Below are 57,671 nucleotides of genomic sequence, written 5' to 3'. Positions count from 1 at the left end.
GCTATTGCGAGGAGACGGGGGAGCCCATCGGTGTCCGCCGCCTGGAGGCCCGCCCCATCGCCACCCTGTCGGTGGAAGCCCAGGAACGGCATGAGCGGATGGAGCGCACGCAGCGCGACGATTGAACCCGCAGCTGGGCGTGGCGGCCTTGGGGCCGTCACGTCGCAGTTCAGTATATGTTCCGGTGCCGGCGCAGAACGGTGGATGGCGTTTCGCCGAACGCCGCCAGGAAATCCTTACTGAAACGACTTAGATCGCTGTAACCACAGGAAAGGGCGATCTCTGTGACGGTAAGCGCGGGCAGTCCGCTCTCCGCCATCAGGCGCGCGCGTTTCAGTCGCGTCCGTTTCAGGAACTCCATGGGTGAATAACCGCGGTGTTCGGCGAACGCGCGAAAGACGCTGCGCGCGCTGGCTCCGGTGGCCCTGACGATATCCTCGATCGTCAGGGGGTCGTCGGCGTGGGCTTCGATGAAGTCTTCTGCCCGTCGGACTTGCCACGGCGCGATCCCACGAACAGGGCCGTCGAGGATGGGCCGGTAGTCATGCGTGCCGGTGACCAGCAAAGAGGTCGTCAGCGCCTGCTCCAACTCCGCCAGAACCAGACGGGCGGCGGGCCCGGGCAAGTTGTTCGCGGCGTTGGCCAAGTTGGAGAGAATCTCCCTCAAGGCGCGCCCGTTGGGGGTCTGGAGGTCCAGCGCGGCTTTGAAGTTCAACGGGCCATCTATGGCCTCGCCGGTCAGGGCGGCGAGTTTTCTAGTCAACATGGCAACCGGCACGCGCCAGGCGAATTGCTGGAATCCCTGATGAAAATCGATCTTCGCATCAGCGGAGGAGACGCAGGCCATGGTTGGGGCCAAGGCGACAGCCTGACCAGCGGTGCTTGTCTGGCCGCTACCCGTCCAAGGGATTTGCAGCCTCATGTATGTCCCTTCACTAAAGTTCAGTGTGACGGGAAAGCCATAAGAACAAAACCAGAGGTCACTTCCCGGGAGGCGGCAATGGTTCGCCCGGGTGTCGCAGGTCGGCATTGAGACAGGCCCTCGCACTACCGTGGCGGCAAGGCGGCTCTCGGCGAACGCCACCGCTTCGTCCGTCTTCGACGTGTTGAAGGACAAGTGATTGGACAGCGGTAAGGCGGCTGTTCCCGCGTCCGTGCGTGTTGCGGCCAATGTCCTATCGTCCTCGCGCTCAGGTCATACGATGATCGTGCTGGCGTCGATTCGTACCATCTCCAAGGTGGCGAAGCCACTGAGCGAGATCAAACCTAACCCGATGATCTCCGGATTCGGCGCTTGACGCCAAGCTCTGGCGCCGTACGACAAGTAAAAATCCATAAGATTGTTAGGATAAAATGTCGCATTGCCAACAAATATAGGAAAATTTAGATCAGATAGAACAACATAACATCATTACGAGTCGACTGGTATATATCTTTTATATTATAAAGGAGTTGGCTTTATTAACGGTCAATTAACAAATAATACTCTAAATCAGTATTGTGTGGATCGGCAATGATGATTCCTGGCAGCGATACGCTGTCGACGTCCGCCAGATCAGCCGCAAATACATGGAGGTGCCCAATGTTCGAAACGCGTCACAGCCGTGAAATGGCCGGGAAGCTGGCGGCCTTGGACAAGTCTCAAGCCATCATCGAGTTTGCCCTCGATGGCACGATCCTGGCGGCCAACGCCAATTTCCTGAAGGTCATGGGCTATACCTGGGATGAAATCAAAGGTCGTCATCACAGCCTGTTCATGGAGCCGAGGCTCAAGGAAAGCGCCGAGTACGCGCGGTTTTGGGACGTCCTGCGAAGGGGGGAGTTCCAGGCGGCGCAGTTCAAACGGATCGGCAAGGGCGGGAGGGAGGTCTGGATCGAGGCGTCCTACAATCCGATCTGTGACCGCAGCGGGCGGCCTTTCAAGGTCGTCAAATTCGCCACCGATGTGACGGCGCAAAAGATGGAATATGTCGACCTGCGCGGCCAGGTTGAGGCGATCAATAAATCCCAGGCGGTGATCGAGTTCGCGATGGATGGGACGATCCTTACGGCCAACGGGAATTTCCTCCGGACCATGGGATACTCGCTTGATGAGATAAGGGGCCGCCACCACAGCTTATTTGTCGATGCGGAGACGCGGGACAGCGGCGCTTATCACGCTTTTTGGCGAGACCTACGACGGGGTGAATTCCGTGCGGCGCAATTCAAGCGCCTCGGCAAAGGCGGGAAGGAGGTCTGGATCGAGGCCTCCTACAACCCCATTCTCGACCTCAACGGCAAGCCGTTCAAAGTGGTGAAGTATGCGACCGACATCACCGCCCATGTCCAGACGATGGCGGATCTGAAGACCCTCATTGATCGGAATTTCGGTGAGATTGATCAAGCCGTGACGCAGTCGGCCCAGCAGTCCGAGGATGCCGCTCAGGCCGCGGGCGAGACGTCCGGCGCGGTCCAGATGATGGCGTCAAGCGCGGAGGAACTAGCCGCTTCCATCCGCGAAATCGCGCAGAGCATGACCCAGTCCCGGTCGGCGGCCGAAAATACCGCCGAACTGGCGGTGCGCGCCGACGCGGCCACCCAGCGCCTGGCTGAGGTCGCGAAATCGATGGAAGGCGTGGTTGACGTCATCCGCACCATCGCCGGACAGATCAATTTGCTGGCGTTGAACGCGACCATAGAGGCAGCGCGGGCAGGGGACGCCGGCAAGGGCTTCGCCGTGGTGGCGACGGAGGTCAAGAACCTGGCCAACCAGTCCGCGAAGGCTACCCAGAAGATCTCGGAGGAGATCGAGGGCATGCAGGCCGTGTCCGGTGACGTGGTCGGCTCGCTGGACGCTATCCGCCAATCCATCAGCACGGTGCGGGAGTTCGTGGCATCGACCGCCAGCGCCGTGGAGGAGCAGAGCGCCGTCACCCGCGACATGTCGTCGAACATGCAGAAGACGGCCGGTGCCGTGGAAACGGTGACCCGCAGCCTGTCCAGCATCTCGGCCGCCAATCAGCAGGTGGGCGAAGCGGTGGGGCGGACCAAGGAAGCCGCCCGCGTCCTGGCTCGTTAGTTTTCAAGGGCTGTCAGTACCTGGATAAAAGAAGGGCCGGTGCACGCGACACCGGCCCTTTTCAGTTTGTTCGAGGTCAACAAAGGTCCACAGAGGCCCCGTGGACGCGGGGGACTAACAGGCGAAAATGGAACTCGGGTGATCCGCTGCGGCCGCGTCGGCCGAAAGGTTGTGGGGAAACCCGGCGGCGGGGGCTCCGCCGGGCCGCTGTCAGAGGATGGTGGTCAGGTGGTCATCAGAAGGGCAGGAGGACATCCAGCAGCTGCTGGCCGTAGCGTTCCTGCTGCACATCGGTGATCTGGCCGCGGCCACCGTACGAGATGCGGGCTTCGGCGATCTTCTCGTAGGAAATGGCGTTGGTGTTGTCGATGTCCTCGGGCCGGATGATGCCCTGGATGGTCAGCTCGCGCAGTTCGTAGTTCACGCGCACTTCCTGCTTGCCCTGGATGACCAGGTTGCCATTGGGCAGGACCTGGGTGATCAGGGCGGCGATCTTCAGGTCGATCTTTTCGGAGCGGGCGACCGTGCCCTTGCCGTCCGAAGCCTTGGCACTGGTGGTCGACACCAGGCTGGAAGCCGAGGTGGCGGAGTTCAACACCTTCGGGATCTGGGCCTCCAGGCCGAAGAAGTTGGGGATGCCCATGCTGTCGGAATTGGCACGCGACCGCTTGGTCTCGTTGGAGACGTCGGCGCTGTCGTTGATGGAGATGGCGATGGTCAGGATGTCGCCGGTCTGGCTGGCGCGCTGGTCCTTGAAGAAGGCGCGGGCACCCGGCCGCCACAGCGAGTTGGCCTGGCGCTCCAGCACCGGCGGGGTGGGCATGGGCATGCGCACCGGCTGGTAGCCCTTCTGCGTCGTGGGGTCGGACAGGGTGCTCATGTCCGGCGCCTTGCCGATGTTGTTGATGCGGTCGACGGCGCCGCAGCCGCTGAGCGCCACGGCGGCGACGGTGGCGATGAGGAGAGCGCGGATGGTGGAAGGCACAGGCATGATGTCTCTCCTCAATTCAGGGCGGTACGGGTGGTGCGGGTCGCGGCGGCGTTGAACTGCCCCTGGGGGGCCTGGCCAATGGGGGCTTGGGCCGTCGGCTGCACCATGACAAGGTCGGGGCCGGCGACACGGGCATCGATGGTCCGGTTGCTGGCGGTGTTGGTGACGCGGATGATCTCGTTGACGCCGCCTTCGGTCTGGGCGCGACCCTGGACCGTCAGGGTCATGTTGCCGGACTGCAGCATCATGGTGACCAGGGCGCCGCGGGTGACCACCACCGGCGCCCGCACCTCATCGGTGCGCACCGGCTGGTAGGGGCTGGCGCCGTGGCGCACGGTCAGGCCGATCAGGTCGCGCGCCTCGGTCACCACGTCACCGCTGATGCGGGTGCGCGGCACCTTGGTCCATTCCACGTCGCTGGCGGCGATGGTCTCGCCAGGGGCCACGCGGCGGTTCAGCACCGGCAGGGTGACCATGACGGCCACGCGGGCGCCGAAGCTCTGGCGAATGACGGGTTCGCCCTTGGCCGGGATCACCAGGTCGCCGGTGGCGCGGCCGCGGGCGGCGTCGTAGTTCACGTTGGTGAAGCCGATGCTGCTGTCGCTGTTGGCCGGCAGGCGCAGGACGGTGCCTGGGTTGTCCAGCTGCACTTCCATGCCGGCCGGCGCGCCGGCGTCGGCCAGGGCCTTGGTGAAGGCGGCCTGGATCTGGTCGGCGGTCACGTCCACCGAGGGGCGGCTGACGATCACGCGCTCGTTACCGGTGGACTTCCAAGCCACGCCGTTGGCGGCGGCGATGCGGTCCAGCACCGAGGCGTCGTAGGTGATGCGGTGGCCGGGCGCCGGGGCCTGGCCGATGACGATGGTGGCCTGGTTGGGGCCCAGCGCGTCGAACAGGTCGCCCAGGTGGATGGTGTCGGCGTTGACGTCCACATCGCCGTGCAGGTCGGCGGCCGTGGCGGCGCCGGCGCTGAAAAGGATGCTGGTGCCCAGCAGGATGGTGGCCAAGGCTTTCATGACTGTTCTCCGCTATCCGCCGTCATCACTTCATGTTCGTGATGGACTGCAGCATCTGGTCCGTCGTGGTCACGACGCGCGAGTTCATCTCGTAGGCGCGCTGCGCCTGGATCAGGTTGGTGATCTCGGTCACGACGTTGACGTTGGAGGTTTCCAGCGCGTTCTGGGTGATGCGGCCGAAGCCGGTGGAGCCGGGGACGGCCGTGGCCGGCTGGCCCGAGGCCGGGGTTTCCAGCAGCAGGTTGTCACCGATGGCTTCCAGGCCGGCCGCGTTGGGGAAGTTCGCCAAGGTCAGCTGGCCGACGATGGCCGGGTTCACCTGGCCGTCGATCTTGGCCTGCACCTGGCCCGAGGCGTCCACCGAGATGTCCACCGCGTTCTGCGGAATGGTGAAGCCGGGGTTCAGCAGGTAGCCGTCGGAGGTGACGACCTGGCTGTTGGCATTCAGCGAGAAGGAGCCGGCGCGGGTGTAGGCGATCTGGCCGCTGGGCAGCGTCACCTGGAAGAAGCCGTTGCCGTTGATCGCCAGGTCCAGGCTGTTGCCGGTGGTGGTGATGTTGCCCTGCTCGTTGATGCGGTACACGGCCGCCGTCTTCACGCCGGCGCCGATCTGGATGCCGGTCGGGACGATGGTGCCGGCATCGGAGGAGTTGGAACCGACGCGGCGCATGTTCTGGTAGAGCAAGTCCTGGAATTCGGCGCGCTGGCGCTTGAACCCGGTCGTCGTCATGTTCGCGATGTTGTTCGAGATGACTTCGACGTTGGTCTGCTGGGCCTGCATACCCGTGGCGGCGATGGAGAGGCTGCGCATGATCTGTTTCTCCTACTTCTTCGGCGTCACGAGGGCGTTATTGGGCTTTGGCGAGGTGGCTGATCGCGTTGCGGATGCGATCGTGTTCCTCGTCCACCAGCTTCTGGGTCATCTGGTATTGGCGCAGCACGTCGATCATCGCGGTGGATTCGACGATGGCCTGCACGTTGGAGGCCTCGACCGCACCCTGCGTCACCTGCGGGTTGGCCGAGGGGCGCGGCGTCTGGGTCGTGGTCATCAGGCCGCCGCCCAAGGTCTGCATCTGCTGCTGGTCGTCGAAGCTGACGATCTTCAGCTTGCCCAACTGGGCGCGGTCGGCCATCACGGTGCCGTCGCCCTGGATCTTCAGGTCGGTGGTGCCGTCGGGGACGGTGATGCGGTTGTCGTTGGTGTCCAGCACGGGCAGGCCGTTCTGGTCCACGATCTCACGACGGTCGTTCAGCTGGAAATTGCCGGCGCGGGTGTAGCGCGGGCCGGACAGCGTCTCCACCGTGAAGTAGCCGTCGCCCTTCAGCGCCAGGTCCAGGGTGTTGTTCGTCACCTGCAGGGCGCCGGCGCGGGTGTCGCGCATCAGGCCGTAGTCCTGGACGAAGGAGACCCGTTCGCCGCGGGCCGGCTTCTCCAGGTATTCCTGGAACAGCATGCGCTGCTGCTTGTAGCCCGTCGTGTTCATGTTGGCGATGTTGTTCGCCACCACATCCAGCTGCCGGGACAGCGCCTCCTGACGGGACAGCGCCACGTAAATCGGGTTTTCCATTTTCGCCTCGAACGTCGCTGCCGGTCGATGCCGGCCGCTTGTTAGTCGCCTCCCTATATGCAGGGGGTGTGCCAACATTCGGGATCAATGGAAATCAATGACTTAGCTTGGGGCGGGGTGGGCAAGGACGGCAGGGGCTTCCCCTTGCGGCAGTTTCTGCCGGACCAGGGGGGCCAAGCTGGTTCCGGGCGGCGGTTTTTACCCCCCGATCCGGTACCGTCTCCAAAAGCCGACCGCCCGCCCCTTTAGGGGGCGGGCGGTCGAACCTTGAATCGGATGAGAGATGCCAGGATCAGGCGGCGTCGGCCGCGACCTGCATCTTCACGATCTTGTCGGGGTCGGTGACGCTGCCGTTGTCACGGCGGCTGCCCTTCTTCAGGGCGTCGACGAATTCCATGCCCTCGGTGACCTTGCCCCAGACGGTGTACTGGCGGTCCAGGAAGGTGGCGTCGTCGAAGCAGATGAAGAACTGGCTGTCGGCGCTGTCCGGGTTCATGGCGCGGGCCATGGAGCAGACACCGCGCACATGCGGCTCGGCCGAGAATTCCGCCTTCAGCTTCTTGCCCGAACCGCCGGTACCGTCGCCGATGGGGCAGCCGCCCTGGGCCATGAAGCCCTCGATGACACGGTGGAAGCTCAGGCCGTTGTAGAAGCCGTCGCGGGCCAGTTCCTTGATGCGGGCGACATGGTTGGGGGCCAGGTCGGGGCGGAGCGCGATGACGACGCGGCCGGCCGGCAGGTCGAGATACAGGGTGTTCTCAAGATCCATTTTGGGAAGCTCGTTCTTGTGGTGGGCGCGTCCGTGTCCGGCTTTGCCGGTCGGCGGACCATAGCGCCCCCGCCGCCCGATTTGAACCGCCCTTCTGGCGCAGCCGCTTCCCGCCCGCGGCAAAATTCGCGGGTTGGGGGGCCAAAATCGGCAAGCGACTTGCATGAGGGAGCGATCAAGGTCGGTGACTGGACCTTGCTGCGCACAGGGGGCTGTGCTGCTGCTTGTGGTCCGTCGCCGGTCTTGCCACTCTCCACCACGGTTTCGGGTACCACCGGGGCCGGGAAGGGACTTGTACACCCCATGTCCATGCCGCCGTTACGGCCGCCGCCCGGAATGCGGCCCCCACACCTGCGCGCCCCCAAGGCCAAGCGTCGCGTGACGCCCGGCGCGTGGCGCCTGCCGTCGTGGCGGGCCGCGCTGCCGGGGTGGCGGTGGCCGATCTCGTTCAAGGCCGGGCTGCCGCCGTGGGGGGCCCGTTGGCTGTGGGGCCTGGTTCCTGTCACCCTGGCCATCGCGGGGGGCATTTTGGCCGGCCGGCTGATTCTGCCGGCCACGGCGGAACAGAGGCTGAAGGCGGCCCTGGTCGAGGCTGGCTTCGCCGATGCCCAGGTGACGGTGCGGCACGCCGGCTGGGGTTGGCTGGAGGCGGGGGTGCGCCTGCAACCGGGGCTGGAGGCGGACACCGCGCTGGTGACCTTCGCCGGCCTGGTACCCTGGGGCCATCCGGCGCGCCTGGCGCTGACCGGGGTCAGCCTGGATGCCGGCCATCTGGATGGGCAGGCGCTGGCGCGCTTGACCGATCTGCCCATCGACCATGTGGACATTGGATCGGCCCAGCTGATCCACGGGGATTGGTCGATGCCCTTGGCCTTGCACGCCACGCTCGATCACAGGGCGGGGGACGGGGTAGAAGCGGGCGCGTGGCAAGGGCAGGCGGTGATGGAGCCGGCGGCCGGCTGGCCCGCGCTCGCCGTGACCGTCAGCCTGACCAGGACGGCGGATGGCCCCGCGCTGCGGCTGGTCGCGGCGCCAGGCGCCACCCCGATGGTGTCGGGCACCGTGGCTGCCGGCCCCAAGGGAACGGCCAAGGCTGAACTGACGGTGACGGACCTGCGCGTGCGCGATTGGGGAGGCCCCATTTCCGCCCATCTGGTGGCACAGGGCGGCGGTGACCGCTGGACCGTGAGCGCCACCGCCGAGACGCCCAACGCCCACCTGGCCCTGGAGGGAGCCAAGCCCTGGACTGGCATTCAGGGCACCGGCATACAGGCCACCATGCCCGCTGCGCCGTGGGGCATTACCCTGCGCGCCCGGGGGGTGGGGACCTGGAGCGGCGAGGGGCTGCTGACCGTGGCCGGCACCGCGGAGGGGGGCGCCCTGGCCGTGACCGTCGCGGCAGAGGGGATGACGGCGCCGGAATTGCCGCTGATGGCGGCCTTCCTCAACGGCGGCGGAAACCTGACGCCGGAAGGCGATGGCGCCTGGCGCCTGGACCTGACCCGCGCAGCGCAGGCAGGGGGGCGGTTGCGGGACGGCCAGGGGACGCCGGTCAGCCTGGGCTGGGACCCCGGTGCCGACGGCCACCTGGTGATGACCTGGCGCGGCGGTTTGGGCAAGGACCGCCGGGGGCATGCCGAGGCGCAGGGCGCCTTGGTGGGGCGCCTGGGGCCGTCTGCCGCGCCCCTCATCGCCGGTGGCACCACCGGCCTGCATATCGCCGCCGATTGGGATGCCGGCGGCTTGAGCGCCCTGGAGGCGTCCGCCGCGTCGGTGGAGGCGCCGGTGCTGCTGGGCGGTAGGTTGGAAGGGGCCCATCTGTCCGCCGGCTTCGATCGCGCCAACCGCGCCAATCCCTGGCAGCTGACCCTGGATGGCGGCCGTGTGGCAGGCACGATGCTGCCGCCCCTGGCCCTGGCCGTCACCCTGTCCGGCGATCCGGCCGCCACGCTGACCCTGGCGGGCCAGGCCCGGGGACTGGGCACGCCCCTGACCCTGAGGCTGAGCGGGCATTGGACAGGGGTGGAAAAGCGGGGGGAGGCGGCAGCGGTGCTGGAGCCGCTGACGCTGTCCAACGTGCCGGATCTCAGCCGCCTGCTGCCTGGCGCCGGCCTGGCGGGACCGATCCAGGGCCTGGGCACGGTGGTGGGCCGCGCCCATCTGTCGTGGGAGCAGGGGCATCTGACCGGGTCGGGGGAGGTGCGGGCCGATGCCGTCAGCCTCGCCGGCCCATCGCTGGCCATCGACGGCCTCAAGGGGGCGGTGGCGCTGGACGGGCTGTTCCCGCTGCACAGCCCGCCTGCCCAGCATATCGAGGCCAAGGCCGTGCGTGCCGCCCTGGCGCTGGAGGACGTCGGGTTGGATTTCCAGCTGGCGGATGGCCGGGTGCTGCTGCAAGGCGGCGATTTGGCCTGGGCCGGCGGCCACGTGCATCTGTCGCCGGAGGAGGGCGGCGGCTTCAGCGCCACGGTGGCGGAGGTGGATTTGGCCCAGGCGTTGCCGGCATGGACGGCGGCCGGCTACACCCTGCAAGGGAAGCTTGCTGGGCGCTTGCTGGGACGCTTCGACGGCATGGCGCCGGTACTGGCCTATGGCGGCCTGCAGGCGGAGGCGCCCGGCCACATCGGCTATGCGGATACGACCGGTGCCGGTGTGCCGGTGGTGCTGAACCCCGACCACAACGGCAAGGTGGCGCTGGTGACCCGGGCGCTGGCCGATTACGACTACCAGGCCCTGACGTTGGAGCCCAAGGGCCCGATCCTGACCGACCCCCGCGCCCGCCTGCTGCTGCGCGGCGTCAACCCGGGGTTCTATGGCGGCTATCCGGTCGACCTGGACCTGGAACTGGACGCCGGTGACCTGTCGGCCACCGGTGCCTCAGAACGACGGCAGTAAGGGATGTTGGGCATCACCCGGCGCTTGGGAGCCCCTGATCGTGATCGACCAAGGGCTGTGCATCACGGGAACGGGCAGTGATCGCCCACCACGTCCACGAAGGAGCGTGAACCGGGGCTGATCTTGAAGCGGTATTCGGTGTCGTCGATGATCACCGAATGCTGCAGCGGCAGCATGCCCGTGGTCTGGGTTTCCTTGCCGTTCTTGTCGGTGAACTTCAGGGTGACCGGCTTGGCCGGGTCGAACCAGGATTGCGGCGCGCCATCGGGGCTGCGCGACGTGGCGCCCTCGCCAGAGACGGTGATGGCGCCGTCGGCGAAGCCGGCCGAGGTGTTGGGACCCTTGTACAGCGAGGTCGACAGGACGAAGCGCTTGGTCTCCGCCTTGCCGCAGGAGCGGGGGGTGCCCGTCTGCTCGATGATCAGGGCCAGGCGGCCGGCATCGACGCCCTCCACCATCTTCTTGGCCAGCAGGTCCTTCAACCGGCCCAGGTCGCCCGTGGGCACGTCGCGGTCATAGCGCACCTGCAGCTCGCTGACGCGCACCTCGGCGGTCTGCAGCGCCGCTTGCAGCTGGGCGACCTTGCGCTCGGTCTCTTCCTTGGCGGACTGGGCCTGGGTCAGTTGCGTCTGCAGGCTTTGTTCCCGGCGGATCAATTGTTCTTGCCCCACCTCATAGCTGAAGGCGCAGGCGACGCCGACGACACCGGCCAGCAGCAGGAACTTGCCCAGACGCCCCCAGAAACGGCGGCGGGCTCGGCGGCTGTGATCATAGAGGCCATAACTCATGGTGGCGCCAACACCCAGCAGATAGGTCAGGGAGAACAAGGAATTAGTAAGCCCGGGAAACAAAGCCTCCCGGGCCTGACCCTAGCGGGGCCGCCTGCCAAACTCAAGCGGCTGTCGGCCTATACGCACTACGGGCCAATGGCACAGGCGGTGGCACGCCCCGCCGCGGCCACGTCGGCTCTCAACCGTTGTGCGACAGCGCCGCGTCGATGGCGGCTTTCAGTTCCGGCGATTCCGGTTCCACCTTGCTGGGGAAGGCGGCGATCAGCGCGCCCTCGGGGCTGATCAGGTACTTATGGAAATTCCACTTTGGCGCGCCCTTGGCGCTGCTGACCCACTTGTAGAAAGGATGGGCCTTGTCGCCGGTCACCGTCTCCTTCTCCGTCATGGGGAAGTCGACGGCGAAGTTGGCGTCGCAGAAGTGCTTGATCTCCTTGTTGCTGCCCGGTTCCTGGTCGGCGAAATCGTTGGCGGGTACGCCCAGCACCACCAGGCCCTTGTCCTTGTAGGCGGTGTAGAGCGCCTCAAGGCCTTTGTACTGCGGGGTGAAGCCGCAGAGGGACGCGGTGTTCACCACCAGGATGGCCTTGCCCTTGAACTGGCTGAGGGGCAGCGGATCGCCGTCGATGGAGGTGAACTTGTAATCATATGCCGAGCCCGCGGCGGAGCTGGGCAACGGGGTGGCGGCATCGACATGGCGGGCGGCGGCCAAGCCGGCGACGGCCAAGGCGGCCATGGCCAGGCCCCGGAACAGGACGCGGCGGGTCAGCAGGGAAGCGGGCATGGGGTTCTTCCTCGGATATCGGTGGCGGGGCCCCGCTGCCTGGGGGCCCGCCTGGTCGCGATACCGGACTATAAACCCCGTAACCGGGTTACCTGCAAAACTAATGCGAGGTGCCGGTGAAGGCCGGGCTGACGAAGGTGCCCAGCTTGTTGAAGATCATCCGGAAGTAAATGCGGTTGCCGGACGCCAGGCCGACACGCTGGGCGTAATCACGCTCCATGATCAGCGAGAAGGTGTAGCAGTCGTCCTGGTAGGTGGTGGTCAGGCTGGTGGATACGGGCCCGCCGCCTTCGGCCAGGTTGTACCGGGTGGAAAGGCCCACCGTGTAGTACTTCAGGAAGGACGAGGTCACGCCGCCGCTGACTTCCTGCAGGTTGGCGGTGGTGTCGGCCGTCGTGCCGTTCTGCAGTTCCAGCTTGTTGATGTACAGGTAGCTGCCTGACACGCGGAAAATGGATGGGCCGAACGATCCGGTGAAATCGTGCATGCGCTGGGCGCCACTGGTCGGATCCAGCCGGAAACCGTAGCTGACGTCCATCCACGGGCTGGGGGTCAGTTCCAGGCGGCCGACATAGTCGGACTGGCGGCTGTACAGGCCGGAATTGACCGCGAAGTCGGTGTTGTGCTGCAGGCGGTAGCTCTGACCGAAGAACAGGGTACTGCTGCCGCCGCCATTGCCGTAGACGCCGGCGCGCACACCGTAGGTCACGCGCTGGCCACCATCGAGAAGGTCGACGCCGGGATAGCGGCTGAGGCGGAACAGGTTGGTGGAATCGAACTCGATATCCTCGCTGTCCTCGTTCGGCAGATCGCGGCTGTTGTGGTAGTTGGGCGCGGCGGTGAAGGCCACGATGGGCTCGATCATCTCCGACACGGTGCCGTCCTCGCGCACGAAGGGCAGGCGGGTCATGATCTGGCCCTGGGGGAAGACGCGGAAGCGGGTGAAGTCGTCCCGGGGGCCGCCGTTGGCAGCGTCCTTCAGGTTGCCGATGGCGTAGGCGTCGGTCCGCAGCAGGGCGTTGACGGTGGTGACCATGCCCAGGCTGTTGGTGTAATCGCCCTGCCAGCCCGCGACCTGCGAGGCCCGGCGGGAGCGCACACCCTGCTCGCGCCACAGGTCCAGGTACTGCGCGTCGAAGGACCAGCGGCCACCCAGCGTATCGCCCGGCTCGCCCAGGGCGCTGTAGGTGATCAGCGGCAGGGCTACCGGCTCTTCCAACGTGTTGGACGGGCGCAGATCCTGGAAGCCGTAGATGCCGGCGTTGAAGTAGTCGCGGCCAGCGAAGTGCTCGGTATAGAGGCGGCTGGTCAGCAGCTGCTCAGCGCTGTAGTTGTAGCGCAACAGGAAGTTGTTGTCGGTGACCCGGTTCAGGTCGAAACCCCAGCGCCAGGAATCATCGATGTCGAAGCGGCCAATGCCCTGCACCCAGCCGCGCAGTTCCGTCGGGCTGATGGTGCCGGTGGACGACGCCTGCGGGTTCTGCGTGTAGGTGGCGGCCCCCTGAAGTTCCAGGTAGCCGTTGGTGAAGCGCTGGCGATATTTCGTGCCCAGAAGCAGGCCGTCGTTGGCGCTGGGCAGCAGATCGAACAGCAGGTCCTTGTCCGGCGAGATGTCGTAGTAATACTTCACCCGCGCGAACATGCCCAAATTGGTGTTGTAGCCGATGGTGGGCGTCAGGAAGCCGCTGCGCCGGTCCACCGTGGGATCGGGCATGGAGAAGGCGGGCAGGTAGGTGATGGGCACGCCCGCCACCTCGATGGTGGCGTCGCGGAAGTAGATGTCGTGCGACGTATTGTCGTGCGTCACCTGCTTGGCGCGAATCTGCCAAGTGGGCGGCCGCGTGGGATCATCTTCGCACAGCTTGCAGGGGCTGTAGGTGCCGCGGGTGACGCGGGTGTAGCGGCCATCGATGCGTTCGGCCTGGTAGCCGGCCAGGCGGCTGTTGTCCTGCAGCAGCATGCGGGACTGGTCGACGAAGGCCTGCTTCTGGTCCTCCGTTAATTCCGCATAGTCGCCGAACATCACCTCGCCATCCGGCTGGATCATGACCACGTGGCCGCTGGCGGTGATGACGTTGGACCGCTCGCTGTAGCTGATGGTGTCGGCCAGTACGACGTGGCCGCCCTGAGACAGCTGCACGTTGCCGGTCGCGGTGGTGATGCCCAGCTCATTGTCCGTGTCGACCTGGTCGGCCTCCAGCAGGACGGGTGGCTGATCCTTCTTCGGTGCGGCCTGCGGGGGGGCAGCCTGGGTGGGTGCAGGGGCGGCGGGCGCTCCGCTGGAGGGCGGCGCGGGCTGCTGTTGCGCCAGCGCCGTGCTGGACATCAGGCCGACCATCAGGGCGGCGGCGATGGCGGCACGCCGCCGCGTGGCGGCCATGGGCGGCTCCGCAGTCAGGGGACGGGGATTCAACGCGTCGCACTCCCCGTCAGTTCGCCCGGGCGTACGCAGGGGCTGGGGGTGGGGATGCCGCCGTTCCGGGCCATGTGGCCGATGTCCTTGCTCCGCTTCATGGATCACCTTCTTGCCCATGCCGTGGGCCAAGTCAACACGGCTGGCCCGTTCCACGGGTTCATCTCCCGATATCGTCGGCGCGTGACCCGGAAACACCATCCTGGGAAACGCCACGGCGGCACCAGCCCCGCAAGGGGACGGCGGGAATGTCAGGTGAAGGCCTTGAAGGTGATGATGGTGAAAGTGTCCTTGACGCCCGGCAGGGTCTGCAGGCGCTGGGTGACAAAATGGCCGATGTCGGCCTCGTCACCCAGATAGCACTTCATCATCAGGTCGTACTGACCGGAGATGGAATGGACCTCTGAGACCTCTTCCAGGGTCTCCACGGCCGAATCGGCCACGTCGTAGGCCTTGCCCAGTTCGCACTTGATCTGCACGAAGATGGTCTGCATGGGATGCTTCCAAGCCTCCGCCGTTCGCCGTCACGCCTCGGGCGTGTCGGAACCGTCAAAAGTTTCCGGTGGAACAGCGCGGGCCAGGGGACGGGCAACACGCAGCATGAAAGCCGGCACATCGTCGCCGAAGCCGACGACCGTCGGGCCGTCGTCCTCGTCCCGCCAGCGGCGGCGCGGTTCGCCCCGGTCATCCTGGCGCGGGGGACGGGTGTCGTTGCGGCCCCCCTCGCTCCGGCCGCCCTCCCGGGCTTCGCCCCGGTTGTCGCGGTTCCGGTTGCGGTCACGGTCACGGTCACGGCCGCCCCGCTCCGGACGGTCTTGGCGCTCCGGCCGTTCAGGCCGTTCCGGGCGCTCCGGCCTGCGGGCCTCCACCGTTTCCTCCGCCACGGTCGCGGCTTCGGCCTGGACCTCGCGCGGGGGTTCGGAGGCGGCATCGCCCCGGCTGCCACCGCGGCGGCGGGGGCCCTTGGTTTCGCCGCGCGGGCTGGCGCTCCGGGCTGAACGGCGGCGGCGGCCGCCCTCGCTCTCGCCCTCAGACATGTCCGGGGTTTCCAGACCGTCGATCATGATGCGCGGGATTTCCCGGCCGATCAGCTTTTCGATGGCGCCCAGGGTGCGGCTGTCGTCCGGCGTCGCCAGCATGAAGGCGCGGCCGGTCTTCCCGGCGCGGCCGGTGCGGCCGATGCGGTGGACGTAGTCGTCGGCGTGGTGGGGCACGTCGAAGTTGAACACGTGGCTGACACCGGCGATGTCGATGCCGCGGGCGGCCACGTCGCTGCAGCACAGCAGCGAGATTTCACCCTGGCGGAACTGCTCCAGCGTTTCGGTGCGCTTGGACTGGACCATGTCGCCGTGCAGCGCGCCGGCGTTGAAGCCGTGCTTGGTCAGCGACTGGTGCAGCACGGCGACGTCGCGCTTGCGGTTGCAGAAGATGAAGGCGTTCTTCACCTCTTCCGTCCGCAGCAGGTGGCGCAGGGCCTCGCGCTTGTCCTCATTGCGCACCATGGCCACCGCCTGCGTGACCGTGGCGGCGGGGGAGGCCGGCGGGGCCACCGTGATCTCGCGCGGGTTCATCAGGAAGGCGTCGGCCAGGCGACGGATCTCCGGCGGCATGGTGGCCGAGAAGAACAGCGTCTGGCGCATCTTGGGCAGCAGTCCGACGATGCGCTCGATATCCGGGATGAAGCCCATGTCCAGCATGCGGTCGGCTTCGTCGATCACCAGGATCTTAATGTCCGACAGCAGGATGTTGCCGCGGTCGAACAGGTCCATCATGCGGCCGGGGGTGGCGATCAGGACGTCGACGCCACGCTCCAGCTTCTTGATCTGGTCGCCGAAGGACTCGCCGCCGATCAGCAGCGCCATGTTCAGCTTGTGGTACTTGCCGTAGATCTCGAAGTTCTCGGCCACCTGCGCTGCCAGCTCGCGCGTCGGCTCCAGGATCAGCGAGCGCGGCATGCGGGCGCGGGCACGGCCGGACGCCAGGATGTCGATCATGGGCAGGGTGAACGACGCCGTCTTGCCGGTGCCGGTCTGGGCGCAGCCCAGCACGTCGCGGCCCTGCAGCACCCAGGGGATCGCCTTTTCCTGAATCGGGGTCGGCTGGCTATAGCCCGCGTCTTCAACCGCGCGAAGGACTTCCGGGCCTAGCCCAATTTCCGAGAAAAGCATGCGACCTTGTATCTGTATGATGTGCGTCGTTAAAGGACGGGACCCGGCGGAACCGCCGCGCCCCCCTTTGGATCAAGTGCCGGGCCGGCGGGGCCGCCATCCCACGCCAAGCCCGTCTTCAAACGGGATCGGGGCCGCATCCAGGCCTGCACGTGGCGGCCCGGCGCCGCCTATACCGGAACCACGCGCGACTTGGCGGAAGTCGCGGCATGATCTAGGGTCGCGCGTTCGATATCAATTCCAGCCCGCAAGGGCAAGGATTTCCTTTAATGTCAACTGTTGTGTCATCTTCCGCGCCCGAGTCCGGGGTAAAAGGGAAGCCGGTTTTTATCCTGCCGCCGGGTTGATTGTGCGACGTGCCCTCGTCGCGTCCTCCGGATGCAGCAGCTGACGACCGGACCGAGGGCGGGTGCCCAGCCTGGCCGCCGCCGAGTCGATGGCGGAGGCCATCCCCGCGCCCGCCTGACGGTCACCAGCCGGTGCGGCCATCTGTCGCCCCATCTGCTGCCCCATCTGCCACCCCGGGGAACGGCGAGCGGCAACGACAAGTCTCATATGGGAATGGCTAGGCGTGACCTGAGGCGGCGCCAGGCGGATGTTGAGCACCGGACGGCCCTTGTTTTGGCCCGCGGAAGCCCCATCATCATCAATAGATGACACGACTTTGTCACCTGGCCGGTTGCGCAGCCCGCGAGAACTGGTCTAGGCTTCCCTTGTTGGCTCAACCGCCCCTTGCTTCATAAGGACGATATCCATGGTCACCATCGGCATCGCTGCTTTCCTCGGCCTCAGCCTGCTCGCCGCGCTGTCCATCGCCGCCGTGAAGCCGGCCGAAGCGAATGCCCATAATGGGCATGGCGGACACGGCCATGACGATCATAATCACGGCGGCCACGGTCACGGCGGCCACGGCCACTGAGCTTCTCCACTACCGATTTCCGGTGATGGGCGGCGCTAGGCGGGCAGCCTGGCCGAACATCCGGTTTGTTTGAAAAAGGCCGCAGCAATGCGGCCTTTTTCTTGGCCGCGACCAAGCTGAGCCCCGATATAATCTTATGCGCGGTGTACAACCGGCCGGGTGATCGCCATATGGCCACCTTGCGTGTTTGTTGGGGAACGCACGATGGCCACTATTGTCACCGCAAATAATCGTTCGACGCTGGCGAACAGCGGCACGCTGGTCGTGCAAGGGAACCGCGACACCATCGTCGGGTCCGGCAACACCATCACCCTGTTGCAGTCGACCATCAACGGCGTGACCAGCATCGTCGGCGGCGGCAACACCATCGTCGACAGTTTCGCGGGCAACACCATCGCCGTGGGGGGCGGGGTGATTTCCGTCACCGCCATCGCCGATGTGATCACCCTCATCGGCGGCGGCAACATCGTCAACATCAATAACAACAACACCGTCGTCGACAGCTATTCCGGCGACCATGTGTCCTTCAACGGCTTCGCCTCCAGTTTCACCGGCAGCCTGAATTTCCTGACCATCGCCAAAAGCGGCGGCCTGGCGGTCAACGGCACCGGCAACCAGGTCACCATGAACGGCTCGGGCACGCTGAACCTCAACACCTCGGGCAACTCCGTCACCGACCTGGGCAGCAACTCCACCATCGCCCTGGCCGCGACCAACCTGGTGGAAACGGTGACGGGCACGGGCGACACCGTGTTCCTGAACTACGCCAGCAACGCCTTGTCGGTGGGCGGCAGCAACATGGTGGTCCAGGCGGCGGGCAACACCATCCATGTCCTGGCCGGCGCCAGCAACGTGACCGTGACCGGTTCGAAGAAGGGGGCCAACCGCCTTTACGCCGGTACCGGCACCATCACTACCCAGTCCGACCTGGCGCTGAACGGCGACGGCTCCTCGCTGAACTTCCTGTCCGGCGGGAGCGCCACCTTGACCGGCCCGGCCAGCGCCAGCCCGACCACCATCCTGGGCCGCGGCGCAACGCTCACCGCCGCCGGGCCGGGGTTCAACGTCAGCTTGGCGGCCAATGGCCAAACCGTGCTGGGCAATAGCGGGACCATCGGTGTGGCCGGGACCGGCGACCTCATCTCCGGCGCCGCCAACACCGTCACCGTGGCGCAAGGGGCCGCCGCCACCATCAGCGGCACCAACAACATCGTCACCGTCAGCGATGGCGGCAGGGCCGTCGTGCAGGGCGCCGGCAATATCGTCACCGCCCTGGGTGGCGCCACCGTGGCCGCGACGGCCGCCGCCACGACGGTGGTGGGCAACGCCACGGGCGCGACGCTCTCGGGCTCGGCCGCCGCCACCATCCGCTACGACGCCAGCGGCATGACCATCAACCTGGTCAGCGGGCGCGCCTCGGTCACCGGCGGCAGCAAGGTCGATGCGCTGACCAACGTGGGCATCCTGCTGGCTACCGGCAACAATGACACGCTAATCGCGGGCAGCGGCGCCACACTGTCGCTGACCGGCACGGGCGACCAGGTCACCCTGACCGGCGGACGCGACGTCGTGGTGGGCAGCGCCGCCAGCCGCGCGACCATCACCATCTCCGCCAGCAACAGTGCCGAGAGCATCAGCGCCACGAGCAATAGCATCCTGGTGCAGGGGACGGGGGATACGCTAACCCTGGCAGGCACGGGCAATCAGGTGACCACCGCAGCGGGCGGCAGCGTGATCCTGGCCGCCAAGGCCAGCGCCACCCTCAATGGTGATGGCAACACCGCGACCATCGCCAGCGGCGCCAGCCTGACGGTGACCGGCAGCAGTGATACCATCACGGCTTCCGACGCAACGCTGACGGTGGCGGCACCCATTGGCGCGGCGGAGACGGTCAACGCCACCAGCACCGCCATCGCCCTGACGGTCGCCGGCGAAACCGTGACCCTCAACGGCACGGGCAATAGCGTGACGGCGGGCAGTGACGCCATCACCCTGGCCGCCAAGTCCAGCAACACGGTCAACGGTTCCGGCAACGTGATCACGGTCGGCGCCCAGGGCGGCCTGAAGATGACGGGGGCCGGCAACACCGTCACCCTGACCGGCAGCGGGGACACGCTGAACCTGACCGGCACCGGCAACAAGATCGTCATGGCCGGCAGCGGTGCCGCCGTCTCCCTGTCCAGCAACGGGGTGGGCGCCAGCGGTGAGCTGGACCTGTTCGTCACCCATGACAAGGTCTGGCTGCAGCGCGCGGGCAACGATTTGGTGGTGGAGCAGCTGGGGGCGGGGCAGGCGGCGCGCCTGGCGAATTGGTTCGCCAGCACCAGCGCCGAGGTCGCCACCATCAAGGCCAGCGATGGCGTGCTGCTGACGCCTGCGGACGTGACCACCCTGTTGGGCAAGATGACCACCTTCACCAACGGCCACGCGGGTTTCAACCCGCTGACCACCAGCCAGAGCAGTACCGGCAACAGCTATTACGCCGGTGCCCTGAACGGCGTCTGGCACAGCTGAGGGCCGTAGCCTTGGTTACTGGGGCGTACCCGCACGGCGTACTGTTTACATTCCCGCCATCGATTCGCGGAAAAATCATTTGCTGATGTGCGATCAGGTATCTTAGATGGAGGCGCCATCGGGGCGTGGCATGTGAATCGATAGTCTTAATCGTGATCATGTTTCGGACCTGCGCCGACCCGTGGGGAAGCAACGACGATGTGACCGTGCAAGCGCGACGACCTGACGCCCCGTTCCTTATTGCTGGAACAGGTGTCCCCGTGTCTGTGTCCGCTGCTGGTATGATCACTTTGCCCCTGTCCAGTTCCGAGACGTTGCGCCGGGCCACGGCGTTGCACGACCAAGGCGAATACGCCGAGGCGGAGGTGTTGATCAGCGGCGCCCTGGCCCGGGACCCCGGCAATGCCGACCTGCTGAATGCCCGTGGCGTCATGTTCGCCCAGATGGAACGCCACCTGGACGCACTGTGGTGTTACCGAGACGCCGTGGCTGCCAATCCACGCGGATCGGGCATCTGGACCAATCTGGGCAATGCCCTGACCAAGCTGAAGTACCTGGAGAGCGCGGTGAACGCCCACCGCCGGGCCATCGAGCTGGCGCCGAACGACGTGCTTCTCCATCACAATTTAGGGACCTCGCTGGCGGAGGCTGGCAACCATGGCGAGGCTGTCATGGCCTTCAGCCGCGCGATGGAACTCAATCCGGAATTCCATAAGGCGCGATGGGACCGGGGGCGCAGCTATCTCTATCTCGCCAACTATCGGCAGGCCTGGCCCGATTACGAGGTGCGGCTCATCAGCGGCCAAGTGCCCGCACGGGACCTGGCCAGCACCAAGTGGGATGGGCAGCCCTACGCCGGCCGGCGCCTGCTGCTGCTCTGTGAACAAGGGTTCGGCGACACGCTATGGGCGGCGCGTTACCTGTCTCGCGTGAAGGCGTTGGGCGGTGAACTGACCGTTGAGTGCCAGCGGGAGCTCATTCCCCTGCTGGCGGATCTGGGGATCGCGGATCGCCTGATCCCCTGGGGCGAGCCTCTGCCCGAGGCCGATCTCCACGCCCATTGGTGCAGTCTGCCCGGCCTGTTCACCCAGGACCTGGCCACCATCCCGGCGCAGCCCTATCTGCGGGCGCCGGTGGACCGCCGCGCCAAAGCGGCCCAGGTGTTGGGACCGCGCGACGGCCGCCTGAGGGTGGGTGTCGTCTGGTCGGGCAACACCAGCTTCAAGCGCAACCATGAACGGGCCCAGCCCCTGATGCGCTTCTTCCAGGCCTTCGCCCTGCCCGGCGTCCAGCTCTACAGCCTGCAGAAGGGGACGCCGGAGAAGGCGCTGAGCGAGTTGCCCCGGGGCGGCCCCATCATCGACCTGGCCCCTCACCTGGGCGATTTCGCCGACACCGCCGCCTTCGTGGAACAGATGGACCTGGTCATCATGACCGACAGCGCCGTCGCCCACCTGACCGGTGCCCTGGGCAAGGAGGTATGGGTTCTGCTGGGCGATGTTGCCCACTGGCTGTGGCTGCCCGGCCGTGCCGACTGCCCCTGGTATCCGACCATGCGCCTGTTCCGCCCCCGCGCCGAAGGCGACTGGGACCACGTCTTCGACCGAGCCTCGCTGGAGCTGACGTTGAGGACGCGGATTCTGGAGATGTAAAAATTCGATTTGCGTGACGACAACTAAAAATGAGGAATATTATGGCTTCAGTGACCCAGGATGGGGTGTCCTACACCTTAAATTCGGCTGATCCTACGGTTTTTGTTTCTGGAAACAACGACTATATTAGATCTGATAGTGGGTCGGTGATTTTCAATAGGAGTGCGTCTCATGGAAACATTACGATTGCTGGATCAAATGACAGTATAACGGACAATTATGTACTGAATACAATAACAATATCTGGATCAAATGATACGATAAGTGCCAGCACTGATTATATCTATCTCTCGAATTATATTAGTGACATAAATTCCATTACCGTTCTTGGGGACAATTCGGTATATGGTCAATTATCTAGCGGTGGAGATACAATTAAATTCGGTAGGCTTTCTAATCAAGTAAATCAAGGATCGATTGCCTACCAGACGTTCACTGGTGGCGGCGACAATCTTATTTTGTCGAATTCGGTCGCGTTGACCGTGAATGCTCTGGTGGGGAATTCTGCCGGAAACAAAATAACCATGGGTTCCTATGATACACTTTATCTGAATTCTAGTGGCAATACCATTTCCCTTACGGGTGGAAATTCTACGGTCAATCTAAGTTCTGGCGTTTCCGGGAACACAGTCAAAGTCCAAACAACAACGGGCAGCGGCACCGTTACTGTCAATGGAGCAGGGACCCTCAACTCCATCGCTGCCAGCAGCGGTACAATTGCGACCAGCGGTACAGTGACTGTCAACGACTCTGGCAACATTCTGTGGTTAGCTGGTGCGCAGGCGACGTTGAGCGGCATTGCCGCTAATCTCACCCTCAATGCCACTGCGGCCACCACTGTTTTGACCGTTACGGACACTGGCAAGGCCTTTACTGTGGGCGGCGGAAATCAGGTGTCGCTGATCGGCAGTAGCGAGACGGTGACGATGAATAGCGGCACGCTCGTTAACAGCAGTGGCAGCAACACCTTGGTGGCCAGCGGCAGCAGCACACTTATCGCTGCGGCGGGCACGTCGGTGCTGGTTGGTTCCGGCAGCGGGGCGACGCTCAAGGTGACTGGCGGTTCGGCCAAGGTCCGTTATGACGCCAGCAATATGACCATTAATCTATCGACTGGTCATGCGACGGCTTCCAACTCCTCCACGTCGGATGCCCTCATCGGCATCAGCAGTGTGATCGTAAATGGCGGCACCGACACCATTACTCTGGGCGCCAGCCAGTCGGCTACCCTCTCTGGTAGTGGCAACTCAGTCAGCGCGGCAAACGGCGCCAACGTTACGATTGCGGGGGGCGGCTATCAAAACACCGCCAACGAAGTGACTCTTTCCAACGGCATCATGGCCTTGACCGTGGACGCACGGGCCAACTTGACAGGCTCCGGCAACCATGTGAGCTCTGGCAGCAACGACAATGTCGGTGTAACAGGTGACAACAATACGCTGACCGCCACTGGCAGCGGCGACGGGTTTTGGATCACCGGCAGCAATGACAAGGTCATTGTTCAAGGCACCCAAGCCCAAATCAATGGCAACAGTGTTGCCATTTCGCTCTCGGCCAATGCCAGCGCCACGCTGAACGGCAACGGCAACACCGTCACGATGGCTTCTGGTAGCGCGCTGCACATCACCGGCGGTGGCCGAGTCGCGTCCACCAATACCGTCACCCTGTCCAGTAGCACGGTGACCCTTGATCAGGACAGCCGTGCCGACCTGACGGGCAGTGCAAATCAGGTCACAATCACCGGGACGGTGAATGTCGCTGTGAGTGGAACCCAAAACACCATCACATCGACGGCCTCCGGCAGCGGCATCTACGTTGGAGGTGCCGCCAGTGGCGGTTCGACGGTAACAGTTAGCGACACCGGCGGCAGCAACACCATTTATGTATACGCCAACACGCAAAGTGCGGTGGATGTTCTGACCGTCACCGGCAACGGTGACATCATCAACATGAACAGCAACTGGAACCTGACGCTGTCCGGCAGTGGCAATACCGTGGGTATGATTGCGGGTGAGACGATATCCATCACTGGCGGGGGCGAATTCGCGACTGCCAATACCGTTACACTTTCCAACGGCACCTTGATCCTGGGGCAACACGCACGGGCCAACTTGACAGGCTCCGGCAACCATGTGACATCGGGCAGCAATAACAATGTCGGTGTGGCAGGTGACAACAACACGCTGACCGCCACGGGCAGCGGCGATGGATTTTGGATCACCGGCAGCAATGACACGGTCATTGTCCAAAGCACCCAGGCTCAAATCAATGGCAGCAATGTCGCCATTTCGCTGTGGGCCAATGCCAGCGCCACGCTGAACGGCAACGGCAACACTGTCACGATGGCCTCGGGCAGCGCGCTGCACATCACCGGCGGTGGCTGGGTGGCAGCCACCAATACCGTCACCCTGTCCAGTAGCACGGTGACCCTGGATCAGGATAGCCGGGCCGACCTGACGGGTGATGCCAACCAGGTCACCATCACCGGGACAGTGAATGTCGCTGTCAGCGGAACTCAAAACACCATCGCGGCGACGGCCTCCGGCAGCGGCATCTTCGTTGGTGGTGCCGCTGGTGGCGGCTCGACGGTTACCGTTAGCGACACCGGCGGCGGCAATACCATTTATGTGTACGCCAACACGCAAAGTACGGTGGATGTTCTGACCGTCACCGGCAACGGCGACACCATCAACATGAACAGCAACTGGAAGCTGACGCTGTCGGGCAGTGGCAATACCGTGGGTATGATTGCGGGTGAGACGATATCCATCACCGGCGGGGGCGAGTTCGCGACTGCCAATACCGTTACACTTTCCAACGGCACCTTGATCCTGGGGCAGCACGCACGGGCCAATCTGACCGGTTCCGGCAATCAGGTGACGCTGGGGAACAACGACAATCTCGGTGTGGATGGCAGCCATAACGTTCTGACGGCTACGGGTTCTGGTGACGGACTCTGGATCAGTGGTGCCAGCAACACGGCCAATATCAGCAATGGCTCTGTCTTTGTGGGCGGCTCACAGACGGCGATCAACGGGGATAACAATGCTATCACGCTCTATGCGGGTGTCGGCGCGACGGTAAGCGGTAAAAATGAGCTCATCTCCACCGTAGGCGCCAACACCACCGTCGCCCTCTCCACCAACGGCGTCGGCCCCAGCGGTGAACTGGATCTGTTTGTGACCCATGACCAAGTCTGGCTGCAGCAGTCGGGCAATGACCTGATTATTGATCAAGTTAATGGAACCCAGGACGTGACATTGAAGGACTGGTTCCTTCAAAGTCCTGGTGGGACCTATGATCATCAGGTCGCCACGATCAAGGCCAGCGACGGCGTCACGCTATCCAGCGCAAGCATCACCAACTTGTTCAGCACCTCTCACACCGGGGCCAGCGACAGCGTGCTGCTCAACTCCTGGAAGTCCTGACGGTTGGGCGGCTCCCCGAGATGTCTGGGGGCCGCCCATCCTCCACAGGCTGAAAACCAAAACGCCCGGACGGAGACTCCCGTCCGGGCGCTCGCCTAAGCTTTCAGCCGGCGCTTAAACGTCCAGGTCCTGCGCGAACTTGGCGTTTTCCTGGATGAACTTGAAGCGCAGCTCCGGTTTGCGGCCCATCAGGCTTTCCACCAGGCTGGCGGTGTTTTCCGCGTCGTCCTTCTGCTCGGGGTCGCGGACGTCCGGCACGGTCACGCGCAGCAGGGTGCGGCGCGCCGGATCCATGGTGGTTTCCTTCAACTGGCTGGGCTGCATCTCGCCCAGGCCTTTGAAGCGGCTGATCTCCACCTTCTGGTTGGCCTTGAACACGCTCGCCAACAGCTCGTCCTTGTGGGCGTCGTCGCGGGCGTAGCGGACGTTGCTGCCCTGGGACAGGCGGTACAGCGGGGGCAGGGCCAGGAACAGGTTGCCGTTCTCGATCAGCGCCGGCATCTCGCGGTAGAAGAAGGTCATCAGCAGCGAGGCGATGTGGGCGCCGTCGACATCGGCGTCCGTCATGATGACGATGCGCTCGTAGCGCAGCCGCTCGGCAGAGAACTCCTTGCCGGCGCCGCAGCCCAGGGCCTGCACCAGGTCGCTCAGTTCCTGGTTGCCGCGCAGCTTGTCCGTGCTGGCCGAGGCCACGTTCAGGATCTTACCGCGCAGGGGCAGGATGGCCTGGGTCTCGCGGTTGCGCGCCTGCTTGGCGCTGCCGCCGGCGCTGTCACCTTCGACGATGAAGATCTCGGTGCCTTCGGAGCTTTGGCGCGAGCAGTCGGCCAGCTTGCCGGGCAGGCGCAGGCGGCGGGTGGGGGCCTTGCGCGCCATGTCCTTGGCGGCGCGGCGCCGCGCCCGCTCCTCCGCCTTTTCCACCAGGCGGTCCAGCAGCACCTTGGCGGCGTCAGGGGACGCCGACAGCCAGTGGTCGAAATGGTCCTTGATGGCCGCCTCGGTCAGGCGCACGGCCTCCGCACTCACCAGCTTTTCCTTGGTCTGGCCTTGGAATTGCGGATCGCGGATGAAGACAGACAGCAGGATGGTGGCGCCGTCCACCACGTCCTCGGCCGTCAGGGACGGGCCCTTGCGGTTGCCCACCAGCTCGCCATAGCCTTTCAGGCCGCGCGTCAGCGCCTGGCGCAGACCCTGCTCATGGGTGCCGCCCTGGGGGGTGGGGATAGTGTTGCAATAGGTATGGCTGAAGCCCTCGTCATCCTCGGGCCAGGCCACGGCCCATTCCACCCGGCCGGCCTGGTTGGGGAAGTCGGCCTGGCCGGCGAAGGCGGTGGGGGTGACGGTGCGCCGGTCCTTCAGGGCCGACATCAGATAGTCCAGCAGCCCGTTGGGGAAGTGCAGGGTCTCCGCCGCCGGCACGGGGCTGTCGTCGGCCAGCAGCGAGGGATCGCAGCTCCACCGGATTTCCACGCCCCGGAACAGATAGGCCTTGGACCGCGCCATACGGTACAGCCGCTCCGCCTTGAAATGCGCGCCTTCGCCGAAAATCTGGGCGTCGGGGTGGAAGCGCACCAGGGTGCCGCGGCGGTTGTTCACCGGGCCGGCGTTCACCAAGGGCGTCAGGGGCGCGCCGCGGCTGTAGCTTTGCGTGTACAGCGTGCGGTCCCGCGCCACCTCCACCGTCAGCTGGTCGGTCAGCGCGGTCACGACGGACAGGCCCACACCGTGCAGGCCGCCGGAGGTGGCGTAGACCTTGCCGCTGAACTTGCCGCCGGAATGCAGGGTGGTGAGGATGACCTCCAGCGCCGACTTGCCCGGGTATTTCGGGTGGTCGTCCACCGGGATGCCGCGGCCGTTGTCGCGGATGGACACGGTGCCGTCGGCCGCCAGTTCCAGGTCGATGCGGGTGGCGTGGCCGGCCACCGCCTCATCCATGGCGTTGTCCAGCACCTCGGCCACCAGATGGTGCAGGGCGCGTTCGTCGGTGCCGCCGATGTACATGCCAGGGCGGCGGCGGACAGGCTCCAGCCCCTCCAGGACCTCGATGTCCTGGGCGGAATAGCTGTCTTGCTTGCGGGCGGTATTCTGAAACAGGTCGCTCATACCCCATTATAGGAGTGGGCGTCGCCGCAGTTCAAGGACCGGGGCTGCGGATCGACCCCGATAACCACCACATTTTGTAAGGATGGCCACGGCACCCTCCCACATCGGGGGTCCTGTGGTCCGGAGCATGAACAATGAACGACCAACCGCCCGCCCCCGATTTCTCCACGGCGCCGGCGCTGCGCACCTTCGCCATGCCGGCAGACACCAACGCCAACGGCGACATCTTCGGCGGCTGGGTGCTGTCGCAGATGGATCTCGCCGGCGCCGCCAAGGCCGTGCGGCGGGCGCGTGGCAGGGTGGCGACGGTGGGCATCGAGGCCATGAAGTTCTACCGCCCGGTGGCCGTTGGCGATGAGCTGAACTGCTACACCGAGATCCTGGCCGTTGGCCGCACCTCCCTCCGCGTGCGCATCGACACCTGGGTGCGCCGGGGCGCCACGGGCGAGGCGGTGCATGTGACCGAAGGCGTCTTCACCTACGTCGCCATCGGCGAAGACGGCCGTCCTCGCCCGGTCGAGGCGGAGTGATTTAACTCCCGGGCCAGCAAAATCACCCCCAGCAAAAGCACCCCTAGGCCCTGACCGGGGCCGCCGCAGCGAGCACCGCCGTATACGGGAAAGGGGCGCGCAGCGAGGATAGCCAAGGGGCGGATGCCCCGCCGGCGCCTGAGGCAAACGAACAAACGAAAACAGGCCCGTTCCGATACGGAACGGGCCTGTGAACGCTAGGCCAAAGCCCCGACGAAGTGCTTAGTTGCCCTTCGGGGGTTCGGTCGTGGAGGGCTCCGGCGTGGCCGGGGCCGGGGTGGCGTCGGACGGGGCCGGCGCCGGGGTGGCGGTGCTGTCAGCCGGGGCGGCGGCCGGCGGTTCGGCGGCGGGCGCCGCAGGGGCGGCAGCCGGGGCTTCGGTCTTGGCAGGGGCCGGGGCGTCGTGCTTGTCGCAGGCAGCCAGGCCAACCAACAGAACCGGGGCGAGCATCAGGGCTTTAAAGCGCATATTCCTCTCCTTCTATGCGTCTTTACGCGCGGATTGGTTCCGCACGTCTTGACGTCGTGGCCGGAGGCTCCCGAGCCACGACAATGATTTTGCAGCACCTTCCGGCGGAATTAAGGCAACGCGGCCGGCCAATGCGGGAAACCGTGCCGGCGCGTTAACCACGACGGAACGCTACCGCCTTGATAACACGCCAGTCTGGACATCATTCCAAGCAGGAATTCGTCCTAAGCCTTTTTGACCCGGGGGCGGGCGCCACTCAACGGGGATTTCCGTCTAGTCCTTGGGTGCGGCAAGCCGCCGCAACGCCAAGTCCAGGGCCGACTTCAACTGTCCCGCCGAATATGGCTTTTGCACGAAGCCCAACGGATAGGTCAGGCTGGCCCGGGCCATGGTCTGCTCGTCCGTGTAGGCCGATAGGAAGACCGATCGCAGGCTGAATTCGTTTCTGAGTCGCCGGGCCGTGTCGATTCCATCCACCGTGCCCTTCAGGCGGATGTCCATGAGGGCCAAGTCGGGATGGCTGCTGGCGGCCAGCGCGATGGCTTCGGGTTCCGACGCCGCGATGCCGCAGACATAATAGCCCAGATCCTCGACCGTCAGGCGAATGCCCAAGGCCACCAGGGCGTCATCCTCCACGATCATCAAACGGACTGCGGCGTCATCGCCGTTGTCGGCGTCCCGGTTGATTTCTGCCTGACTCATGCTTCCCCTGACTGGTCATCCCCAACGCGATGCCTTGTGGAAGCCGCCCCCCGGCGTGCGCCCCACGCATATCCTCATGCCCAGGCCTAATGGCCAGGTCAGGACCCAAGGCCCCATTGCAACACTGTTCCTTCAGTAGGTACAGCAAGCCATGAGCCTAAACAATTCAGCCAGATGATCGAAACTTTCGGGGTTACACTTTAGGGATTATTGCTTTTGTCCCGGCGTTGGCGTTTGGGGCGGCGGGCCGGACCGCTGGGCCGCGCACAGGCGGATGCGCTCCACCGCCTGATCCACCGTGCGCCCGCCGCCCTCCAGCTCGGCGGCCATGGGCCGGAAGTAGCCCTCCACCTGGTCCGCCGCCGTGGCGCTGCACAACCCCTCCAGCGGCAGGGTCAGCGCGCCCAAGGTGGCGGAGGAACCGCGGGCGCGCAGATGGGCCATATTGGCCTGAACCCAGGCCCAATAGGCGGGAACGTGACTGGATTCGCGCCCCTGGCCGCGAATCAGCATGTTGACCTCGTTCAGTTTCAGCCAAGGCGCGAACACCATGTCGCGCACCTCCGCCGCCAGGGTGGGGTCGATCACGCGGTTCAAGGCGTCCAGCGCCATTTCCCGCTCTTCCGCGTCGGTGGAGGATCGCAGCTGATCGACCAGGCCGTTGATGTAGGGACGCCCCAGTTCCTGGGCCAGGACCGTCATGCCCGTGGCCCGTATCTCCGCCGGCGGCTGGGTATCGGACTCCCGCATCAAAGCCATCAAGCGGGCCCGGACGTCCTCGTCCCGCAGTTCCAGCGCCAGGAAAGCCACCAGCCTGTCGCGCAGCAGGGCGGTGTTTTCCGGCGCCACCCGGTCCAGCTTGCCCGGTATCAGCCCCACGCGGGCCAGCACCGGCCGCCAGGCCTGCAGCAGGAACAGGCGCAGGGCGGCGCGGTCGCTGTCGGTCGGCGCCTGCTCCAGCAACTGCTTCAGCCGGGGGAAGGGCGCGGAAGCCACGTCCCAGGCCGGCACGGTGGCCAGGCTGACGGCGGCGGTGAGGTACAGCGACTGGGGTTGGTGGCCGGCCGCGACTTCGCCCCACAGGCTTTCCAGCAGGGCCAGTTGCTCCGCCGCCGGCAGGCGCGGCAGCACAGCCAGCAGCCGGCGCCAGTGTTCGGTCGTCAGCGACAGTCGGAAATAGCCGCTGCCGGTGGCGTTGGGGATCAGAACCGCCGGGCAGGCGGATTGGTTGAGGGGCAGGGCCTGGCGCGCGGCGGTCACCATCATGCAGGTGGTGGCGCCGCCCGCGCCCGGCCGCACGCACAGGGGCAGGGTCCAGTGCGCCGCCGTCGCGGCCTCGGAACCCAGGGGGCGGTAGCGGCGCTGGGCCGTCAGAACCTGCAGCCCGGTGCGGGGGCAGGTCCAGCCCAGCGACAGGCGCGGCACGCCCGGCAGGTTGATGTAGGAGCGCAAGGAGTCGACCAGCACCGGGTCATGCACCGTGTCGGCCAGGGCGCCGAAGAAATCCTGGGCCGTCGCCACGCCGTCGATATGGCGGCGCAGGTGCGTTGCCACCGCCTTGCGGAAGGCGTCGGGGCCGATATAGCCCTCCATCATCGACAGCACGCCGGCCCCCTTGCGGTAGGTGATGTTGTCGAAGGCGGTTTCGATGTCGCTGGTGGTGGCGATAGGCTGGTGGATGGTGCGGGTGGAGGCCAGGGAGTCCAGATCCATGGCCTCCAGCGCCTCCTGCTCCACCACGCGGGCGGTCAGCATGCGCGGCTGCCAGGCATCCACCGCCTTGGGTGCCAGCCAGCTCGCGAACGCCTCGTTCAGCCAGATGTCCTCCCAGCCGGCCGGCGTCACCAGGTCGCCGAACCATTGGTGGGCGATTTCATGGGCGTGCAGCACCAGGAAGCGGCGGCGCGCGTCCACCGTGTCATCGGCCTTCACCAGCAGGCGCTGCTCGCTATAGATGATGGTGCCGGCGTTCTCCATGCCGACGGCGTCGAAGTCGGGGGCCGCGATCAGGTCCAGCTTGCCGTACGCGTAGGGGATGCCGAAGTAGCGTTCCATCGTCAGGAACAGGCCGGGCGTGACCGACAGGGCATAGGCCAGGCGCGGGCCCTTGCCGTGCAGGGCCACGCCGCGCAGAGGGATGGGCCGGCGGCGGGCGCCGCTGGGCGGAATGGTCGGGCCCTTCACGATGTCCAGCGGCCCCACGGCGAAGGCCAGCAGGTAGGTGGGCAAGGGCCGGGTGGGCGCGAAGGTCAGGCGCCGGCCGCCGCCGGGCACCGCCTCCTCCCGCACGGGCAGGGTGTTGGTCACCGCCTCATCCCCCGCCTTCACCGTCAGCGTGATGTCATAGGGCGTCTTGAAGCGCGGCTCGTCGAAGCAGGGCCAGGCCTGGCGGGCGCTGATGGCTTCGAACTGGCTGAAGGCGTAGTTCAGCCCCTTCTCGCTGACGCGGTAGAGGCCATCCAGCGAAGGGTCGAAGGGGGCGGTGTAGGTGAAGCGCAGGGTCAGGGTCTGCGGCGCCAGCGACCGGGGGAAGCCCATGCGGGCCACGCCGTCCGGTGTCACTTGGTCCCAGGTGGCGGGCAGATGCTCCCCTGCCGCCGTCACCACCTCAGCGGACGCCATGTCCAGGTCGCGGCCGTTCAGCCAGATATGGTCCGCCGCCTTGCTCAGCGCGACCTTGATCTCCACTTGGCCGGAATATTCGGTCTGGTCCGGGTCTATGGTCAGGTTCAGGCGGTAGCGCAAGGGGCGCGCCGTATCGGGCAGGCGCACGGTGGGCACCACCTCTTCCGTATCGCCCTGCGCCTTCAAGGGCTTGGGCTTGGCCGCCCAGGCGTCGGCCCGGGGCGGCAGCAGGGCCGCGAGGACCAGGGCCAGGAACAGGACCGTGAGGCGGGGCAGGGCGGGCAAGGTGGTCGGTGTTTCCTGGCTGGGCGGTCGTCGAGTGCCGCGCACTATGACCGTGAGGTTCCACAGCGCGCAACGTCCCGATGCGGCTAGGGCTTCGGGAAAGGGGTGGCACCCGCGCATGGTCATGCAAGCGACGCTGTTCCCGTGTAGGGTGTCGCGACTTTAACGGACCGAAGGCTTGGAAATATGCGGTGCTGGGCGCGTGCGGCGGCGATTGCGGTGATGGCCGGAATGGCGTGGACGGGGGCGGCGCGGGCAGCGGAGCCCACGATGCCGGCTGCCAAGCCGCTGGTCTATAGACAGCCCCTGCGCGACAAGCTGTTCTATGGCTTGAGTCTGCTGTCCCGCGACCCGCAGGCGCTGGCGGCCGTGGCGACCGCGCCGGAACTGAACCGCCTGGCGGCGGAGCGCCGTGCCCGGGCGCGCGGGGCGATAGAGGCCTGTGGCGGCGACACCGGCTGTTACATCCGCGGCTTCGACTGGTCGGACGCGGAGGTGGCGGCCGCCGGCCAGGCTTTGGCATCCGCCCTGAAGACACGTCCGGAGGCCGCGCGACGTCTGGCGGCTGCCCTGGACGCCAGCGGCCTCTACCCGGCGATGCCGGGCCAGGACGCCGACGTGGTCGTCCGCGCCTGGACCCAGGCCGCGACCACCGCCCACCACATTCTGGTGGTCTACGGCCTTGGCGAGAAATCACGAGGCCCTGCCATCGACGGCCCCGCCTATGACGTGGCCACGCCGGCCTATGGCACGCTGGTGAAAAGTGCGGTCTCCGTCCTGGTGGATGGTCTGGTGGACGACAGCCCGTTCTTTGAGCCGACCGAGGCCTTCGCCCTGCTGCTGTTGCAGATCAATCGCCGGGATGAGGCCGGTCGGTTCGAGCCCATGGAGGCGGGCGAGAACAAGGCGGCGGTGGCCCGCCTGAAGACCGTCCACTGGGCCAACTATCCCTATACCGCCCTGGTGGTGCCGGGCTATGGGCCGGAGACGGCGGGCGTGGCCCTGTCGGCGCCCGGCCTGTTGCGGGTGCAGCTGGCGGCCAGGCGCTGGCATGACGGCAAGGCGCCGGTCATCATCGTCAGCGGCGGGAACGTCCATCCCAACCAGACGCCCTATAATGAGGCGCTAGAGATGAAGAAGGCCCTGGTCCAGGACTATGGCGTACCGGCCGACGCCATCCTGGTGGAGCCGCACGCCCGCCACACCACCACCAATGTGCGCAATGCCGACCGCCTGATCTATCGCTACGGCATACCCATGGACCGCAAGGCCCTGGTGGTCACCGACATCGGCCAAAGCAGCTACATCACCGAGGACCGCTTCGCCACCCGCAACCAGGAGGACCTGGGCTATGTCCCCTTCACCGGGCTGGAGCGGGTGTCGCCCTTCGACGTGGCCTATCTGCCCACCCTGTCGGCCCTGACGCTGGATGCCGGCGACCCGCTGGATCCCTGAAGCGCATCAGCCCTGCTTTCCCGCTGCTGGCTAACAATCCAACGACGGCTATGGTGTGCGCGCAATTAAACTGCGCCAGCATTGAGCCCGGCGAATAATAGGGAACTGTATCATGGGTAGGCAGAAGGTTGAGGTGGCGTCCGCCTGGGGCGAGGCCATTGGCTATTCGCGGGCGGTCAAGGCCGGCGACCTGATTTTCGTGTCCGGCACCACCGCCAGCGGCGGCCCGGACGGCAAGGCCTTCCACCCCGGCGATGCCGGCGGCCAGGCCAAGGTGATCCTGGAGCGCATCGTGGCCGCCCTGGCCGAGCTGGGCGCCGGGCCCGAGCATGTGGTGGAGACCCGCATCTATCTGACCGACATGGCGACTTGGCAGGATGTGGGCCGTGCCCACGGCGCCGTCTTCGGCGGGGCCAAGCCCGCCACCACCATCGTGCAGGTGGGGCCGCTGATCTCGCCCGACCTGCTGGTGGAGATCAGCGCCACGGCCTCGTTGGCGCCGTAAGGCTGGTGCGGGGCATGGCGCTGACCGTCAGGCAGGAGGGCCCGGATGACGCCGCCGCCATCGCGGCGGCGGTGCGGCGGGCTTACGCCGACGTGCCCTACAGCGATCATCGTGAGCATCTGATGATCGCCCGCCTGCGCGGCAGCGCCGCCTGGATACCGGCGCTGTCGCTGCTGGCGGAGGAGGACGGCCGGGTGGTGGGGCACATCTTGCTGACCCGGGCCGCCATACGCGGGGCCCGAGGCTCCACCCCGACCTTGGCCCTGGCGCCCCTGTCCGTCGTGCCGGAATGGCGGGGGCGTGGCGTGGGCGGCCGGCTGGTGAGGGCGGCACACCAGCGGGCGCGGGACTTGGGCTATGGCTCCGTCGTCCTGGTCGGCATCCCGGACTATTATCCCCGCTTCGGTTACCGGCCCATGGCGGATCATGCCATCGCCGTGCCCTTCACGGTGCCGGCGCGGAACTGCATGGTCCTGGCACTGACGCCCGATGGCCTGAGCGGCGTGGAGGGCATGGTGCAGTACGCGCCGGAATGGATGGACGGCTGAGGGACGGGCTAGCGACCGCTAGCGTCCATACTGGACAGCGACACGGTCACCGCCGATAGTTGGGCCACAATAATCTGGGAGGCCCGCCCGTGACTGGTACTGAAACCATCGCCCACCGCATCTGCCCGCTGTGCGAGGCGTGCTGCGGCCTGGAGGTCACGCTGGTGGACGGCGCCGTCACCCGCATCCGGGGGCACGAGGCGGACGTGTTCAGCCACGGCTACATCTGCCCCAAGGGTGTCGCGCTCAAGGATTTGCATGAGGACCCCGACCGGCTGCGCACGCCGCTGATCAAGCGCGACGGCCGCTTCGTTGAGGCCACGTATGAAGAGGCCTTTGCCGAGATCGAGCGGCGGCTGACGCCTCTGCTGGAAGCCCACGGCCGGGACGCGGCGGCGACCTACATCGGCAACCCCGCCGCCCATAAGATGGGCCTGCTGCTCTATACGCCGGTGCTGGCGCGGGCGCTGGGCACGCGCAACATCTACTCCGCCTCCACCCTGGACCAGATGCCCAAGCAGCTGTCCAGCGGCCTGATGTTCGGCCATTGGCTGAGCATTCCCGTGCCGGATATCGAGCGCACCAAGCTCATGGTCATCCTGGGGGGCAACCCCATGGCGTCCAACGGCAGCCTGTGGACGGTGCCCGACTTCCGCGGCAAGGCCCTGGACCTTAAGGCGCGCGGCGGCCGGCTGGTGGTGATCGACCCCCGTCGGACGGAGACGGCGGCCCTGGCCGATGCGCACCACTTCATCCGCCCCGGTAGCGACGTCTTCCTGCTGGCGGCCCTGGTCCACACCCTGTTCGCCGAGGACCTGGTGCGGTTGGGCCGCCTGGCCGACCATGTGAATGGTGTCGAGGAACTGCGTGCGGCCGTGGCGCCTTTCACGCCCGAGCGGGCTGCCGCCCATACCGCCATCCCGGCCGACATTATCCGGGCCCTGGCGCGGGACCTGGCAACCCAGGAACCGGCGGTGCTGTACGGCCGCATCGGCACCTGCACCCAGGAATTCGGCACCCTGGCCAGCTGGTTGGTGGACGTCGTCAACGTCCTGACCGGTAATCTGGATGCGCCCGGCGGGGCGATGTTCCCCAAGGCCGCCGCCTTCGCCGCCAACACGGTGGGGAAGGGCGGCACGGGGCGCGGCGTGCCGCTGGGCCGCCGCCGCTCCCGCGTGTCGAACGCGCCGGAGGTGTATGGCGAGCTGCCCGTGGGGTGCCTGGCGGAGGAGATCGAGACGCCGGGCGAGGGCCAGGTGCGCGCCCTGTTCACCGTGGCCGGCAACCCCGTCCTGTCCTCCCCCAACGGTGACCAATTGGCGCGCGCCCTGGACCAGCTGGGCCTGATGGTCAGTGTCGACATCTACCTGAACGAGACGACCCGCCATGCCGACGTCATCCTGCCCGGCGTGTCGCCCTTCCAGGACAGCCACTACGACGTGGCCTTCCCCCAGCTGTCCTATCGCAACCACGCCCGCTACAGCCCGGCGCTGCTGCCCCGGGGCGAGGGTGTTTTGGCGGAATGGCAGGTGCTGCTGAAGCTGGCGGCCATCGCGGAAGGCAAGGGCGCCGACGCCGACCCGGCGGCCTTGGACGACGCCATGGTGGCGGCGGAGGTGGGGCGCTGGGCGGGGGAACACACCGCCGCCGTCCTGGCCGCCGTGTCGCGCTGGACGGGGCCGGAACGCCTGCTGGATCTGGCCCTGCGCGGTGGGCCCTATGGCGATGGCTTCGGCGCCAAGCCGGCCGGCCTGACCCTGGCCAAGGTGACGGACAGCGTGGGCGGCATCGACCTGGGCGCCCTGCAGCCCCGCATCCCGGAGGTGCTGCGCACCCCCAGCGGCCGCGTCGAGTTGGCGCCCGACATCCTGGTGGCGGACCTGGCCCGCGCTGTGGCGGCGCTGGATCAGTTGGCACCGGATCTCGTCATCATCGGACGACGCGACCTGCGCTCCAACAACAGCTGGATGCACAACCTGCCCATCCTGGCCAAGGGACCGTTCCGCTGCACGGTGCTGGTGCACCCGGACGACGCCCGCCGCCACGGCGTGGTGCACGGCGGCAGGGCCCGCCTGTCCCGCGCCGGCCGGGCGATCGAGGTGCAGGTTGTCGTCAGCGCCGACATGATGCCTGGCGTCGTCAGTCTGCCCCACGGCTGGGGCCACGACGCCGATGGCGCCCGCCTGGGCCTGGCCAGCCAGCGCCCGGGCGCCAACCTGAACGCCCTGCTGGACGAGACCCTGCGCGACCCGCTGTCCGGCAACGCTGTGCTGAGCGGTGTGGCCGTGACGCTGGAACCGGCGCCGCTGCCGGCGGTGCAGGCGGCTGAGTAGGTGAGGGGCGCGCCCATGCACACCACCCAGCTGACCAAAGTCGGAAACTCCACTGCCATCATCATTCCACGCGACGTGCTGACGGAGGTGCGCCTGGATCGGGGTGATGAGGTCACGCTGTTGGTGCGAGACGGGCGCATTGAAATCGTCAAATGCAACGACGACTGCAGCAAAGCCATGGGGGCTGGCCGGGCATTTTCAACTAGGTATCGTCGCGCCATGGCTGTGCTGGCCAAGTGACGGGACTGATTTTCCCGCCTATCGAATCGATCATCGATCTATATGCGGAATTGCTGACGGAGCATGTCAGCGCGCGGGCCTGCGGGATCAAGGGCCGCTGGAGGTGTCATAGGAAAGGTGAACAGCACCGCTCACCAGTGCCCCTTGCGCCGGTTCCAGGCGTACAGCACATCGGCGAAGCGGTCGTAGGCGAGGCGGGTGAGGGGACGGATCACGCGGTTGCCCAGCAGGGTGGCCAGCCAGGCGTCGCCCGGCGTGTGGCGCCAGATGGCGATGGCGCAATCAGCACCCACCAGCAGGCGGCCGTCGGCGTCGGTCCCGTGCAGGCGGCGGCGCACGGCCTCCACATCCGCGCCGAAGCGGGCCAGCGCCTCCGGCTCAAGATTGATGTCGCGGAAGGCGATGACACCGGCGCGGGCGGCCCGTACCAGGCGGTTGGTCTGCCAGTCGATGCCCGCATTACAGACGGGGCATTTGGTATTGTACCAGACCGTCAGGTGGGGAGGAGCGGACAAGGCAGCTCTCGATGCGGGTAAGGTCCGGGCAGTATACCGGCCGGACGCGATAAGGACAGTGGCCGGGACGGTAAAAGTCTGGAAGGATCGGTGATTGAACACTTTTTCCGCCAAGACCTTGAGATCGCGCCCATGCTGCCCTTGGAAACCCTGCTCACCTTCATCACGGCCGCCGCCATCCTGGCCTTCGTGCCGGGGCCGGATAATCTGTTCGTGCTGACCCTGTCGGCGGCGCGGGGCTGGCGGGCCGGGGTGATGGTGACGCTGGGCCTGTGCACCGGCCTGGTGGTGCACACCACCGCCGTGGCGCTGGGCGTGGCCGTCATCTTCCAGCAGTCGCAGTTGGCCTTCACCCTGCTGAAGGCCGCCGGTGCCGCCTACCTGCTGTACCTGGCCTACAAGTCCTTCCGCGCGTCGCCGGAGGCGCTGGGCGGCGCTAAGGCGGGGGCCGACCGTCACCTGGCCCTGTACGGCCGGGGCATCGTCATGAACGTGACCAACCCCAAGGTGGCGATCTTCTTCCTGGCCTTCCTGCCGCAGTTCGCAGCCCCCGAGCACGGCAGCGTCACCGTGCAGATTTTCCTGCTGGGGGCGGTGTTCGCCGCCGTGGCGCTGGCCTGTTTCTCCACCATTGCCGTGCTGGCCGGCGGCCTGAACCGCTGGCTGGCCCGGTCCAGCAGCGCGCAAACCATCCTGAACCGCATCGCCGGCGTAGTGTTCATCGGCCTGGCGATCAAACTGGCGACGGCCCAGCGCTGAGGGCCGCCCGCCACCGCGAATGGGGGCACATCATGGGGTTGGAGGCCGTCTGTCCCGCAACATGGCAAGGCGGCGCGGGCGAGGTGAAAGCCCTGCTGGAAAGCCGGGAACTGACCCTGCGCGGCGAGGTCCGGCGCATCGTGCCGGTGGCCACCATCACCGCCGTGGCGGTCGAGGGTGACGATCTGGTTTTGGCCACGCCGGACGGTCCGCTGATTCTGACCCTGGGCGCCGACACCGCCACCCGTTGGGCTCGGAAACTGACCACCCCGCCGCCCACCCTGGCGCAGAAACTGGGCGTGGGCCCGGCCGCGCCGGTCCTGGTCATCGGTACGGCGGACGATCCCGCCTTGGCGGCGGCGTTGAAGGGGGCCGTGGCCGCCACACCGGCGGAAGCGCGCCTGGCGCTGGCCGTGGTTCGGGGCGTGGCCGACCTGGAGCGGGCGGTGGCTGCGTACGCCGCCCTGCCGGCAGGGGCCGCGCTGTGGATCGTCCACGGCAAGGGCCCGAAGACCCCGTTCGGTGAGACGCCGGTGCGCGCCTGGATGCGGGCCGCCGGTTTCATGGACACCAAAATCAGCGCCGTGTCCGACACCCTGTCGGCCACGCGCTATAATCTCAGGTGACGCCTGCTGCGCCGGTGTTGCGACCCTGCGGTCGCTCTAACTTCCAGTTACAGCGCTAATCGAAAATTTTATTGTGCGGCGCGACACACAAAAATAATCCTGAGCCCCTAACAAAATTAAAACAAATTCAAGAACGGGGTTCTCATGGAGGCTAAGTTCTGGGGAAGGGCGGCAGTATTGCCGGCCTTGATGTTGGGTGCTGCCGTCGTGTCGATTGCCGGTGGCGCCTATGCGCAAAGCGTTTCAGCCGGGTCCGGCCAGGCCGACGGTGAAGATTTGACCGAAATCGTGGTCACTGCCTTGAAGCGGTCGACCTCTTTACAAGACACCCCCCTCAGCCTGAGCGCCATCAACGGCGACACGCTGCAGAAAATGGGGGCCAGCGGGATGGAGGATTATTTCCGCGCCATCCCCAACGTCAACCTGACCCAGGCGCAGTTGGGATCCAGCCGTCTCACCATACGCGGCATACAGAGCGCGGGCGAGGCTACCGTCGGCCTATACTATGACGAAACGCCCGTCACCGGCCCCTCGGGCACGACCCAGGACCCCGGCGGCACCACCGCCAACCTGAACCTGTTCGATGTGGAGCGGGTTGAGGTGCTGCGCGGGCCGCAGGGCACCCTGTACGGCGGCGGCTCGATGGGCGGCACCATCCGCGTCATCAGCAGGAAGCCGGACAGCCAGAAGTTCGCCGCCGCGTCGGAGGTGGAATACACCAACGCCGACGGGGCCAGCGCCGGCTTCGTGAAGCAGATGGTCAACGTGCCGGTGGTGACCGACAGGCTGGCGGTGCGCGTCTCCGGCTATTACCAGACGACGCCTGGCTATGTGGATGACACCAGGCTGAACCTGAAGGACGTCAACGACGGCAAGTCCCGGGGCGTACGCACCCTGGTGGGCTTCACGCCCACGGATGACATCACCCTGACCGGCACCATCAGTTACCAGAAGCAGACCGCCGACGACCAGCTGGGCTGGTACCAGGCGCAGGGCCGCTATCAGACCAATTCGCCGGTCCAGCTGCCCTACGACAATGAGATGACGCTGTACAACCTGGTCGGCACCTGGGACCTGCATTTCGCGACCCTGACGGCCAGTACCTCCTTCTACAATTTCAACATCCTGCGCAGCATCGACTTCACGCCCAGCGTCCAGGCGCTGTCGACTGCGGCGGCCTACGTCAATCAGCTGTGCCCGCTGTACTTCGGCCAGGCCGTAGCCTGCACCGCGGCGCAGAAGAAGACCTATACCGCCACCGGCCTCTCCAAGACACCCACCGTGGGCTACCAGCCGGCTACGCTGGACAGCCGCAATGACGAGTTGCGCCTGAGCTCGGAAGGTGAGGGGCCGTTCACCTGGACGGCAGGTGCTTATCTGGAGGACCGCCACGACCACATCGACAGCAACACGGCCACGGCCGACCCGGCGACCGGCCTGACCTATCAGCCGTTGCAGGATCTGTCCTACCGCTACATCAACACCTACACCAAACAGACGGCCGAGTTCGGGGAGGTGTCGTACAGCCCCATCGGCGACCTGACGCTGACCGCCGGAACCCGGCATTACGACTACACCAAGACCACCACCGGCCAGGCGCTGCTGGGTTCGGCCTTCACCGCGTCCGTGCCAACCGCCTACTCGGCGGTGAAGGCGGATGCCCAGGGTTGGGTCAGCAAGGCCAACGTCAGCTATAAGCTGACGCCGGATGCCATGGCCTACGCCACCGCCTCGCAAGGTTTCCGCCCCGGCGGCGCCAACAACATCCCCGGCTTGGCCAGCGGCCTGGTGACCTACACCCCAGACAAGCTGTGGAACTATGAGGCGGGCCTGAAGACCAGCTGGATGGGTGGGCACCTGACGGTGGACGCCGCCTTGTTCCAGGTGGACTGGACCAACATGCAGACCAGCACGGTCACCAGCAACGGCCTCTACTCCTTCATCACCAACGTCGGCTCCGCCCGCATCCGGGGCGGGGAGTTGGAGATCACCGCCCGGCCCCTGGCGGGACTGGTGCTGACGGGATCGCTGGGCTATCAGGATGGCCATCTGACCAGCGACCAGGCCAACGCCGCCGTGCTGGCCACCGGCTCGACCGGCCTGAAGGGCGACCGCATCCCCAACACGCCGGACCTGACGGCCTCGGCGTCCGCCACCTACACGGTCCCGCTGACCGCCCGCCTGAACGGCATGGTGCGGGTGGACTACAGCTACACCGGCGACATGGTGTCCACCTTCCGGCCCAGCTACGTCTATTTCAACGAGTACGGCCACTACAGCTTGGTCAACACCCGGATCGGCGTGGAAGGCGAGGGCTGGGGCTTGTACGCCTTCGTCAACAACCTGACCGACGCCGACGGCATCGTCAGCGCCAACAGCAATCTGGGCTACACGCGCCTGGTCTACAGCAGCACGCCCCGTACCTTCGGCCTGAACGGCCGCATCTCCTTCTGATCCTGACCGATGGGACCCAATCGCATGAAGACGACATCGCGTTACCGCCTGGCGTTGGCGGCCGGCCTGCTGTTGGCCGGCGTGGCCCCGGGCGCCCTGGCCTTCGACGCCGCCCAGACCAAGACCGCCGTGGAGGCGGAGGTGGGCGCCGACTACGGCCACCTGGACGCCCTGTACAAGGACATCCACAGCCACCCCGAGGTGGCCTATCAGGAGGTGCGGACCGCTGCCCGCCTGGCCAAGGAGATGAAGGCCCTGGGCTTCGAGGTGACCGAGCATGTGGGCAAAACCGGCATCGTGGCGATATACCGCAACGGCGCCGGTCCCACGGTGATGGTGCGGACCGAACTGGACGCCCTGCCCATGGAAGAGAAGACCGGGTTGCCCTACGCCAGCACGGCCAAGACCACCTGGAACGGCAAGGAGACCTTCGTCGCGCACAGCTGCGGCCATGACATCCACATGGCCGCCTGGGTGGGCACGGCCAAGGCGTTGGTCGCTCTGAAGGACCAATGGCACGGCACGCTGATGTTCATCGGCCAGCCATCGGAGGAGGACGTCAGTGGCGCCAAGGCCATGATCGACGATGGCCTGTTCACCCGCTTCCCCAAGCCCGACCTGGGCTTCGCCCTGCATGTGGCGCCGGCCCCGGCCGGCACCATCCTGTACAAGGCGGGCGTGCTCAGTTCCACCTCAGACAGCCTGTCGGTGACCTTCCACGGCAAGGGCGCACACGGCTCCATGCCGCACCAGTCCATCGATCCCGTGCTGATGGCGGCGCGCTTCGTCGTCGATGTGCAGGGGGTCATCAGCCGGGAGAAAGACCCGGCCGCGTTCGGCGTGGTGACGGTGGGCGCCATCCAGGCCGGCAGCGCGGGTAATATCATCCCCGACAGCGCCCTGCTGCGCGGCACCGTCCGCACCTTCGATGACGGCGTGCGCGACAAGATCCTGGCCGGCATCAACCGCGTCGCCGCGGCGGAGGCCGAGATGTCCGGCGCGCCGGCCCCGGAGGTGGAGATCGTGCCGGGCGGCAAGTCGGTCATCAACGATGACGCCCTCACCAGCCGCACGGCGGCCGTGTTCCAGGCGGCCTTCGGCCCCCGTGCCGTGCGGCTGCCAGCCCCCGGGGCGGCCAGCGAGGATTATTCGGAGTTCGTGCGGGCGGGCGTGCCCTCCCTCTACTTCGCCATCGGCGGCTATGACGCGCAGCAGCTGGCGGGCTTCAAGGCCGCCGGCAAGGAACCGCCGGTCAATCATTCCCCCCTGTTCGCCCCGGCGCCGGAGCCCAGCATCAAGACCGGTGTCGCCGCCATGACGCTGGCGGTGATGGCGGCTCTGCAACCCGCGGGGTGAATGAATCTCTTCCGTATAGAAAAGGAAATGCGGGGGCCCTGACGCGACCGCCGTCTCCTTCCATCCTTGGTGCTTTGAGGTGAAGGTTGTATAGTCAACCTCACCCGGCACCGGTTGTTATTTCCCCATGAAAATCCATCAGTTGAAGGCGTTCGTCGCGGTCGCCGACTCCCACAGCTTCAATGAGGCGGCGCGCCTGCTGTTCGTCAGCCAGCCCGCGGTGGCCAAGGCCATCCGGGAGCTGGAGATCTGGGCCGGCCGCCAACTGGTCATTCGCAGTTCGCGCGGCACGCAATTGACGCCGGACGGCGTGTCGCTGCTGCGCCGCGCCCGCGGCATCCTGGACCAGGTGGCCCGGGCGGAGCAGGAGTTCGCCGGCTCCGGCCCGCGTGAGCATGTCAGCCTGGGCCTCACCACCTCGGCCAGCGTCGCCGTGACGCCCACTCTGGTGGACTTCAAGAAGCGCAACCCCGACACCGCCTGGACCGTGCTGGGCGGATCGCGCCGGCCGCTGTTCGAGAAGCTGTACAACCACACCCTGGACCTGGTGATCGCCACCCTGCCGGACAATCTGGAGGAAATGGGAACCGGCCTGCGGTTCGAGCCGCTGTTGCGCCTGCCCACGGTACTGACCGTGGCCAAGGGCGACCCCCTGGAAAAGGCGCGGTCCCTGGCGGACCTTACGCAAGCGGAATGGTTGTTCGCGGAGTCGGAGCAGAGTTTCGACCACCATTTCCGCAGCGCCTTCGCTGAGGCGGGGGTGGAGCGCCTGCCATCCTTCACCCGCTGTGAATCCACTTTCCTGGTGCTGGCCCTGGCGGCCCGGCCCAACACCGTGACCATGTGGACGGGCCTGGCGCCCAACGCCATGAAGCTGCAGTTGAAGGTGCTGGGCGAGAACATCTCCGGCCTGGCGCTCAAGGAAAAGCTGCCGGACATCACCGTCTGCGTCGTCTACCGCTCCGACCTGATCATGACGCCCGCCATCCAGCGCCTGCTGGATCAGGTGCGGCGGTTGAAGGATAAGGACACGCTGGATCTGGGACCCGACGCGCCGATGCTGTCCGTCGGCTGAGCCCTCAGCCGACGGGCGCCCGCACCACCGGGCCGTGTCCCACCCGGCCGGACCAAGGTGGCCCAGCGCCCGGGTGTCATGCCGTAGGCCTTCCGGAAATGGCGGTTCAGGTGGCTCTGGTCGGCGAAGCCGGCCGCGGCGGCCACCTCGGCCAGGGGCTCCCCGTCCGTGATCATCCGCCGGGCATGCTGTAGCCGGCGCATCACCAGGAAACGGTGGGGGCTGGTGGCGAACAGGGCCCGGAAGTGGCGCGCGAGGGCATAACGGTCCAGGCCCGTCACCGCCTCCAGATCCTCTGACCGCACCGGAGCCAGGGCGTTGGCCTCCAGGTAGTCCCGCGCTCGGTGGGCCTGGCGCTGGGCCAGCAGGCCCAGGGGCTTGGCCTTGGCGCCGGCATGGCGGGCCAGGCAGCGGGCGAGGCGGACCAGCAGGTCGTCCACCGCCAGATCCTCCAGCCCCTCGTCCAGCGAACTGAGCGCCGGCAGCAGCACCTGGCGCAGCTCGGCATCCGCTAGCACCGGCTGGCCGACGAAGGGCAGGGCGGCGCCGGGTTGTCCATCAGCGTCCAGGCAGCGGCGCAGCAGCGCCGGTTCCAGGTACAGCATGCGATAGCGCAGGGCTTCATCCGTGCCAGCACCGCCGTCATGTTCCTCATCCGGATGCAGGATGATGACGTTGCCAGGCTGGCTATAGCGTCGCTGGCCCCGGTAGTGGAAGGTCTGGACGCCGTGCAACGTCACGCCCAGGCCATAGGTGTCGTGGCGGTGGGGACTGAAGGCGTCGCCATGGAAGCGCGCCTCGATTCGCTCGATACCGGGGAAAGCCGGTGCGGCAGTGATGCCGTCGGCCGCGCCGTCGCCGGTCGGCTCGCACGAACGTCCAAGACTGGCGCCGGCGGCGCTCGCCACAGTCGGGGCCTTCTCCAGCCTCAAGGACCCCGTCTTGATGTTCGATACCAAAATCGCCCTCGTCCTGCGCGAAGACCTGGCCGCCTGGCAGGCGCTGAACGTCACCGCCTTCCTGACCAGCGGTATCGTCGCCCAGTTCCCGGAGATCATCGGCGAACCCTACCGTGACCGCTCCGGCACCGTCTACAACCCGCTGTCGGTGCAGCCGGTGATCGTGCTGGCCGCCGACGCGGCGACCATCACCGCCATCCATCGCCGCACCCTGGAGCGGGGCATGCGCGCCTCACTCTATATCGAAGAGATGTTCCACACCGGCCACGACGCCGCCAACCGCGCCGTCTTCGCCGAATTCGGGCCTGAGGACGCGCGGGTGGTCGGCATCGGCATCCGTGCCGACAAGAAGCTGGTGGACAAGGTCACCAAGGGAGCCCGCATGCATCCCTGAAGGTTCGGGCACCGCCTCACGCACCCGGTGAGGCGGGATTGAAAATGTCGCAGGTTCCAGCGCGGTGCCGCCACGGAAGGGGCAACGATCCTTCGCCAGACGTGATACAACCTCCCCCTTCGGCGGGACCCTGCGGGGGGGATCCGCCTGGTCACCCCTGTTGATCGACGGCCGTCGATGGGTGGGGAAACGAAACAAGAGACTGTCAGGGGAACCCGATGACACGTACTGTTCTGCTTGGAACCGTGGGCGCGCTGGCGCTCGCGACGCTCGCCGCCACCCCGGCGCTGGCGGAGAGGCCGGCCATGGCTGGCGCCAATCCCTTCGCCACCGCCAGCACCCTGCCGTTCGAGGCGCCCCGCTTCGACATCATCAAGGACGCCGATTATCTGCCCGCCTTCGAGGAGGGTATGAAGATCCAGCTGGCCGAGATCAAGAAAATCGCCGACAACCCGGCGGCCCCTACCTTCGACAACACCCTGGTGGCGATGGAGAAGTCCGGCCGCATGCTGGACCGGGTCGGCCAAACCTTCTCCGGCGTGGTGCAGGCCAACACCAACGACGCGCTGGACGCGGTGCAGACCACAGTGTCGCCCCTGCTGTCGCAGCACAATGACGCCATCTACCTGAACGACAAGCTGTTCCAGCGGGTGAAGTCGCTGTACGACAAGCGCGACAGCCTGAAGCTGAAGCCGGAGCAGGCCCAGCTGCTGAAGGTCTATTACCAGCAGTTCATCCATGCCGGCGCCATGCTGAATGACGCCGACAAGGCCACGCTGCGCGATCTCAACACCAAGCTGTCGTCGCTGGAGACCGCCTTCCAGCAGAAGCTGGTGGCCGCGGCCAAGGAAGGCGGTCTGGTGGTGGACGACAAGGCCAAGCTGGCCGGCATGGGCGATGGCGCCATCGCCGCCGCCGCCGAGGCCGCCAAGGGCCGCAAGCTGGAGGGCAAGTACCTGGTGCCGCTGCAGAACACCACGCAGCAGCCGGCGCTGTCCTCCCTCGACGACCGGGCCACGCGCCAGGCCCTGTTCGAGCGCGGCTGGACCCGCGCCGAGAAGGGCGACGCCAACGACACCCGCGCCACCATCTCCGACATCGCCAACCTGCGGGCGCAGAAGGCCAAGCTGCTGGGCTTTCCCAACTACGCGGCCTATGTCCTGGCCGACCAGATGGCGGTGACGCCCGATGCGGCGGAAGGCTTCATGAAGCGCATGGTTCCCGCCCTGGCGGCGGAGCAGAAGCGCGAGGCGGCGGAGATCCAGGCGCAGATCAAGAAGGATGGCCAGGATTTCGCCCTGAAGCCCTGGGACTGGGACAAGTACGCCGAGCAGGTGCGCAAGGCCAAGTACGACCTGGATGAGGGCGCGCTGAAGCCCTATTTCGAGCTGCACACCGTGCTGGAGGAGGGCGTGTTCTACGCCGCCAACCAGCTGTATGGCCTGACCTTCAAGCGTCGCACCGACATCCCCGTCTACCAGCCCGACGTGCTGGTCTACGACGTGATCGACAAGGACGGCTCGGCATTGGGCCTGATGTACTTCGACTACTTCAAGCGCGACAACAAGTCGGGCGGGGCCTGGATGTCCAACTTCGTCCAGCAGTCCAAGCTGCTGGGCACCAAGCCCGTGGTCTACAACGTCTGCAACTTCACCAAGCCCGCCCCGGGCCAGCCGGCGCTGATCAGCTTCAGCGACGTCACCACCATGTTCCACGAATTCGGCCACGCCCTGCACGGCCTGTTCGCCAACCAGACCTATGAGACCCTGTCGGGCACCAACGTGGCGCGCGACTTCGTGGAGTTCCCGTCGCAGTTCAACGAGCATTGGGCGCTGGACCCCAAGGTCCTGGCCCATTACGCCAAGAACTATCAGACGGGCGAGGCCATGCCGGCCGAGCTGGTGGAGAAGATCAAGAAGGCCGCCACCTTCAACCAGGGCTATGCCCTGGGTGAGATTGTCGCCGCCGCCATGCTGGACCTGGAATGGCACAGCCTGCCGGCCGACGCGCCCAAGCAGGATGTCGACGCCTTCGAGAAGGAAGCCCTGGCCAAGACCGGCCTGGACGTGGACGACGTGCCGCCGCGCTACCGCTCCAGCTATTTCCTGCACATCTGGGGCAACGGCTACGCCGCCGGCTACTACGCCTACCTGTGGACGGAGATGCTGGATGACGACAGCTACACCTGGTTCAAGGACCATGGCGGCCTGACGCGGGAGAACGGTGAGCGCTTCCGCCAGATGATCCTGTCCAAGGGCCATACCGAGGACTACGGCCCCATGTTCCGCGCCTTCTACGGCAAGGACCCGGACATCGGCCCCATGCTGCAGAATCGCGGCCTGGCGCCGGAAGGCAAGTAAGCTCCCCCGCTGGGGTTGGCTGGATATGAGAGGGGCCGGTGGCACATGCCGCCGGCCCTTTTTCATACGCGGGCCACCGGGGTTTATGTTTATCGACCGGCGACTGGCAGATAGTCGGGGTGCCGATCAAATGGCCCAGGCCTATTCGGATGATTTCGTAAGGCTCTCCAGGAAGAATCCGTTCACTACGGCCGAATTCAGGTCACCATCAGGAAACACGCCCAACTGGCGGAGCTTGTCCGTGAGCGCTTCGAAAAGCTGTTCGGTAGCTTGGGGATCGTCTGCCATCTGATCGAGTTGGTCCGCGATGTCCAAAACAGTCTCCTCCTCGGCTTTCATGGTTTCAGGCGACGCCATGTTGGCGCCTGACCGAGCTCGAAACGCCGCAGTGCGGCGCATATAGTCTGCCAGGGCGCCGAGTGCTGCACGCCGTATCGAGGCTGCAACTCGATCCGCTGTTTTTAGATCGCCAGCTGTCACGAGTTCTTTGTGAAAATTGGTGAGATCATCAATTAGGCCATGGGCCAGGGTTTCCGAGGCCAATAGCCGGTCAACTCGCCGTCGGTTCCGGTCGGTGCTGCTTGTCGGTTCGCCTTCCACGGCGGCGGTCCGGCCGCGCTTCCTGTCCAAGACGGCTGCGTCGGCCGCGAGCTTTGCCTCCTTAACGCTATCAGCGAGCCCATGCCTGAACGTCTTCGCCCCCTGCCGAGAGCGGTCGGCTACGTACCAGGCAAAACGACCTTCGGCATTCGGGTCTTCGAATGCGGTTCCGCTCAAGCTATTGCCAAAAATTCTCACCCAGTGCGGACCCACGCCATGCAGGCCCGTCTGATACCGTTTCCAGCCATTCATGGTACACCTCGATTTAAGTCGCGACATAAATATGGATTATTTTTGTCGCGACGTAAATGTGAAATGGCGATGAGCATTGCCTTCAATGGTTGAGTGCTCCTATCTCGGAAGCTTCCCATCTCAATTCGCCACCTAGACACTAAACTTCTTGCTTAAGTATCTTCGCGGCGTTACTAAAGCATATGCTTAACCAATCATCCCCCCTCGACCTCACCTTCCAGGCGCTTGCCGACCCGACCCGCCGTGCCTTGGTGGAGCGGCTGGTGCGGGGGCCGGCGTCGGTCAGTGAACTGGCGCAGCCGCTGCAAATGTCCCTGCCGGCGGTCATGCAGCATCTGGCCGTGCTGGAGAGTTCCGGCCTGGTGCGCTCGGAAAAGGTGGGGCGGGTGCGGACCTGCCGGATCGACGCCGCCCAGCTGAGCCTGGCGGAACAATGGATCAATCAGCGGCGCATGGAATGGGTCAGTCGCCTGGATCGGCTGGGCCAGTATCTGGAAACGCTAAAAGACGAAGACGGAGAGGAATCATGACCCAAGTTGAGACGGCCGACGTGCTGCGGCCCGAGCCCGTGCGCATCTCCCGCAGCATCCCGGCGCGACGCGAGACGGTGTTCAAGGCGTGGAGCAAGGCGGAGCATGTGAAGCACTGGTTCGCGCCGGCGCATTACACCGTGCCCCACGCCACCGTCGACCTGCGGGTGGGTGGCCCGTTCGAGGTGTGCATGCAGGCCCCGGACGGCACGCAGCATTGGACGCGCGGCAGCGTCGCCGAGGTCACGCCCAACCAGCGCCTGGTGCTGGACCTGCGGGTGGATGGCGGCGACGGCAAGGTGCTGTTCACCGCCTGGACGGAGGTCACCTTCTCCGACGCCACCTGCGGCACGCAGCTGGACATCGTGCAGACCTACACCGTCTACGATCCCGCCATGCTGGGCGCCATCGGCGGCGCGCCGGAGGGATGGTCCCAGACCCTGGACAAGCTGGCGATGCACGCCGGCCATATGGACGGCCGAACGGGGGAGCTTCCCGCCGAGCGTTCCGTCGTCCACGCCATTTTCAGCCTGAACCGGACCTATGACGCGCCGGTGGCCCGGGTGTGGCGCGCCCTGTCGGACATGGAGGCCAAGTCCAAGTGGTTCGGTGGCGACCCCGGCCAGTGGGAATCGCTGGAGCGCACCATGGACTTTCGCGTCGGCGGCACGGAGCGGGCCAAGGGCCGCTGGCAGGGGGGCATGACCTCCACCTTCGACGCGCATTACCTCGACATCGTTCCCAATGAGCGCATCGTCTACAGCTATGTCATGCACCTGGATGAGCGGAAGATTTCGGTCTCGCTGGCGACCATGGAGCTGAAGCCGGCGGGTGACGGCCGCACCACCTTGAAGATCACCGAGCAAGGGGCCTTCCTGGACGGCTATGAGGACAACGGCTCCCGCGAGCACGGCACCGGCTTCCTGATGGACCGGCTGGGCGCCTCGCTGAAGGACTGAAACAGCCGAGCGGATCAGGCGGCCTGGGGGCGTTTCAGCTGGTAGGCGATCATGCCCAGCACGCTGGCCATCAGCACCAGGCCGCCGATCAGCAAAACGTCGTGGGTGTCCACCGCGCCGGCCATGGTGTGGGCGACGCGCAGTGCCACGCCCGTGCCCCAGATGGCGTAATAGCGCCGCTTCGCCGCCTCTCCGGAGAGGGCGAGCGAGGGGACGCGCTCCAGGATCTGCACCAGGGTCACCGCCGCCACGGCCCAGGGCAGCAGGCCCGGCGTGGCGTCGGCCGCAAACAGCAGGCCCGCGGTCAGCATGGCCGCCAGCGCCAGGCCCCCCAGGATCCGCCGCCGCCGGGGTTGCTCGATCTCCGCATACCACCAGCGGGTCAGCAGGCCGGCCCCGATGCTGGTGGCCAGCAGGGCGCCCGCCACCGCCACGGCGAAGGCCGGCACCCGCGCCGCCGGCAGCAGGGGCCCGATCCAGAACAGCCAGAACACCAGGGGAATGCTGTTGGCCAGCAGGATGCGCACGGCCTGGCGACTGGTGTCGTTGGCATAGACCATCTGAAACAGGCCGGCCCACCACAGGGCCAGCGTGGCCGCCGCCGCCGTGACGGGGATGCCGGCGGAGGGTGGCAAGGCTAGGGCCAGGGGGATCAGCGCCAGGCTGAGAGGGGCCCAGCCGAGACGGACCGCGGGCCCTGCGTCCCGGGCCCAGCGCTGCCGCAGCCATCGCGCCGGCATGCGCACGCCCAGCCGGTAGGCCAGGCCGGCGGCGGCCAGCAGGGGCGGTATCAGCAGGAAGCCCGCGGGCCAGGCCGCCAGCTCCTCCGGTGACAGGCTGGCCTGAAGGTAGACGTAGGCGGCCAGGAACAGGGGGGTGGCCAGCAGCAGCCACGCCAGGCCGGCGCTGACCGGTTCGGCGGCCAAATAAGCCTCCCACGCCGCCAGCACGTCGGTGTCGAAATTGGTCCGCAGCGACGGGTAGTCGTTGCGGATCAGGGTCATCAGGCCGCGGACGTCCTTGGTCAGGTCCGGCAGGGACAGGCGCAGGCGCGGGCTGTACCGGCGGGGTGGCGCCTGCAACAGGCGGTAGGCCGCAGCATAGGCGTGGTCCCGGCCCCGCAGCTTGGCCAGGAAGGCCAGGTCGCGCCCGCGCTTCTGCACGGCGGCCAGCAGGGGCGTCTGCACGCCGGCCTTGGCCGCGTCCCAGCGGAAATGGGCGCTGGCGACGGGGACCAGTGCGTCCGACCGGGGGGCCGTGGACAGCAGCAGCCGGGCCAGCCAATCCTCCGTGCGGTTCTGCACATCGATGTGGGCAAGGGCGGGGGAAGCCAGCACGGCCGCCAAGGCGTCCTTGAGCGCGGCGGGGTCGGCGGGGCTCTTGGCGGAGAGCAGGTCGCCCAGCTGATTGCACAGCGCGACATGGCGGACCACCGCCTCATCCACCGTGGATTCCGGGGGCGGGGCCTCCGCCGGCGCCGGTTCGGTGGGGACCTCCGTCGTCCCGTCGACGGCGTGCGGCGGCGCCTCGGCTGTTTCTGCCACCGCCGTCACGCTGTCGTCCGGCGCCTGCCGGCGGGCATGCAGCAGGGCTTGCTCATAGGCCTGGCGCAGCGCCTGGAACCCGTCCGGATCATCCTCCGGATTGGTGACCTTCAGACGCCGGGCATAGGCGCGGCGGATGGCCAGTTGGTCGCCAGTGGGCTCCAGCGCCAGGATGTCCCAGGGGCTCACAGGTATGTCTCGCCTTCCAGCTGGTCCAATGCCTCGCTCAGGGATTGGCGCGCAGCCTCGATCGCGCGGGGCTCCTGGCCCTCCAGGATGCCTTCGAACTGGGCCAGCAGGTGGGCGACATAGGCGCGCTTGTCGCCCAGGAAGTCCTCATAGCAGCGGTTGGCGCGGGCCAGGACAGCGCGGTTGGCCTCGGTGTCGCGCGGGTGGACCTTCAAGGCCGCCAGCGCCTGGCGCCGGGCCTCCAGATCATCGGGCTTGGCTGCCTCCTCGTCGGTGATGACCAGATTGCGCTGTTCCCCCGTTTCCGGAACGTGGACGTCCACCTCCAGCAGCCCGTTGATGTCATAGGTGAAGCGGCAGTCCACCTTGACGGCGCCGGCCGGCCGGGGCGGCACGGGGATGCTGACCTGGCCCAGGGCGACGTTGTCCTGAACGTCGCGCGACTCCCCCTGGTAGATGGTGAAGGTCACCGCCTTCTGGTTGGCCTGCAGGGTGTGGAAGCTGCTGACCCGGCTGGCGGGTATGACGGTGTTGCGCTCCAGGATGGGGGAGAAGATGCCCGTGCGCAGGCTGCCGTCGGGGTTGCGTTCCGCCACGTCCACCCCCAGGGAATAGGGGCAGACATCGGTGATGACCACCTCGTTCAGGGCGGCGTCGCGGCCCTTCAGCCCGGCCTGGACGGCGGCACCCAGCGCCACCGCCTCGTCCGGGTGCACGGAATGGGCGGGGAAGCGGCCGAACATGCGGGTGACGGCGCGGCGCACCGCCGGCATGCGCGTGGCCCCGCCCACCAGAACGATCTCGCGCAGGGACCGCGCCTCCAGCTGGCCGTCGCGCAGGGCCCGCAGCACCGGCTCGCGCAGGCGGTTCAGCAGCCCCTCGGCCCTAGTCTCGAAGGCCTCGGCCGTCAGCTCGTACTCATAAGTCTTATCCTTCCACACCACGCGCACCGGCGTGGCGGCCTGCTCGCTCAGGGCGCGGCGGGCGCGTTCGGCGGCGGCGCGCAGGCGCTGGTACAGGGCGTCGCTCTCACGCGTGTCGCGGCCCCAGTCGGCGGCGAAACGCTGGCGCAGGTCGTCCACGATCAGCTCGTTGAAGTCCTCGCCGCCCAGGCGGTTGTCGCCGCTGGTGGCGCGCACCTCGATCACGCCCTCGAAAATCTCCAGGATGGAGACGTCGAAGGTGCCGCCGCCCAGGTCGAACACCAGGAACTGGGTCTCCGCCTCCAACTGGTGGATGCCGTAAGCCAGCGCCGCCGCCGTGGGTTCGTTCAGCAGCCGTTCCACCTTCAGGCCGGCCAGCTCGCCCGCCCGGCGCGTGGCCTTGCGCTGCTTGTCATTGAAATAGGCCGGCACGGTGATGACGGCCTCGGTCACCGGCTGGCCCAGATAGGCCTCCGCGTCGGCCTTCAGGGCCTTGAGCACCAGGGCCGACAGCTCCTCCGGCAGGAAATCGCGCTTGCCGAGGCGGGTGACGCGCTGCGAGCCCATCAGGCGCTTGAAGGCGGTGGCGGTCAGGGTTGGGTGGGTGGCTTGGCGTTCGCGCGCCGGCAGGCCCACCAGCACCGTGCCCTGGTCATCCAGGCTGACGGCGGAGGGGGTCAGCCGGTGGCCCAGGCTGTTGGGGATCAGGTCCGCCTTGCCGTCCCGCCAGACGGCCACTGCGGAATTGGTGGTGCCCAAATCGATGCCGACGATCAACCCAACGACCCTCCTGATACACCAACCGCCCAGCGCCAACCGGAAGTACGCATCATTACGCCACCGTTCTAGCCGCCGGGAGGGCCAGGGGGAAGGGGCGGATGCCAGCATGTGGCCAAGATTCATGCGGCCACGATTAAGGCTTCTTGGCGGACGGGCCGCCCCGCTACAGTGACGCCAAACACCGGCGCCGGCACGCCGGCCAGCCTGAACGAGGGGGATTATGTGATGAAGTCCGGTTTGACCCAGCGGGCGCGCGCCTGGGGCGCCGCCGTCGCGCTGTCGCTCACCTTGCTGAGCGCCGGCGCCGCGCCGGCGCGCGAGGCGCCGCCCGGCGACAAGGCCATCCAGCAGGCGGTGGACCAGGCCTACGCCAAGTTCAAGGGCGTGATGGAGGGGGAGAACGCCAGTTACATCCCCTATCTCGCCAAGGCCGATCCCAAGCTGTTCGGCATCGCCGTGGTCACGGCGGACGGCCGGGTGTTCAAGGCCGGCGACGCGGGCCAGGAATTCCCCGTGGAATCGATCGCCAAGGTCTTCACGCTGGCCCGCGTGCTGAAGGACCAGGGGCCGGACGCGGTGATGGCCAAGATCGGTGTGAACGCCACGGGTCAGCCCTTCAACTCCGTCCTGGCCATCGAACTGAACAACGACAAGCTGACGGGCAGCCCGCCGGCCGGCAATCCCCTGGTCAACGCCGGCGCCATCGCCGCCGCCAGCCTGGTGCCCGGCGCCGATCTGAACGCCCGCTGGAAGACGGTGCTGGACACGGCCTCCGCCTTCGCCGGGCGGTCGCTGGCCCTGAACCAGGACGTCTACCAGTCGGAAATGGCGGGCAACCAGCACAACCAGGCCATCGCCCTGCTGCTGCAAAGCTATGACCATCTCTACGCCGACCCGGCGGCGACGGTGGACCTCTACACCCGCGAATGCTCCTACAACGTCAGCGCCGTGGACTTGGCCACCATGGGCGCCACGCTGGCCAACGGCGGCACCAATCCGGTGAGCCATAAGGCGGCGGTGGACCCGGCCACCAGCGCCCGCGTGCTGGCCGTCATGGCCACCGCCGGTCTGTACAACACCTCAGGCGAGTGGCTGTTCAAGGTGGGCCTGCCGGGCAAGAGCGGCGTGGGCGGCGGCATCCTGGCGGTGGCGCCCGGCAAGCTGGCCATTGGAATCTATTCCTCCCGCCTGGACGCCGCCGGCAACAGCGTGCGCGGCCAGCTGGCGGCGCAATCCATCGCCGAGGCGCTGGGTCTGAACCTGTTCGCGGCGGGCAAGTAGGCGAGAGGGCGAGGGGCGGTCGTAACGCGAGAACGGCCGGCCCCTTCGCCTTTAGATTGACGTGAACAAAAAAAGAACGCATGCTGCTCTTCCAGCAACAGGGAGAGCGAGCATGGATGGTTGGCAGCGTCGGTATCGCCTGAGCAACGGCCCTGGCGGCCTGGGCGTCAGTTGCACGGCCGAGGGCCTGGCCCTGGCCGGTGTCCCCCTGTTGGCCAAGGGCCCCGGCGGCTTCCAGGCCCGGCCGGCGGCCGAGGTGGCGGTATTGTTGAAGCGCGCCTACGCCGGCGCGGAGCCGGGTACCGCCGTCTTGCCCGGCCTCACCAAGATCGCCGACGCGCTGAACCGGGGCGACCTGACCCAGGCCATGATCCGCGCCGTGCATTTGCGCCTGCCGGAATTGGATTGGGACGCCGCTGTCCGCCTGGCGCGGGCTAACGATAACCTGGCCAAGTACCGCCCTGGCCAGCCCCGCGATGAGGATGGGCGCTGGACGGTTGGGGGCGGTGTGGCAGGGGCTGGGGAGCCGATCGAGGCGAAGCCCAGGGATGTCGACGGGCACGAAACGCCTGTCCAGCCTGGCAAAAAGGAGGCGAATGCCCCCACAGCGCAACCGCTTCTCCGCGTTTCCACCGCGCCCGATTTTGCCATCCCGGCGACGCCGGCAGCCGCACCTAAAGATTTTACATTTGCGCAGAGCTTCAACGACGGGGTCCATGCTTATTGGCAGGAAAGCCTGGCGCCTTTGTTGGCTGCGCATGGCGCCAAGCCCCCTGGCGGCAGGAAGGAGTGGGTCGTTGAGGAAGGAGCCACCGTCGTTGCCAGGAAAGACGACGGCATCCTGGAGTTTCAGAATGAAGGCGGTCTGCCACGAGGAAAAGATGTTTTGGATTGGAAGTTTCGGCCGGATCTCAATTTGAAAGAGCCAGATAAATATATACTGCTGGGTACTGCGCACACGCATCCCTATGATAGTGGTGCCACAGGCGCTTCATTTAGTGGTAATGATGTTAATTATTTGATGAGTGAGCCGATTAACTTCTCATTTTTGCAAAGTGGAGAAAGTCAGTTTTTGCTTCTGAAAACAAAGCAGACGCCAAAGTTATTTAATCATTACGATGTTATAAATGATCAAGATAAGAGAATTCACCAGTTGAGACAGGATAATCCAAGCCTCTCCATGGCGCGGGCCAGCAGCATCGCGAACGTGGAAGCAGCAAGGGAATATCATCTCGCTTATTATGAGGGAAGCAATGGCAAGCTATCTCGCGTTTATCCGTAAGATGGCTCCAAGTATAGCCATCATGATGGTCTTAATCGGACAGGCCCATGCAAGAGATTTTTGTTGGGCATATCCCGGTGTTGATGCGACAAGAGGTGTTAAGGGCGTCACAATTTATCCGGAACAATTTAGACGGGTGATGTGGTATTGGCGCCTGGCCAGAACCGCCATGAGGCACAAAGCCTATCGAGGCGCAAATCAGGAATTGCTTAGGGCGATGGGTGCTCTAGGAACCTGTAGTAAGTATGAAATTGTCGAGGATGATTCTGTATTCCACGAGATGGAAGCCGACGATGTCGAGAAAAAAGGGAAATCTGAAATGGCCGCCAGAATAAGAATGGGGCTTCTTGAAAGCTACTTTGGTGACTGTATGGAGGATTTCCTTAGGCAAACCGAGAATCGGGACCCTCCCCAGGGCGCGGAGAGTCAGTGAATGGGGTATTGGGCGGGGTGGCCCCTCGAAATCGCCCCGCCGTCTGCAACCGCGAAATATGGTTTCGCTTATTATGAGGGCCGCAATGGTACGCTTCATCGCGTTTATCCTTAGCGGCCTTTTTTGTGTCGCGGTGACGGTCGTGGTGCTGGTGCAGGGGCATCAGCACCGTGGGCCTTGGCTAAACATTGCTGCTGATATACGGGAAAAAATACAGACGCCATGTGCGGCGCGGGATGAATATCTAAGCGCCAAGCGGCTGCAGGCTCAAGGGCAGCAGGACATATCGATCGGAAACTACGACAGTGCGCTCCAGGACCTTAAGTCGGGCATAGAAGCCCTCGGTGGATCTTACAATGACTATGGCTACGCCGCCTTGTTGGACCACAGCGATGAAAGGATAATGTTGGCGAAGGATGATGAGCGGGCGGGAAATGTGAGAAATGCCGCCCTGCTTTATGGGAACGCCTTGGAGCGACGGCTCGCGCTGTGCGAGGTCGAGCCGAAATATCGGTAATGCCGCATAGGGTAAGGGGCGGCCCCGCCGGAGCCGCCCCGCCGTCCATCGTCAGATGTTGCTTACGCCCGTCAGGTCTGCTTCATGCGGCTCAGCGTCTTGTCCGGCACGCCGGTGAAGTTGTTGGACAGCAGGTAGCGCGGGCTGGACTGGACCCATTTGTCCAGGTCGATCTCCTCGAACTTGCCGTTGTCCCAGGTCTGGATCATCTCCACGTCCTCGGTGCCCACGTTCTGGATGGCGTGGCCGAAGCCCATGGGGATGTAGGCGACGTCGCCGGGGCCGAACTCCGCCACCTTGCCGCGCCCGCCGGAGCCGAACAGGGCCACCTGGGCCCGGCCGCGCAGGTAGTAGTGCCATTCGTTGGCGTTGACGTTCCAGTGCAGCTTGCGGATGCCGCCGGGCTTCAGGATCATGTAGCCGCCCGACATGGTGTGGGAGGCGGGGAACTCATCCACCGTAGCCAGGCGGAAGGTGCCGCCGTCGAAGTCGCGCGCCGCCTTGGGGTCCTTCAGCAGGCGGAACTTGTGGGTGGATTCCTTGGGCCAGGGGGCCTCCAACGCGTCGGCCGCGTGCAGGATGGGGCCGGACTGGATGTAGGTCTCGCCCTTGGGGAAGGCGTCGAACACGTCCTTGGGCAGACCGAAATTCAGGGCCAGCATTTCCTTCGGCGTCACGTCCACCCAGTCGGTGATGGAAAAGGTGCCGTGCTCGGAAAAGGCACCGTTGTCGAAGGACAGGATGAAGTGGCAGGGCTTGTCGCCGATGCACTGGATGGAATGGCCGTGGCCCTTGGCGAAGTACCACAGGTCGCCCGGCTCGAAATTATTGATCTCGCTGGCGCCGGAGGGGTCGATCACCACCGTCTGGCAGCGGCCCTCGATGACAAAGGCCCATTCCGCCGCGATGGCGTGCCAGTGCAACTCGCGCGAGGCGCCGGGCTGCAGGAACATGTGCACGCCGGCGATGCCCTTGGATATGGGGAACTGGTGGACGGTGGCCTCTTTGGCCCATCCGCCCGTCGTCACCTTGGGCTTGTTGCCGTCCAGCGAGAACTTGAAGTCTGGCATGGCGCCCACGTCCTGCGGGTCGTGGTAGGCCACGGTGTCGCCGGGGGGCAGGGGCA

The 57,671-nt window shown here is 66.1% G+C and carries 48 protein-coding genes (2 of these 48 only partly in view); 27 read left to right on the top strand and 21 right to left on the bottom strand.

Translation table 11 applies throughout. From position 1 onward, the window contains the following. Positions 1-125, top strand: the final stretch of a protein-coding gene (gene dksA / locus P5F91_RS14895; protein WP_004272667.1) for an RNA polymerase-binding protein DksA. The gene continues 295 nt to the left of window position 1, outside the view; only the last 125 of its 420 coding nucleotides appear in the window; its start codon lies beyond the left edge, outside the window; the stop codon is at positions 123-125. Between the two features lie 44 nt (positions 126-169). On the opposite strand, the gene P5F91_RS14890 is transcribed toward dksA, so the two are convergent. After that, positions 170-1,030: an AraC family transcriptional regulator gene (locus P5F91_RS14890; RefSeq protein ID WP_246134291.1), complete on the bottom strand. Its 861-nt coding sequence runs from the start codon at positions 1,028-1,030 to the stop codon at positions 170-172. A 91-nt stretch (positions 1,031-1,121) separates the two neighbouring features. On the opposite strand from P5F91_RS14890, the gene P5F91_RS14885 reads away from it, so the two are divergent. Together P5F91_RS14885 and P5F91_RS14880 are read left to right on the top strand one after the other, a co-directional pair. Further along, entirely contained in the window at positions 1,122-1,298 is a 177-nt protein-coding gene (locus tag P5F91_RS14885) for a hypothetical protein (RefSeq protein ID WP_277907523.1), read from the top strand. Between the two features lie 284 nt (positions 1,299-1,582). Next, positions 1,583-3,058, top strand: coding sequence for a methyl-accepting chemotaxis protein (locus tag P5F91_RS14880; RefSeq protein WP_277907522.1), 1,476 nt, complete (start codon positions 1,583-1,585; stop codon positions 3,056-3,058). 235 nt (positions 3,059-3,293) lie between these two features. Here the strand turns inward: P5F91_RS14880 and flgH are convergent, their stop codons facing one another. The 5 genes from flgH to P5F91_RS14855 form a co-directional block, all read right to left on the bottom strand. Continuing rightward, positions 3,294-4,049 carry a flagellar basal body L-ring protein FlgH gene (flgH, locus tag P5F91_RS14875; protein ID WP_145609225.1) on the bottom strand — a complete coding sequence of 252 codons (756 nt, stop codon included), beginning with the start codon at positions 4,047-4,049 and terminating at the stop codon, positions 3,294-3,296. 11 nt (positions 4,050-4,060) lie between these two features. After that, positions 4,061-5,065, bottom strand: a complete 1,005-nt coding sequence (flgA, locus tag P5F91_RS14870) for a flagellar basal body P-ring formation chaperone FlgA (RefSeq protein ID WP_145609226.1) — start codon at positions 5,063-5,065, stop codon at positions 4,061-4,063. 25 nt (positions 5,066-5,090) lie between these two features. Continuing rightward, positions 5,091-5,876 carry a flagellar basal-body rod protein FlgG gene (gene flgG / locus P5F91_RS14865; RefSeq protein ID WP_145609227.1) on the bottom strand — a complete coding sequence of 262 codons (786 nt, stop codon included), beginning with the start codon at positions 5,874-5,876 and terminating at the stop codon, positions 5,091-5,093. A gap of 37 nt (positions 5,877-5,913) precedes the next feature. Next, on the bottom strand, positions 5,914-6,633 hold the full coding sequence (gene flgF, locus P5F91_RS14860; protein WP_145609228.1) for a flagellar basal-body rod protein FlgF: 720 nt from the start codon (positions 6,631-6,633) through the stop codon (positions 5,914-5,916). Positions 6,634-6,925: 292 nt separating this feature from the next. Continuing rightward, a complete protein-coding gene (locus P5F91_RS14855) occupies positions 6,926-7,402 on the bottom strand; it encodes a peptidylprolyl isomerase (RefSeq protein WP_004272662.1) in 477 nt (158 codons plus the stop codon). Between the two features lie 336 nt (positions 7,403-7,738). Here P5F91_RS14855 and P5F91_RS14850 point away from each other — a divergent pair, with 336 nt between their 5' ends. Next, complete coding sequence (locus tag P5F91_RS14850; protein ID WP_277907521.1) at positions 7,739-10,297, top strand: intermembrane phospholipid transport protein YdbH family protein; 2,559 nt, start codon at positions 7,739-7,741, stop codon at positions 10,295-10,297. Positions 10,298-10,359: 62 nt separating this feature from the next. Here P5F91_RS14850 and P5F91_RS14845 read toward each other — a convergent pair whose 3' ends face one another. The 5 genes from P5F91_RS14845 to P5F91_RS14825 all read right to left on the bottom strand — a co-directional run bounded on the left by P5F91_RS14845 (position 10,360) and on the right by P5F91_RS14825 (position 16,450). Continuing rightward, positions 10,360-11,124 carry a hypothetical protein gene (locus tag P5F91_RS14845; protein WP_145609230.1) on the bottom strand — a complete coding sequence of 255 codons (765 nt, stop codon included), beginning with the start codon at positions 11,122-11,124 and terminating at the stop codon, positions 10,360-10,362. A gap of 142 nt (positions 11,125-11,266) precedes the next feature. Next, positions 11,267-11,869, bottom strand: coding sequence for a glutathione peroxidase (locus tag P5F91_RS14840; RefSeq protein WP_145609231.1), 603 nt, complete (start codon positions 11,867-11,869; stop codon positions 11,267-11,269). Positions 11,870-11,969: 100 nt separating this feature from the next. Beyond that, positions 11,970-14,249 carry an LPS-assembly protein LptD gene (locus P5F91_RS14835; protein WP_277907520.1) on the bottom strand — a complete coding sequence of 760 codons (2,280 nt, stop codon included), beginning with the start codon at positions 14,247-14,249 and terminating at the stop codon, positions 11,970-11,972. 284 nt (positions 14,250-14,533) lie between these two features. Next, the gene (locus tag P5F91_RS14830) at positions 14,534-14,776 is read right to left on the bottom strand and encodes an Lrp/AsnC ligand binding domain-containing protein (protein WP_004273252.1); all 243 of its coding nucleotides are present in this window, start codon (positions 14,774-14,776) and stop codon (positions 14,534-14,536) included. A 30-nt stretch (positions 14,777-14,806) separates the two neighbouring features. Beyond that, complete coding sequence (locus P5F91_RS14825) at positions 14,807-16,450, bottom strand: DEAD/DEAH box helicase (protein ID WP_277907519.1); 1,644 nt, start codon at positions 16,448-16,450, stop codon at positions 14,807-14,809. Positions 16,451-17,204: 754 nt separating this feature from the next. Between P5F91_RS14825 and P5F91_RS14820 the strand changes: the two genes are divergently transcribed. The 4 genes from P5F91_RS14820 to P5F91_RS14805 all read left to right on the top strand — a co-directional run bounded on the left by P5F91_RS14820 (position 17,205) and on the right by P5F91_RS14805 (position 24,963). After that, entirely contained in the window at positions 17,205-17,369 is a 165-nt protein-coding gene (locus P5F91_RS14820) for a hypothetical protein (protein ID WP_186454582.1), read from the top strand. Positions 17,370-17,573: 204 nt separating this feature from the next. Continuing rightward, positions 17,574-19,883, top strand: a complete 2,310-nt coding sequence (locus P5F91_RS14815) for a beta strand repeat-containing protein (RefSeq protein ID WP_277907518.1) — start codon at positions 17,574-17,576, stop codon at positions 19,881-19,883. A 281-nt stretch (positions 19,884-20,164) separates the two neighbouring features. After that, positions 20,165-21,535: a tetratricopeptide repeat protein gene (locus P5F91_RS14810; RefSeq protein WP_246134240.1), complete on the top strand. Its 1,371-nt coding sequence runs from the start codon at positions 20,165-20,167 to the stop codon at positions 21,533-21,535. Positions 21,536-21,576: 41 nt separating this feature from the next. Then, positions 21,577-24,963, top strand: coding sequence for a beta strand repeat-containing protein (locus tag P5F91_RS14805; protein ID WP_277907517.1), 3,387 nt, complete (start codon positions 21,577-21,579; stop codon positions 24,961-24,963). A 114-nt stretch (positions 24,964-25,077) separates the two neighbouring features. Here the strand turns inward: P5F91_RS14805 and parE are convergent, their stop codons facing one another. After that, positions 25,078-27,066, bottom strand: coding sequence for a DNA topoisomerase IV subunit B (gene parE / locus P5F91_RS14800; RefSeq protein WP_145609235.1), 1,989 nt, complete (start codon positions 27,064-27,066; stop codon positions 25,078-25,080). A 134-nt stretch (positions 27,067-27,200) separates the two neighbouring features. On the opposite strand from parE, the gene P5F91_RS14795 reads away from it, so the two are divergent. Then, a complete protein-coding gene (locus P5F91_RS14795; protein ID WP_145609236.1) occupies positions 27,201-27,596 on the top strand; it encodes an acyl-CoA thioesterase in 396 nt (131 codons plus the stop codon). A 222-nt stretch (positions 27,597-27,818) separates the two neighbouring features. Here the strand turns inward: P5F91_RS14795 and P5F91_RS14790 are convergent, their stop codons facing one another. From P5F91_RS14790 to P5F91_RS14780, 3 genes are all read right to left on the bottom strand, one after another. Beyond that, positions 27,819-28,064, bottom strand: a complete 246-nt coding sequence (locus P5F91_RS14790) for a hypothetical protein (protein WP_088871635.1) — start codon at positions 28,062-28,064, stop codon at positions 27,819-27,821. Positions 28,065-28,337: 273 nt separating this feature from the next. Further along, entirely contained in the window at positions 28,338-28,766 is a 429-nt protein-coding gene (locus P5F91_RS14785; RefSeq protein ID WP_145609237.1) for a response regulator, read from the bottom strand. Between the two features lie 207 nt (positions 28,767-28,973). Next, entirely contained in the window at positions 28,974-31,676 is a 2,703-nt protein-coding gene (locus tag P5F91_RS14780; protein ID WP_277907516.1) for a M1 family metallopeptidase, read from the bottom strand. A gap of 270 nt (positions 31,677-31,946) precedes the next feature. On the opposite strand from P5F91_RS14780, the gene P5F91_RS14775 reads away from it, so the two are divergent. The 5 genes from P5F91_RS14775 to P5F91_RS14755 all read left to right on the top strand — a co-directional run bounded on the left by P5F91_RS14775 (position 31,947) and on the right by P5F91_RS14755 (position 36,757). After that, a complete protein-coding gene (locus tag P5F91_RS14775; RefSeq protein WP_145609239.1) occupies positions 31,947-33,131 on the top strand; it encodes a YdcF family protein in 1,185 nt (394 codons plus the stop codon). 112 nt (positions 33,132-33,243) lie between these two features. Beyond that, positions 33,244-33,636 (top strand): RidA family protein, encoded by a 393-nt coding sequence (locus P5F91_RS14770; RefSeq protein ID WP_004272210.1) that lies wholly within the window; start codon positions 33,244-33,246, stop codon positions 33,634-33,636. Positions 33,637-33,650: 14 nt separating this feature from the next. Further along, on the top strand, positions 33,651-34,184 hold the full coding sequence (locus tag P5F91_RS14765) for a GNAT family N-acetyltransferase (protein ID WP_277907515.1): 534 nt from the start codon (positions 33,651-33,653) through the stop codon (positions 34,182-34,184). Between the two features lie 89 nt (positions 34,185-34,273). After that, entirely contained in the window at positions 34,274-36,517 is a 2,244-nt protein-coding gene (locus tag P5F91_RS14760) for a molybdopterin-dependent oxidoreductase (protein WP_277907514.1), read from the top strand. A gap of 15 nt (positions 36,518-36,532) precedes the next feature. After that, entirely contained in the window at positions 36,533-36,757 is a 225-nt protein-coding gene (locus P5F91_RS14755; RefSeq protein WP_277907513.1) for an AbrB/MazE/SpoVT family DNA-binding domain-containing protein, read from the top strand. Positions 36,758-36,888: 131 nt separating this feature from the next. Here the strand turns inward: P5F91_RS14755 and P5F91_RS14750 are convergent, their stop codons facing one another. Further along, on the bottom strand, positions 36,889-37,272 hold the full coding sequence (locus P5F91_RS14750; RefSeq protein ID WP_277907511.1) for a thiol-disulfide oxidoreductase DCC family protein: 384 nt from the start codon (positions 37,270-37,272) through the stop codon (positions 36,889-36,891). A gap of 132 nt (positions 37,273-37,404) precedes the next feature. Between P5F91_RS14750 and P5F91_RS14745 the strand changes: the two genes are divergently transcribed. From P5F91_RS14745 to P5F91_RS14725, 5 genes are all read left to right on the top strand, one after another. Then, positions 37,405-38,031 carry a LysE family translocator gene (locus P5F91_RS14745; protein WP_145609244.1) on the top strand — a complete coding sequence of 209 codons (627 nt, stop codon included), beginning with the start codon at positions 37,405-37,407 and terminating at the stop codon, positions 38,029-38,031. 32 nt (positions 38,032-38,063) lie between these two features. Continuing rightward, entirely contained in the window at positions 38,064-38,657 is a 594-nt protein-coding gene (locus tag P5F91_RS14740) for a hypothetical protein (protein ID WP_277907510.1), read from the top strand. 207 nt (positions 38,658-38,864) lie between these two features. After that, positions 38,865-41,111, top strand: coding sequence for a TonB-dependent receptor (locus tag P5F91_RS14735; RefSeq protein WP_186454584.1), 2,247 nt, complete (start codon positions 38,865-38,867; stop codon positions 41,109-41,111). Positions 41,112-41,135: 24 nt separating this feature from the next. Next, positions 41,136-42,467: an amidohydrolase gene (locus P5F91_RS14730; RefSeq protein WP_211106849.1), complete on the top strand. Its 1,332-nt coding sequence runs from the start codon at positions 41,136-41,138 to the stop codon at positions 42,465-42,467. 127 nt (positions 42,468-42,594) lie between these two features. Then, positions 42,595-43,542 (top strand): LysR family transcriptional regulator, encoded by a 948-nt coding sequence (locus P5F91_RS14725; protein WP_277907509.1) that lies wholly within the window; start codon positions 42,595-42,597, stop codon positions 43,540-43,542. Here P5F91_RS14725 and P5F91_RS14720 read toward each other — a convergent pair. Continuing rightward, a complete protein-coding gene (locus P5F91_RS14720; RefSeq protein ID WP_277907508.1) occupies positions 43,470-44,450 on the bottom strand; it encodes an AraC family transcriptional regulator in 981 nt (326 codons plus the stop codon). The genes P5F91_RS14725 and P5F91_RS14720 overlap by 73 nt on opposite strands. A 37-nt stretch (positions 44,451-44,487) precedes the next feature. Between P5F91_RS14720 and P5F91_RS14715 the strand changes: the two genes are divergently transcribed. Together P5F91_RS14715 and dcp are read left to right on the top strand one after the other, a co-directional pair. Then, positions 44,488-44,895: a DUF2000 family protein gene (locus P5F91_RS14715; protein ID WP_145609250.1), complete on the top strand. Its 408-nt coding sequence runs from the start codon at positions 44,488-44,490 to the stop codon at positions 44,893-44,895. Positions 44,896-45,113: 218 nt separating this feature from the next. Further along, entirely contained in the window at positions 45,114-47,255 is a 2,142-nt protein-coding gene (dcp, locus tag P5F91_RS14710) for a peptidyl-dipeptidase Dcp (protein WP_422394467.1), read from the top strand. Between the two features lie 141 nt (positions 47,256-47,396). Here dcp and P5F91_RS14705 read toward each other — a convergent pair whose 3' ends face one another. Then, on the bottom strand, positions 47,397-48,107 hold the full coding sequence (locus P5F91_RS14705) for a hypothetical protein (protein ID WP_145609251.1): 711 nt from the start codon (positions 48,105-48,107) through the stop codon (positions 47,397-47,399). Between the two features lie 182 nt (positions 48,108-48,289). Between P5F91_RS14705 and P5F91_RS14700 the strand changes: the two genes are divergently transcribed. Both P5F91_RS14700 and P5F91_RS14695 read left to right on the top strand, forming a co-directional pair. Beyond that, positions 48,290-48,637 (top strand): ArsR/SmtB family transcription factor, encoded by a 348-nt coding sequence (locus tag P5F91_RS14700; RefSeq protein ID WP_145609252.1) that lies wholly within the window; start codon positions 48,290-48,292, stop codon positions 48,635-48,637. Then, positions 48,634-49,596, top strand: coding sequence for an SRPBCC family protein (locus tag P5F91_RS14695; RefSeq protein WP_145609253.1), 963 nt, complete (start codon positions 48,634-48,636; stop codon positions 49,594-49,596). The genes P5F91_RS14700 and P5F91_RS14695 overlap by 4 nt, the downstream gene beginning before the upstream one ends. Before the next feature lie 14 nt (positions 49,597-49,610). Here the strand turns inward: P5F91_RS14695 and P5F91_RS14690 are convergent, their stop codons facing one another. Together P5F91_RS14690 and P5F91_RS14685 are read right to left on the bottom strand one after the other, a co-directional pair. Then, a complete protein-coding gene (locus P5F91_RS14690) occupies positions 49,611-51,329 on the bottom strand; it encodes a J domain-containing protein (protein WP_277907507.1) in 1,719 nt (572 codons plus the stop codon). After that, the gene (locus tag P5F91_RS14685) at positions 51,326-53,029 is read right to left on the bottom strand and encodes an Hsp70 family protein (RefSeq protein WP_145609255.1); all 1,704 of its coding nucleotides are present in this window, start codon (positions 53,027-53,029) and stop codon (positions 51,326-51,328) included. The genes P5F91_RS14690 and P5F91_RS14685 overlap by 4 nt, the downstream gene beginning before the upstream one ends. Before the next feature lie 228 nt (positions 53,030-53,257). On the opposite strand from P5F91_RS14685, the gene glsA reads away from it, so the two are divergent. The 4 genes from glsA (at position 53,258) to P5F91_RS14665 (ending at position 56,545) form a co-directional block, all read left to right on the top strand. Further along, a complete protein-coding gene (gene glsA / locus P5F91_RS14680) occupies positions 53,258-54,313 on the top strand; it encodes a glutaminase A (protein ID WP_277907506.1) in 1,056 nt (351 codons plus the stop codon). A gap of 112 nt (positions 54,314-54,425) precedes the next feature. Continuing rightward, positions 54,426-55,595: a hypothetical protein gene (locus tag P5F91_RS14675; protein ID WP_145609257.1), complete on the top strand. Its 1,170-nt coding sequence runs from the start codon at positions 54,426-54,428 to the stop codon at positions 55,593-55,595. Beyond that, on the top strand, positions 55,567-56,028 hold the full coding sequence (locus tag P5F91_RS14670; RefSeq protein ID WP_145609258.1) for a hypothetical protein: 462 nt from the start codon (positions 55,567-55,569) through the stop codon (positions 56,026-56,028). The genes P5F91_RS14675 and P5F91_RS14670 overlap by 29 nt, the downstream gene beginning before the upstream one ends. An 85-nt stretch (positions 56,029-56,113) precedes the next feature. Beyond that, positions 56,114-56,545, top strand: coding sequence for a hypothetical protein (locus P5F91_RS14665; RefSeq protein ID WP_277907505.1), 432 nt, complete (start codon positions 56,114-56,116; stop codon positions 56,543-56,545). Positions 56,546-56,616: 71 nt separating this feature from the next. Here the strand turns inward: P5F91_RS14665 and P5F91_RS14660 are convergent, their stop codons facing one another. Continuing rightward, positions 56,617-57,671: the 3' portion of a cupin domain-containing protein gene (locus tag P5F91_RS14660; protein ID WP_186454586.1), read on the bottom strand. It continues 136 nt past the right edge of the window; the window shows 1,055 of its 1,191 coding nt (coding positions 137-1,191); the start codon falls outside the window, past its right edge; its stop codon occupies positions 56,617-56,619.

Source organism: Nitrospirillum amazonense (assembly GCF_029594735.1).
Lineage (GTDB): Bacteria > Pseudomonadota > Alphaproteobacteria > Azospirillales > Azospirillaceae > Nitrospirillum > Nitrospirillum amazonense.
The sequence above is the reverse complement of the archived record's forward strand: the minus strand, read 5'-3'. Positions and strand labels throughout refer to the sequence as shown.

Coding starts and splice junctions, on each gene's coding strand:
- P5F91_RS14890 (WP_246134291.1), bottom strand. CDS start 1,030: ATGCCGACCTGCGACACCCGGGCGAACCATTGCCGCCTCCCGGGAAGT.
- P5F91_RS14880 (WP_277907522.1), top strand. CDS start 1,583: ATGTTCGAAACGCGTCACAGCCGTGAAATGGCCGGGAAGCTGGCGGCC.
- flgH (WP_145609225.1), bottom strand. CDS start 4,049: ATGCCTGTGCCTTCCACCATCCGCGCTCTCCTCATCGCCACCGTCGCC.
- flgA (WP_145609226.1), bottom strand. CDS start 5,065: ATGAAAGCCTTGGCCACCATCCTGCTGGGCACCAGCATCCTTTTCAGC.
- flgG (WP_145609227.1), bottom strand. CDS start 5,876: ATGCGCAGCCTCTCCATCGCCGCCACGGGTATGCAGGCCCAGCAGACC.
- flgF (WP_145609228.1), bottom strand. CDS start 6,633: ATGGAAAACCCGATTTACGTGGCGCTGTCCCGTCAGGAGGCGCTGTCC.
- P5F91_RS14855 (WP_004272662.1), bottom strand. CDS start 7,402: ATGGATCTTGAGAACACCCTGTATCTCGACCTGCCGGCCGGCCGCGTC.
- P5F91_RS14850 (WP_277907521.1), top strand. CDS start 7,739: ATGCGGCCCCCACACCTGCGCGCCCCCAAGGCCAAGCGTCGCGTGACG.
- P5F91_RS14840 (WP_145609231.1), bottom strand. CDS start 11,869: ATGCCCGCTTCCCTGCTGACCCGCCGCGTCCTGTTCCGGGGCCTGGCC.
- P5F91_RS14835 (WP_277907520.1), bottom strand. CDS start 14,249: ATGGCCGCCACGCGGCGGCGTGCCGCCATCGCCGCCGCCCTGATGGTC.
- P5F91_RS14830 (WP_004273252.1), bottom strand. CDS start 14,776: ATGCAGACCATCTTCGTGCAGATCAAGTGCGAACTGGGCAAGGCCTAC.
- P5F91_RS14825 (WP_277907519.1), bottom strand. CDS start 16,450: ATGCTTTTCTCGGAAATTGGGCTAGGCCCGGAAGTCCTTCGCGCGGTT.
- P5F91_RS14820 (WP_186454582.1), top strand. CDS start 17,205: ATGGTCACCATCGGCATCGCTGCTTTCCTCGGCCTCAGCCTGCTCGCC.
- P5F91_RS14815 (WP_277907518.1), top strand. CDS start 17,574: ATGGCCACTATTGTCACCGCAAATAATCGTTCGACGCTGGCGAACAGC.
- P5F91_RS14810 (WP_246134240.1), top strand. CDS start 20,165: ATGATCACTTTGCCCCTGTCCAGTTCCGAGACGTTGCGCCGGGCCACG.
- P5F91_RS14805 (WP_277907517.1), top strand. CDS start 21,577: ATGGCTTCAGTGACCCAGGATGGGGTGTCCTACACCTTAAATTCGGCT.
- parE (WP_145609235.1), bottom strand. CDS start 27,066: ATGAGCGACCTGTTTCAGAATACCGCCCGCAAGCAAGACAGCTATTCC.
- P5F91_RS14795 (WP_145609236.1), top strand. CDS start 27,201: ATGAACGACCAACCGCCCGCCCCCGATTTCTCCACGGCGCCGGCGCTG.
- P5F91_RS14790 (WP_088871635.1), bottom strand. CDS start 28,064: ATGCGCTTTAAAGCCCTGATGCTCGCCCCGGTTCTGTTGGTTGGCCTG.
- P5F91_RS14785 (WP_145609237.1), bottom strand. CDS start 28,766: ATGAGTCAGGCAGAAATCAACCGGGACGCCGACAACGGCGATGACGCC.
- P5F91_RS14775 (WP_145609239.1), top strand. CDS start 31,947: ATGCCGGCTGCCAAGCCGCTGGTCTATAGACAGCCCCTGCGCGACAAG.
- P5F91_RS14770 (WP_004272210.1), top strand. CDS start 33,244: ATGGGTAGGCAGAAGGTTGAGGTGGCGTCCGCCTGGGGCGAGGCCATT.
- P5F91_RS14765 (WP_277907515.1), top strand. CDS start 33,651: ATGGCGCTGACCGTCAGGCAGGAGGGCCCGGATGACGCCGCCGCCATC.
- P5F91_RS14755 (WP_277907513.1), top strand. CDS start 36,533: ATGCACACCACCCAGCTGACCAAAGTCGGAAACTCCACTGCCATCATC.
- P5F91_RS14745 (WP_145609244.1), top strand. CDS start 37,405: ATGCTGCCCTTGGAAACCCTGCTCACCTTCATCACGGCCGCCGCCATC.
- P5F91_RS14740 (WP_277907510.1), top strand. CDS start 38,064: ATGGGGTTGGAGGCCGTCTGTCCCGCAACATGGCAAGGCGGCGCGGGC.
- P5F91_RS14730 (WP_211106849.1), top strand. CDS start 41,136: ATGAAGACGACATCGCGTTACCGCCTGGCGTTGGCGGCCGGCCTGCTG.
- P5F91_RS14725 (WP_277907509.1), top strand. CDS start 42,595: ATGAAAATCCATCAGTTGAAGGCGTTCGTCGCGGTCGCCGACTCCCAC.
- P5F91_RS14715 (WP_145609250.1), top strand. CDS start 44,488: ATGTTCGATACCAAAATCGCCCTCGTCCTGCGCGAAGACCTGGCCGCC.
- dcp (WP_422394467.1), top strand. CDS start 45,114: ATGACACGTACTGTTCTGCTTGGAACCGTGGGCGCGCTGGCGCTCGCG.
- P5F91_RS14705 (WP_145609251.1), bottom strand. CDS start 48,107: ATGAATGGCTGGAAACGGTATCAGACGGGCCTGCATGGCGTGGGTCCG.
- P5F91_RS14700 (WP_145609252.1), top strand. CDS start 48,290: ATGCTTAACCAATCATCCCCCCTCGACCTCACCTTCCAGGCGCTTGCC.
- P5F91_RS14695 (WP_145609253.1), top strand. CDS start 48,634: ATGACCCAAGTTGAGACGGCCGACGTGCTGCGGCCCGAGCCCGTGCGC.
- glsA (WP_277907506.1), top strand. CDS start 53,258: ATGAAGTCCGGTTTGACCCAGCGGGCGCGCGCCTGGGGCGCCGCCGTC.
- P5F91_RS14675 (WP_145609257.1), top strand. CDS start 54,426: ATGGATGGTTGGCAGCGTCGGTATCGCCTGAGCAACGGCCCTGGCGGC.
- P5F91_RS14670 (WP_145609258.1), top strand. CDS start 55,567: ATGGCAAGCTATCTCGCGTTTATCCGTAAGATGGCTCCAAGTATAGCC.
- P5F91_RS14665 (WP_277907505.1), top strand. CDS start 56,114: ATGGTACGCTTCATCGCGTTTATCCTTAGCGGCCTTTTTTGTGTCGCG.